Source organism: Pseudomonas sp. AC229 (assembly GCF_979254655.1).
The window spans coordinates 190,604-245,583 of the sequence record NZ_CEEDHK010000009.1 but is presented as its reverse complement, the minus strand read 5'-3'; the positions used below and the strand labels follow the sequence as shown (position 1 = coordinate 245,583).

General features: G+C 62.3%; 52 protein-coding genes. 25 read left to right on the top strand and 27 right to left on the bottom strand.

Going from position 1 to position 54,980, the window contains the following annotated elements; genetic code table 11:
• Window positions 1-384: 384 nt before the first annotated feature.
• Complete coding sequence (gene pdxR, locus AC0IW7_RS14740) at window positions 385-1,881, bottom strand: MocR-like pyridoxine biosynthesis transcription factor PdxR (RefSeq protein WP_471818974.1); 1,497 nt, start codon at window positions 1,879-1,881, stop codon at window positions 385-387.
• A 198-nt stretch (window positions 1,882-2,079) separates the two neighbouring features.
• On the opposite strand from pdxR, the gene AC0IW7_RS14735 reads away from it, so the two are divergent.
• From AC0IW7_RS14735 to cueR, 7 genes are all read left to right on the top strand, one after another.
• The gene (locus tag AC0IW7_RS14735; RefSeq protein WP_122493214.1) at window positions 2,080-2,967 is read left to right on the top strand and encodes a transporter substrate-binding domain-containing protein; all 888 of its coding nucleotides are present in this window, start codon (window positions 2,080-2,082) and stop codon (window positions 2,965-2,967) included.
• Window positions 2,968-3,331: 364 nt separating this feature from the next.
• Window positions 3,332-3,973 carry an amino acid ABC transporter permease gene (locus AC0IW7_RS14730; RefSeq protein ID WP_122493215.1) on the top strand — a complete coding sequence of 214 codons (642 nt, stop codon included), beginning with the start codon at window positions 3,332-3,334 and terminating at the stop codon, window positions 3,971-3,973.
• 12 nt (window positions 3,974-3,985) lie between these two features.
• Entirely contained in the window at window positions 3,986-4,648 is a 663-nt protein-coding gene (locus AC0IW7_RS14725) for an amino acid ABC transporter permease (protein ID WP_471818972.1), read from the top strand.
• A complete protein-coding gene (locus AC0IW7_RS14720; protein ID WP_471818970.1) occupies window positions 4,641-5,411 on the top strand; it encodes an amino acid ABC transporter ATP-binding protein in 771 nt (256 codons plus the stop codon). Before AC0IW7_RS14725 ends, AC0IW7_RS14720 begins: the two co-directional genes overlap by 8 nt.
• A 35-nt stretch (window positions 5,412-5,446) precedes the next feature.
• The gene (locus AC0IW7_RS14715; RefSeq protein WP_471818968.1) at window positions 5,447-6,208 is read left to right on the top strand and encodes an SDR family NAD(P)-dependent oxidoreductase; all 762 of its coding nucleotides are present in this window, start codon (window positions 5,447-5,449) and stop codon (window positions 6,206-6,208) included.
• 314 nt (window positions 6,209-6,522) lie between these two features.
• A complete protein-coding gene (locus AC0IW7_RS14710) occupies window positions 6,523-8,910 on the top strand; it encodes a heavy metal translocating P-type ATPase (RefSeq protein WP_471818966.1) in 2,388 nt (795 codons plus the stop codon).
• Window positions 8,907-9,305, top strand: coding sequence for a Cu(I)-responsive transcriptional regulator (gene cueR / locus AC0IW7_RS14705; RefSeq protein WP_122450727.1), 399 nt, complete (start codon window positions 8,907-8,909; stop codon window positions 9,303-9,305). The genes AC0IW7_RS14710 and cueR overlap by 4 nt, the downstream gene beginning before the upstream one ends.
• 74 nt (window positions 9,306-9,379) lie before the next feature.
• On the opposite strand, the gene bfr is transcribed toward cueR, so the two are convergent.
• The 4 genes from bfr to AC0IW7_RS14685 form a co-directional block, all read right to left on the bottom strand.
• Window positions 9,380-9,844, bottom strand: a complete 465-nt coding sequence (gene bfr / locus AC0IW7_RS14700) for a bacterioferritin (RefSeq protein ID WP_122493220.1) — start codon at window positions 9,842-9,844, stop codon at window positions 9,380-9,382.
• Between the two features lie 59 nt (window positions 9,845-9,903).
• Window positions 9,904-10,764 carry an EamA family transporter gene (locus AC0IW7_RS14695; RefSeq protein ID WP_471818964.1) on the bottom strand — a complete coding sequence of 287 codons (861 nt, stop codon included), beginning with the start codon at window positions 10,762-10,764 and terminating at the stop codon, window positions 9,904-9,906.
• A 152-nt stretch (window positions 10,765-10,916) separates the two neighbouring features.
• Window positions 10,917-11,810 (bottom strand): PA4780 family RIO1-like protein kinase, encoded by an 894-nt coding sequence (locus AC0IW7_RS14690; RefSeq protein ID WP_122493222.1) that lies wholly within the window; start codon window positions 11,808-11,810, stop codon window positions 10,917-10,919.
• Between the two features lie 111 nt (window positions 11,811-11,921).
• Window positions 11,922-12,812, bottom strand: coding sequence for a LysR family transcriptional regulator (locus AC0IW7_RS14685; protein WP_471818962.1), 891 nt, complete (start codon window positions 12,810-12,812; stop codon window positions 11,922-11,924).
• Between the two features lie 101 nt (window positions 12,813-12,913).
• Here AC0IW7_RS14685 and AC0IW7_RS14680 point away from each other — a divergent pair, with 101 nt between their 5' ends.
• Window positions 12,914-13,555 carry an NAD(P)-dependent oxidoreductase gene (locus tag AC0IW7_RS14680; RefSeq protein WP_471818960.1) on the top strand — a complete coding sequence of 214 codons (642 nt, stop codon included), beginning with the start codon at window positions 12,914-12,916 and terminating at the stop codon, window positions 13,553-13,555.
• 113 nt (window positions 13,556-13,668) lie between these two features.
• Here AC0IW7_RS14680 and AC0IW7_RS14675 read toward each other — a convergent pair whose 3' ends face one another.
• The 4 genes from AC0IW7_RS14675 to AC0IW7_RS14660 all read right to left on the bottom strand — a co-directional run bounded on the left by AC0IW7_RS14675 (window position 13,669) and on the right by AC0IW7_RS14660 (window position 20,202).
• Window positions 13,669-14,859, bottom strand: a complete 1,191-nt coding sequence (locus AC0IW7_RS14675) for an HD domain-containing phosphohydrolase (protein ID WP_471818958.1) — start codon at window positions 14,857-14,859, stop codon at window positions 13,669-13,671.
• A 28-nt stretch (window positions 14,860-14,887) separates the two neighbouring features.
• Window positions 14,888-18,403, bottom strand: coding sequence for a response regulator (locus AC0IW7_RS14670; protein ID WP_471818956.1), 3,516 nt, complete (start codon window positions 18,401-18,403; stop codon window positions 14,888-14,890).
• A gap of 55 nt (window positions 18,404-18,458) precedes the next feature.
• A complete protein-coding gene (gene yedA / locus AC0IW7_RS14665) occupies window positions 18,459-19,346 on the bottom strand; it encodes a drug/metabolite exporter YedA (RefSeq protein ID WP_471818954.1) in 888 nt (295 codons plus the stop codon).
• A 529-nt stretch (window positions 19,347-19,875) separates the two neighbouring features.
• On the bottom strand, window positions 19,876-20,202 hold the full coding sequence (locus tag AC0IW7_RS14660) for a DUF1820 family protein (RefSeq protein ID WP_122450718.1): 327 nt from the start codon (window positions 20,200-20,202) through the stop codon (window positions 19,876-19,878).
• 142 nt (window positions 20,203-20,344) lie between these two features.
• On the opposite strand from AC0IW7_RS14660, the gene miaB reads away from it, so the two are divergent.
• The 5 genes from miaB to lnt all read left to right on the top strand — a co-directional run bounded on the left by miaB (window position 20,345) and on the right by lnt (window position 25,763).
• Entirely contained in the window at window positions 20,345-21,712 is a 1,368-nt protein-coding gene (gene miaB, locus AC0IW7_RS14655; protein WP_471818953.1) for a tRNA (N6-isopentenyl adenosine(37)-C2)-methylthiotransferase MiaB, read from the top strand.
• An 87-nt stretch (window positions 21,713-21,799) separates the two neighbouring features.
• Window positions 21,800-22,825 (top strand): PhoH family protein, encoded by a 1,026-nt coding sequence (locus tag AC0IW7_RS14650; RefSeq protein ID WP_122493229.1) that lies wholly within the window; start codon window positions 21,800-21,802, stop codon window positions 22,823-22,825.
• Window positions 22,818-23,273 carry an rRNA maturation RNase YbeY gene (ybeY, locus tag AC0IW7_RS14645; protein ID WP_122493230.1) on the top strand — a complete coding sequence of 152 codons (456 nt, stop codon included), beginning with the start codon at window positions 22,818-22,820 and terminating at the stop codon, window positions 23,271-23,273. Before AC0IW7_RS14650 ends, ybeY begins: the two co-directional genes overlap by 8 nt.
• Window positions 23,274-23,314: 41 nt before the next feature.
• The gene (locus AC0IW7_RS14640) at window positions 23,315-24,154 is read left to right on the top strand and encodes an HlyC/CorC family transporter (RefSeq protein WP_122450714.1); all 840 of its coding nucleotides are present in this window, start codon (window positions 23,315-23,317) and stop codon (window positions 24,152-24,154) included.
• 88 nt (window positions 24,155-24,242) lie between these two features.
• A complete protein-coding gene (lnt, locus tag AC0IW7_RS14635) occupies window positions 24,243-25,763 on the top strand; it encodes an apolipoprotein N-acyltransferase (protein WP_471818951.1) in 1,521 nt (506 codons plus the stop codon).
• A gap of 163 nt (window positions 25,764-25,926) precedes the next feature.
• Here the strand turns inward: lnt and AC0IW7_RS14630 are convergent, their stop codons facing one another.
• The gene (locus tag AC0IW7_RS14630; RefSeq protein ID WP_471818949.1) at window positions 25,927-26,688 is read right to left on the bottom strand and encodes a YdcF family protein; all 762 of its coding nucleotides are present in this window, start codon (window positions 26,686-26,688) and stop codon (window positions 25,927-25,929) included.
• Window positions 26,689-26,714: 26 nt separating this feature from the next.
• Window positions 26,715-27,152, bottom strand: coding sequence for a hypothetical protein (locus AC0IW7_RS14625; protein ID WP_471818948.1), 438 nt, complete (start codon window positions 27,150-27,152; stop codon window positions 26,715-26,717).
• 223 nt (window positions 27,153-27,375) lie between these two features.
• On the opposite strand from AC0IW7_RS14625, the gene leuS reads away from it, so the two are divergent.
• The 5 genes from leuS to AC0IW7_RS14600 all read left to right on the top strand — a co-directional run bounded on the left by leuS (window position 27,376) and on the right by AC0IW7_RS14600 (window position 33,441).
• The gene (gene leuS / locus AC0IW7_RS14620; protein ID WP_471818946.1) at window positions 27,376-29,997 is read left to right on the top strand and encodes a leucine--tRNA ligase; all 2,622 of its coding nucleotides are present in this window, start codon (window positions 27,376-27,378) and stop codon (window positions 29,995-29,997) included.
• 93 nt (window positions 29,998-30,090) lie between these two features.
• Window positions 30,091-30,702, top strand: a complete 612-nt coding sequence (locus AC0IW7_RS14615) for an LPS-assembly lipoprotein LptE (protein WP_471818944.1) — start codon at window positions 30,091-30,093, stop codon at window positions 30,700-30,702.
• 54 nt (window positions 30,703-30,756) lie between these two features.
• Window positions 30,757-31,794: a DNA polymerase III subunit delta gene (holA, locus tag AC0IW7_RS14610; protein WP_471818942.1), complete on the top strand. Its 1,038-nt coding sequence runs from the start codon at window positions 30,757-30,759 to the stop codon at window positions 31,792-31,794.
• A 91-nt stretch (window positions 31,795-31,885) separates the two neighbouring features.
• Window positions 31,886-32,071 (top strand): alternative ribosome rescue factor ArfA, encoded by a 186-nt coding sequence (arfA, locus tag AC0IW7_RS14605; protein WP_463550629.1) that lies wholly within the window; start codon window positions 31,886-31,888, stop codon window positions 32,069-32,071.
• Window positions 32,072-32,130: 59 nt separating this feature from the next.
• Window positions 32,131-33,441, top strand: coding sequence for a lytic murein transglycosylase (locus AC0IW7_RS14600; protein ID WP_471818940.1), 1,311 nt, complete (start codon window positions 32,131-32,133; stop codon window positions 33,439-33,441).
• Window positions 33,442-33,604: 163 nt separating this feature from the next.
• On the opposite strand, the gene lipA is transcribed toward AC0IW7_RS14600, so the two are convergent.
• The 12 genes from lipA to AC0IW7_RS14540 all read right to left on the bottom strand — a co-directional run bounded on the left by lipA (window position 33,605) and on the right by AC0IW7_RS14540 (window position 44,778).
• A complete protein-coding gene (gene lipA, locus AC0IW7_RS14595; RefSeq protein ID WP_122493238.1) occupies window positions 33,605-34,609 on the bottom strand; it encodes a lipoyl synthase in 1,005 nt (334 codons plus the stop codon).
• Window positions 34,606-35,259, bottom strand: coding sequence for a lipoyl(octanoyl) transferase LipB (gene lipB / locus AC0IW7_RS14590; protein WP_471818938.1), 654 nt, complete (start codon window positions 35,257-35,259; stop codon window positions 34,606-34,608). Before lipB ends, lipA begins: the two co-directional genes overlap by 4 nt.
• Window positions 35,259-35,531 (bottom strand): DUF493 domain-containing protein, encoded by a 273-nt coding sequence (locus tag AC0IW7_RS14585; RefSeq protein ID WP_122493240.1) that lies wholly within the window; start codon window positions 35,529-35,531, stop codon window positions 35,259-35,261. The genes lipB and AC0IW7_RS14585 overlap by 1 nt, the downstream gene beginning before the upstream one ends.
• 97 nt (window positions 35,532-35,628) lie before the next feature.
• Window positions 35,629-36,789 (bottom strand): D-alanyl-D-alanine carboxypeptidase family protein, encoded by a 1,161-nt coding sequence (locus AC0IW7_RS14580; protein ID WP_463383898.1) that lies wholly within the window; start codon window positions 36,787-36,789, stop codon window positions 35,629-35,631.
• Between the two features lie 69 nt (window positions 36,790-36,858).
• Window positions 36,859-37,863 (bottom strand): septal ring lytic transglycosylase RlpA family protein, encoded by a 1,005-nt coding sequence (locus tag AC0IW7_RS14575; RefSeq protein WP_471818935.1) that lies wholly within the window; start codon window positions 37,861-37,863, stop codon window positions 36,859-36,861.
• A complete protein-coding gene (gene mltB / locus AC0IW7_RS14570; RefSeq protein ID WP_463540174.1) occupies window positions 37,864-38,874 on the bottom strand; it encodes a lytic murein transglycosylase B in 1,011 nt (336 codons plus the stop codon).
• 17 nt (window positions 38,875-38,891) lie between these two features.
• Complete coding sequence (rodA, locus tag AC0IW7_RS14565; protein ID WP_206000647.1) at window positions 38,892-39,995, bottom strand: rod shape-determining protein RodA; 1,104 nt, start codon at window positions 39,993-39,995, stop codon at window positions 38,892-38,894.
• A gap of 60 nt (window positions 39,996-40,055) precedes the next feature.
• Window positions 40,056-41,948: a penicillin-binding protein 2 gene (gene mrdA / locus AC0IW7_RS14560; RefSeq protein WP_471818933.1), complete on the bottom strand. Its 1,893-nt coding sequence runs from the start codon at window positions 41,946-41,948 to the stop codon at window positions 40,056-40,058.
• Window positions 41,949-41,957: 9 nt separating this feature from the next.
• Window positions 41,958-42,425 (bottom strand): 23S rRNA (pseudouridine(1915)-N(3))-methyltransferase RlmH, encoded by a 468-nt coding sequence (gene rlmH / locus AC0IW7_RS14555; RefSeq protein ID WP_122493246.1) that lies wholly within the window; start codon window positions 42,423-42,425, stop codon window positions 41,958-41,960.
• A 9-nt stretch (window positions 42,426-42,434) separates the two neighbouring features.
• Window positions 42,435-42,815 (bottom strand): ribosome silencing factor, encoded by a 381-nt coding sequence (gene rsfS, locus AC0IW7_RS14550; protein WP_471818988.1) that lies wholly within the window; start codon window positions 42,813-42,815, stop codon window positions 42,435-42,437.
• A 35-nt stretch (window positions 42,816-42,850) separates the two neighbouring features.
• Window positions 42,851-43,495 (bottom strand): nicotinate-nucleotide adenylyltransferase, encoded by a 645-nt coding sequence (gene nadD / locus AC0IW7_RS14545; protein WP_471818986.1) that lies wholly within the window; start codon window positions 43,493-43,495, stop codon window positions 42,851-42,853.
• 17 nt (window positions 43,496-43,512) lie between these two features.
• Window positions 43,513-44,778 carry a glutamate-5-semialdehyde dehydrogenase gene (locus AC0IW7_RS14540; RefSeq protein WP_471818931.1) on the bottom strand — a complete coding sequence of 422 codons (1,266 nt, stop codon included), beginning with the start codon at window positions 44,776-44,778 and terminating at the stop codon, window positions 43,513-43,515.
• A gap of 295 nt (window positions 44,779-45,073) precedes the next feature.
• On the opposite strand from AC0IW7_RS14540, the gene AC0IW7_RS14535 reads away from it, so the two are divergent.
• Window positions 45,074-46,303, top strand: a complete 1,230-nt coding sequence (locus tag AC0IW7_RS14535) for an alpha/beta fold hydrolase (RefSeq protein ID WP_471818929.1) — start codon at window positions 45,074-45,076, stop codon at window positions 46,301-46,303.
• Window positions 46,304-46,437: 134 nt separating this feature from the next.
• Here the strand turns inward: AC0IW7_RS14535 and AC0IW7_RS14530 are convergent, their stop codons facing one another.
• Window positions 46,438-47,277 carry a class I SAM-dependent methyltransferase gene (locus tag AC0IW7_RS14530; RefSeq protein WP_471818927.1) on the bottom strand — a complete coding sequence of 280 codons (840 nt, stop codon included), beginning with the start codon at window positions 47,275-47,277 and terminating at the stop codon, window positions 46,438-46,440.
• 63 nt (window positions 47,278-47,340) lie between these two features.
• Between AC0IW7_RS14530 and AC0IW7_RS14525 the strand changes: the two genes are divergently transcribed.
• Window positions 47,341-48,078: a DNA-3-methyladenine glycosylase gene (locus AC0IW7_RS14525; protein WP_471818925.1), complete on the top strand. Its 738-nt coding sequence runs from the start codon at window positions 47,341-47,343 to the stop codon at window positions 48,076-48,078.
• Entirely contained in the window at window positions 48,075-49,406 is a 1,332-nt protein-coding gene (locus AC0IW7_RS14520; RefSeq protein WP_471818923.1) for a bifunctional DedA family/phosphatase PAP2 family protein, read from the top strand. Before AC0IW7_RS14525 ends, AC0IW7_RS14520 begins: the two co-directional genes overlap by 4 nt.
• Window positions 49,407-49,481: 75 nt before the next feature.
• Here the strand turns inward: AC0IW7_RS14520 and AC0IW7_RS14515 are convergent, their stop codons facing one another.
• Genes AC0IW7_RS14515 through AC0IW7_RS14505 form a run of 3 tightly spaced genes read right to left on the bottom strand, consistent with a single transcriptional unit; the run spans window position 49,482 to window position 51,198 of the window.
• On the bottom strand, window positions 49,482-50,069 hold the full coding sequence (locus AC0IW7_RS14515; protein WP_471818921.1) for an LON peptidase substrate-binding domain-containing protein: 588 nt from the start codon (window positions 50,067-50,069) through the stop codon (window positions 49,482-49,484).
• Window positions 50,070-50,123: 54 nt separating this feature from the next.
• A complete protein-coding gene (locus AC0IW7_RS14510) occupies window positions 50,124-50,837 on the bottom strand; it encodes an LrgB family protein (RefSeq protein WP_471818919.1) in 714 nt (237 codons plus the stop codon).
• Entirely contained in the window at window positions 50,830-51,198 is a 369-nt protein-coding gene (locus tag AC0IW7_RS14505; protein ID WP_122493255.1) for a CidA/LrgA family protein, read from the bottom strand. The genes AC0IW7_RS14510 and AC0IW7_RS14505 overlap by 8 nt, the downstream gene beginning before the upstream one ends.
• A gap of 222 nt (window positions 51,199-51,420) precedes the next feature.
• On the opposite strand from AC0IW7_RS14505, the gene AC0IW7_RS14500 reads away from it, so the two are divergent.
• The 4 genes from AC0IW7_RS14500 (at window position 51,421) to AC0IW7_RS14485 (ending at window position 54,779) form a co-directional block, all read left to right on the top strand.
• The gene (locus AC0IW7_RS14500; protein WP_122450688.1) at window positions 51,421-51,876 is read left to right on the top strand and encodes a MaoC family dehydratase; all 456 of its coding nucleotides are present in this window, start codon (window positions 51,421-51,423) and stop codon (window positions 51,874-51,876) included.
• Window positions 51,877-51,981: 105 nt separating this feature from the next.
• Window positions 51,982-53,703 carry a C13 family peptidase gene (locus AC0IW7_RS14495; protein ID WP_471818917.1) on the top strand — a complete coding sequence of 574 codons (1,722 nt, stop codon included), beginning with the start codon at window positions 51,982-51,984 and terminating at the stop codon, window positions 53,701-53,703.
• Window positions 53,704-53,739: 36 nt separating this feature from the next.
• The gene (locus AC0IW7_RS14490) at window positions 53,740-54,381 is read left to right on the top strand and encodes an oxidoreductase (RefSeq protein ID WP_471818915.1); all 642 of its coding nucleotides are present in this window, start codon (window positions 53,740-53,742) and stop codon (window positions 54,379-54,381) included.
• 77 nt (window positions 54,382-54,458) lie between these two features.
• Window positions 54,459-54,779, top strand: a complete 321-nt coding sequence (locus AC0IW7_RS14485; RefSeq protein WP_471818913.1) for a DUF5629 family protein — start codon at window positions 54,459-54,461, stop codon at window positions 54,777-54,779.
• Window positions 54,780-54,980 lie beyond the last annotated feature (201 nt).

Here is a 54,980-nt window from a genome sequence, read left to right as displayed (position 1 = left end):
AGGGGGTTGAGCGGCCGGGAGCCGCGAAAGGCGTGTCGGGCCAAGGATGGCCCGTCTCGCCGTGCCCCCGGAGCGGCGACGGAGCGAGGGAAGTCGGAGCGCAGCGTAGACCCAAGGTAGGGGCTAGCGTTTTTGGTTACTTTTGTCGCAATGACAAAAGTGACTCGCGCGTAAGGCGCGAAACAAAAACGCTCAGCACACACGGTAATGAATACTTTCGCCGATCTACCGTGTACGGCTTGAAATACTGGATCCCCGCGTTCGCGAGGATGACGGAAGATTTGATAACAATCAGTGCTCGACGAAACATTCTGGATCCCGAATCGTCGGACCGCCGCCTGCGCGGGAATGACGGATGTTTTTCTGAGTAAGCGGTCGCGCGCTTCAAATCCCCTCCAACACCTCCCCCAACACCCGAATCCCCGGCCTGATGCGCTGCGCATCAATCGCATGAAACCCCAAACGCATAAAATTCGCCGGCACATGCTGGCCAAAGAAAAACTGCGCCCCCGCCTCAATCAACACACTGCGCTGCGCCGCCGCCCACGCCAATTTCTGCGTATCCACACCCGCCGGCGCCGCCAGCCAAAAAGCGCTGGCGCCCGGGCTGCCCACCGGTTCGCAGCTGGGCAATTCTTCGCGCAACGCTTCGCTCAATGCCTCCCGCCGCCGCGCATGTTCTTCACGGAAGCGGCGCAGGTGGGCGTCGTAATGCCCTTGGGCGAGAAACTCCGCCAGCATCCGCTGGTTGTTCAGTGGCGGGTGCCGGTACATCAGCCGACGCAGCGCGCGAAGCTCGTCGATCAATTCGGCATCGGCCACCAGATACCCCATGCGCAAGCCGGGCGAAAAGGCTTTCGACAGGCTGCTCAGGTAAATCACCCGGCCCTGGCTGTCGCTGGCTTTAAGCGCCGGCTGTGGGTGGTTGTCGAGGTTCAGTTCGGCGTCGTAGTCGTCTTCGATCAGCACCTGGTCGTGCTCGCGAATGTGCGCCAGCAACTGCGTGCGGCGTTCGGCGCTCATGGCGATGCCGGTCGGTACTTGATGGCCGGGCGTCACGTAGAGGTATTCGCAGTCGTTCAGGCGCGAGTCGACCACCAGCCCTTCGCGGTCGATGTCTTGCAACTGCACGTGCGCGCCCTGCAGGTCGAAGATGCTCAGGGCGTCGCGAAAGCCAGGGTTTTCCACGGCCACTTTTACGCCTTTGCCCATTAGCAAGGTGGCGAGCAGGTACAGCGCGTTCTGCGAGCCGAGGGTGACCAGAATTTCATCGGCGCGCGCCCAGATGCCACGTTTGGGCAGTACGCGGGTGCGCAGTTGTTCGATGAGCATTTCATCGTCACGGTCGAAGCGGTCGCGCAGCCAACCTTGGTCGCGCTCGCTGCGCAACGTATTGCGCGACACCTCGCGCCAGCGCTCCAGCGGGAACAGGTCGCGAATCGGTTGGCCGTAAATAAAGGGGTAGGTAAAGCCGGCCCAGTTGCTGGGGCGCAGCACGCCGTGCTTCAGGCTGGGCTGCATCTTGAAACGCGCGGCCCAATTCGGTGCACGCTCGGTGCCGCCACTGTCGGCGTGTTCGGGTTGGCGCTGCGGAGTCATGCGCAGCACGCTGTCGTCGAAGTCGGCGCCGCAGTAGTCCGGGTGCAGGTAATAGCCGCTGCGCGGGCGGCTGATCAGGTAGCCGTTGTCGAGCAGGCTTTCGTACACCAGCGCCACGGTGTTGCGTGAAACCGAGAGCTGTTGCGACAGCTTGCGGCACGAGGGCAACGGTTCATCCGCGGGAAAGCCGCCGCCCAAAATGGTCGATACCAGCGACTCGCGCAGTTGCTCTTGCAGGCCTCGCTGATGGTCGAAAGACAGATGAAATAAATGATCGATCATGGTCGTTCCACTCGCTTGCCGACCGAGGAACTTTGCAATTAGCGCGCCACGATTTTCGCCTCGCGCACTGGCCAGTCGAATGGCCAAAACTGCCCCTATCCCCTCGCTTCCAGCGCTCTCTATGGTGAATACCAGCCAACCCGAAGGCCCGTTTAAAAGTGGCCAGGCTCACCCTTCAAGACAACTGGAGCAGCACTTATGAAGCACACGAACAACGGTTCGCTGGCCCTCAAATCGCTTGGCCTGTTGCGCAAGCTGACCCTCGCCACGCTCGTGCTGAGCGCCCCGTTCGCCCACGCCGATCTGGACGAGGTGAAAAGCAAAGGCGTGCTCACGGTTGCGACCGAGGATGACTACGCGCCGTTCAATTTTATCGTCGACGGCAAGCCCGACGGTTTCCACAAGGAGCTGCTCGAAGACTTGGTGGCCTACGCCAAGGAACAGAAGATCGACGTGAAGCAGGACATCCTGCCGTGGACGGGTCTGCTCGCCTCGGTGTCGTCCGGCCAGTACGACGTGGCCTTCACTGGCGCCCTGGTCACCGACGAGCGCCTGCGCGTGTTCAACTTCACCCCGCCGTTCGCCAGCGCCCAGCACTATTACGTCAAGCGCGCCGACGACAAGAGCCTGAGCGACATCGCCAGCCTGTGCGGCAAAACCGTCGGCGTACAAGCCGGCAGCGCCCTGCTGGCGCGCTTGCCAGAGCTGAAGGCGATGATGAAAGAAAAAGGCTGCGAGATGGGCAAAGTGGTGGAGTACCAATCCTACCCAGAGGTGTACGCCGACCTCGCCAACGGCCGCCTGGACTACGCCGTCAACGCGCTGATTTCGGTGAACGATTTGATCAAGACCCGTGGCGACACCTTCGCCAAAGGCATCCCGGTTTCCGGCCCTGGCTTTGCCGCTTGGCCAATGCCGAAGAACAGCCCGGAGCTGCTGAAATTCCTCACTGGGTTTATGGACAAGGTGCGCGGCAATGGCCGTTTGGCGGCGCTGCAAACCAAGTGGTTCGGTGAGGCGTTCCCGGATATGCCGAAAGAGCCGATTACCAATGTGGAGCAGTTTCATAAATTGGCGGGGATGTAAGGACACGGATATCCAACCCTTAGACCCGTCATTCCCGCGAAGGCGGCGGGGATAACGGCGGGTTGGTGGGGATCGGGGATGTATGAACGCAGGTATCAAACCCCGTACATCCGTCATCCTCGCGAACGCGGCGGTCCGACGATTCGGGATCCAGAGTGGAGCGTCGTGCGCCGTTCTCCTGACAGATTCTGGATCCCCGCCTGCGCGGGAATGACGGTGGGTTGGTTGGAATCTGCGAATGAACGTACCCAACCCGCCCAAGGCCACCCCCACCTGGCCCCCGCTTTGCTTCTCTTTCCCCAAGCCTTGAAAACCACCCCGGTCTGGCTCGCATTAACCCCTGTTGTAAATAAGGAGCCGAGGCATGAACGCTCAAGCCTGGTTGTTGCTGTTGGAAGGCGCCTGGACCACGTTGTGGCTCTGCGGTATCGCCATTTCCATCGGCGTTGTGTTGGGCCTTGGCGTGGCGCTGTTGCGCATGGCCAAGATTCCGTTTGTGGAGCAATTGCTGGTGCTCTACATCAGCCTGGCGCGCGCCACGCCGCTGGTGACCTTTGTATTGTTCCTGTTTCTGTCGGCGCCGATGTTTGGCATCAACATGAACCGCAACACCGCAGCCATCGTCGCCATGACGCTGAACACCGCCGCCTTTAATGCGGAGATATGGCGCGCGGCGTTTATGAGTTTTTCCCGCGACCAGCGTGAAGCTGCGCTGGCCTGCGGCATGACCGGCGGGGTGTTTTTCCGCCGCATCATGCTGCCGCAGATGATCACCAGCAGCTTGCCCGGCCTGGTCAATGAGATGTCGTTTCTGATCAAGGGCAGCCCGGCGATTGCGGTGATCGGCATCGTCGATCTCACCCGCGTGACCAACCGAATTTCGGCCGTCACCTACGAACCGCTACCGCCCATTCTGTGCGCCGCCTTGCTGTACATGCTGATCATCAGTGTGCTGCTCAAGCTGCAAGCGATGGCGGAAAAGAAAGCCAACCGACTGGCCATGTAAGGGAGGCTCGCTATGACCGAATGGACGATTTTGTGGGAAGCGCGCGAGACCTTCGTCAACGGCCTGATCGGCACGCTGGTGCTGTTCGTGTTGTCGACGCTGTGCGCGTTTGTGCTGGGCTGCCTGGCGGTGTATCGCCTGGAGGAAGGCGACCGTATCTCCTGGGTGATTCGCGCCTTGATGAACCTGATGCGCACCCTGCCGTTTCTGATTCTGGCCTACCTGCTCTACTACGGTTTGCCGCAATTGGGCGTGCGCCTGGACGCCTGGACCGCCGGGTTTATCGCGCTGGTGATTTACCACGCGGCCTACTTTGGCGAAATTCTGCGTGGCAGCCGGTTGGTGATGCCAGCCGGTTACGTCGAAGCGGCCAAGGCGCACGGCTTTACGCCGGGCTGGCTGTTCTGGCGCATCATCCTGCCGCAGCTGGTGATCAAGACCCGGCCGTTGCTGGGCAACCAACTGATCATCGCGCTGAAAGACACCGCGTTCCTGACCATCATCACCGTGCAGGAATTGACGGCCGCCGCCAACTCGGCGCAGTCCACCTACTTCATTCCAACCCAGGCGTTTGTGCTGGTGATCATCCTGTATTGGTTGATCAGCATCGGCCTGGAATTCGCACTCAAATGGGCCGGTCGCTTCGGCGCCAAACGAGGTTTTGATTATGTCTAACGCCCCGGCGGCGCCTGCCGTCAGCATCAAGCGCATGTCCAAGAGCTTTGGCGATATCGAGGTGTTGCGCGATATCGATCTGGAAGTAAACAAGGGCGAAGTGGTGAGCGTGCTGGGCTCCAGCGGCTCTGGTAAATCCACCATGCTGCGCTGCATCAACTGGCTGGAAGTACCTGATCGCGGCAGCATTCATATTGCCGGGCAACGCATCGGGGTGAATGAGGAAGCCGGCCGCAAAATGACCAACAAAGAGCTGGCCACGCTGCGCGCCAAGACCGGCATGGTGTTCCAGGGCTTCAATTTGTGGCCGCACCTGAGCGTGATTCAAAACGTGATGGAAGCGCCCATTTATGTGAAGGGCATGCCCAAGGACCAGGCCCGCGCCATTGCCGAACAGTTGCTGGAAAAGGTCGGCATGAGCGAGCGCAAAGACGCCTACCCGTTTACCCTGTCCGGCGGTCAGAAGCAGCGCGTGGCCATCGCCCGAGCGCTGGCGATGAGCCCGGAGGTAATATTGTTCGACGAGCCCACCTCCGCCCTGGACCCCGAGCGGGTCGGCGAGGTGTTGCAGGTGATGAAAAACCTGTCGAGCGAGGGCTACACCATGATCGTGGTCACCCACGAAATGGAATTCGCCCGTGCCGTGTCGGACCAAGTGGTGTTTCTGGAAAAAGGCCTGATCATCGAAAAATCGGCTCCTGCAAAATTCTTCAGCAACCCCGACACCGAGCGGGTGCGCAAATTTCTCGAGCTGTCGCACTGACCGCTCCATCAAGTCTCCGTGAAGACGAGGTAAACATGAGCAAGGTGGTATTTATCACAGGCGCAACATCGGGTTTTGGTCGGGCCACCGCACGGCGTTTCGCCGAAGCGGGCTGGTCGCTGGTGCTCAGCGGGCGCCGCGAAGAACGGCTGATCGAGTTGCAAAAAGAACTGGCCGCCAAGGTGCCGGTGCATATCGCGGTACTCGACGTCCGTGACGCCGCGGCCGTGCAGCAAATGGTCGACGACCTGCCCGAAGGTTTCCGCAATATCCGCAGCCTGATCAACAACGCCGGGCTGGCACTGGCGCCGGAGCCAGCGCAAAAGGTGGCCCTGGAAGACTGGCACACCATGATCGACACCAACATCACCGGCCTGGTCAACGTCACCCACGCGGTGCTGCCAAAGCTGCTGGAAACCGGCAAAGGCGCGAGCATCGTCAACATCGGCTCGGTGGCCGGCGAGTGGCCGTATCCGGGCGGCCATGTGTATGGCGCGAGCAAGGCGTTCGTTAAACAGTTCAGCTACAACCTGCGCTGCGACCTGATCGCCACCGGCGTACGCGTCACCGACATCGCCCCCGGCATGGCCGAAACCGAATTCACCCTGGTGCGCACCAAAGGCAACCAGGCGGCGTCCGACGCCATGTACGGCACCACCACGCCGCTGAGCGCCGAGGACATCGCCGAGCAGATTTACTACGTGGCGAGTTTGCCGGATCACATCAACATCAACCGGCTGGAAATTATGCCGAGTCGGCAGGCGTGGTCGGCGTTTGCGGTGGATCGGGATAAGTAAGGCTGCGTTGGCGTGGATTAAACGCCGTCATGCGCGAGGCGGGGATTGTGGCGGCGTGCATCGTTCCCGCCGAGATTCTGGATCCCCGCGTGCGCGAGGATGACGGTGGGGGGTTAGAGATGCAGGCCATCCTGACACAGCGCGTCACCAAAACCTCCGTCATCCTCGCGCACGCGGGGATCCAGAGTTTTGGATCAGCGTGCGATCCCGAACCCCACTTCATAGCCCCCTCGCTCCGCCAGACCGACCTTCCCCCCTTGACCTTCCCCTCCGGTCAAGGTTGATGCTATGGGCGAACTCACTGGAGACCGCCCATGTCCAGCACCCAAGCGTTCGACTTACCCATTCAAGGCATGACCTGCGCCGGTTGCGCCGGTCGTGTCGAGCGCGCGTTGCAAGCCGTGCCCGGCGTAGCCCAGGCCAGTGTCAACCTGGCCACCGAACACGCGCGCATCACCGCCAGCCCCGACGCCCTGCCGCGTTTACTGGAAGCGGTGCACGCCGCCGGCTACAAAGTTGGCAGCCAGCGTATCGAACTCGCGCTCACCGGCATGACCTGCGCGGGTTGTGCCGGGCGCATCGAGCGCGCCCTGGCGCAAGTGCCAGGCGTAAGCGCCGTTAGCGTCAACCTGGCCACCGAGCGTGCGAGCGTTGAGGTGGTGGGCACCGTTGAACCGTCCGCATTGATCGCCGCCGTCGCCACCGCCGGCTACGGCGCCAGCACGCTTGGCGATACCGCCCCGCCCAACACCCTGCAACGCGAACGCTGGACGGTGATCATCGCCCTGGCGCTCTGCGTGCCGCTGCTGGCGCCAATGCTGCTGGAGTGGTTTGGCCTGCACTGGATGCTGCCGGCCTGGGCGCAGTTCGCGTTGGCCGCGCCGGTGCAGTTCATCTTTGGCGCGCGTTTTTATGTGGCAGCGTTCAAGGCCGTGCGCGCCGGCGCCGGCAATATGGATTTGCTCGTGGCCCTCGGCACCAGCGCCGCCTTTGGCCTGAGTGTTTATCAGTGGTGGGCCGCGCCCGCCGGCACGCTGCCGCATTTGTATTTCGAAGCGGCGGCCGTGGTCATCAGCTTGGTGCTGCTGGGCAAATACCTGGAAAGCCGCGCTAAGCGCCAGACCGCCAGCGCCATCCGCGCCTTGGAAGCGCTGCGCCCGGACAGCGCCGTGCGAGTGCGTGATGGCATTGAAGAAACTGTCTCCATCACCGCGCTAGAGGTGGGCGATCTGATTGTGGTGAAACCCGGCGAGCGCTTCGCCGTGGATGGCGAGGTGGTAGACGGCCAAAGCCATGCCGACGAAGCGCTAATCACTGGCGAAAGCCTGCCGCAAGCCAAGCAGCCTGGCGACCGCGTGACCAGCGGCGCCATTAACGGCGAAGGCCGCTTGCTGGTACGCACGCAAGCCTTGGGCGGCGAAACGGTGCTGGCCCGCATCATTCGGCTGGTGGAAGACGCTCAGGCCGAAAAAGCGCCGATTCAGCATCTGGTTGATCGCGTCAGCCAGGTGTTTGTGCCGGTGGTGCTGGTCGCTGCCCTGCTCACTCTGGCCGCCTGGCTGTTGGCGGGCAGCGGTGTGGAAACCGCGCTGCTTAACGCCGTGGCAGTTTTGGTCATCGCCTGCCCGTGTGCCCTGGGTTTGGCCACGCCGACGGCAATCATGGCCGGCACCGGCGTGGCGGCCAAACACGGCATTTTGATTAAGGATGCCCACGCCTTAGAAATCGCCCACCAGGTCAGCGTGGTCGCTTTCGACAAAACCGGCACGCTCACGTCGGGCTCCCCGCGCGTGGTGCATGTGCAGGCCAGCGGTGCTGAAAACGAGTTGCTCAGCTTGGCCGGCGCGCTGCAACGCGGCAGCGAACATCCTTTGGCCAAAGCGGTATTGGCAGCGTGCGAAGAGCGCGACGTGCCAATGCTCCCAGTCAGCGCCAGTCGAGCGCTGGCCGGACGCGGCATTGCCGGCACCGTGCAAGGCCGTCAGTTGGCGTTGGGTAATCGCCGTCTGCTGGAAGAAAGCCAAATGCCCGGCGAGCAGTTCGACGCCCAGGCCCGCGCCTGGGAAACCGAAGGCCGCACCGTGTCGTGGCTACTGGAACTGCAACCGAACCGGCAGGTACTCGGCGTGCTGGCCTTTGGCGACAGCCTGAAACCGGGCGCCGCTGCGGCTATCGCCGCCTTGCGCGAACGGCAGATTACCTGTCACCTGATCAGCGGCGACAATGCCGGCAGCGCGCAGGCAGTGGCGACTGCGCTGGGCATCGACTCGGTGCATGCGCAGGTATTGCCGGGAGAAAAGTCGACGCTGATCAATGGCCTTAAACGGCAGGCCACGGTGGCGATGGTCGGCGACGGCATCAACGACGCCCCGGCGCTGGCGGCTGCCGACGTGGGCATCGCCATGGGCGGCGGCACCGATGTGGCCATGCACGCGGCCGGCATCACGCTGATGCGCGGCGACCCGCGTCTGGTGGCCGCCGCGCTGGATATCAGCCGGCGCACCTATGCGAAGATTCGGCAGAATCTGTTCTGGGCATTTATCTATAACGTGGTCGGCATTGCGCTCGCCGCCTTCGGCCTGCTCAACCCGATGCTGGCGGGCGCCGCCATGGCGCTGTCGAGCGTCAGCGTGGTGAGCAACGCGTTGCTGCTCAAACGCTGGAAACCCGATTTCACTGCCTTACAGGAGACCGCGCCATGAACATTGGCCAAGCGGCAAAACGCTCAGGCCTGAGCGCCAAGATGATTCGCTACTACGAAGCCATCGGCCTGCTGCAACCGGCGCACCGCAGCGAAGCCGGGTATCGCCATTACCAGCCGCAAGATTTGCACACACTGGCGTTTATCAAACGCTCGCGCGACCTGGGTTTTTCGCTGGAAGAAGTCGGCAAGCTGCTGACCTTATGGCAAGACCGGCAACGCGCCAGCGCCGACGTCAAAGCCCTGGCCCGCGACCATATCGACGAGCTGAACCGCAAAATCGAAGAACTCACCAGCCTGCGCGACACCCTGCAGGAGCTGGCGCAGAGCTGCCACGGCGACGACCGACCGGACTGCCCGATATTGAAAGATTTGGAGCGGGGGTGTTGTGCTTGAAGAGCATCGCGGCTGAAGCCGCTCCTACGGGTTTTTTGCGCCGTCTGTGGGAGCGGCTTTAGCCGCGATGGGTTTTACGCCTGCGATTGCAGGTAGTTTTCCAGACCAATGCGGTCGATCAGGCCGAGTTGCTGTTCCAGCCAGTAGGCGTGGTCTTCCTCGGTGTCTTGCAGTTGCAAAATCAGAATGTCGCGGCTGATGTAGTCCTTATGGCTTTCGCACAAGGCCACGCCTTTGCTCAGGGCGGCGCGCACTTCGTATTCCAGCTTGAGGTCGGCGCGCAGCATGTCGGGCACGGTGCGACCAGGGAACATGGGCTTGGGCGTCATGTCCGGGGTGCTTTCCAGAAACAGAATGCGTTGCAGCAGGGCATCGGCGTGCTGGGTTTCTTCTTCCATTTCGTGGTTGATGCGATCAAAGAGCTTGTTGAAGCCCCAGTCCTGATACATGCGCGAATGCAGGAAATACTGATCGCGGGCGGACAGCTCGCCGCGCAGCAAATCCTTGAGGTATTCGACGACTTCGCTATTGCCCTGCATTGCTGTTTCCCCGCACTAAAAAATCAGAACCGAAAGCTTCGGCCGACAACACCGAGCGGTCAAGCCCGGCGTTTGGGCAAAACCGTCACGGCCAGGCCGACAAACACCAGCGCGCACGCCAGCCAGCTCAGCGTACTGAGCTGTTCATTCAGCAGCAGCCAACCGGCCAACAGCCCGGAAACCGGCACCGCCAGGGCAAACGGCGTGACCACGCTGGCCGGGTAACGACGCAGCAGAAAGCTCCAGATGGCAAAGCCCACGGTGGTGGCGAGAAAGGCAATAAACAGCAGCGCGCCGATGCCACGCAGCGTCAGGTGAGTGAGCGCATGGCTTATGGCGTCCGGTCCTTCAAACACGAAGGAAAGCGCCAGCAGCGGCAGCGGAGGAATCAGGCTGATCCAGCAGATCAGGCGCAGCATGTCGGTGGCGCCCGAGCGCTTGGTGGCGATGTTGGCGCAGGCCCACATCAGCGCCGCGAACACCACCAGGGCGAACGCCAGCAAGCTGTCGCCCATCGGCCGCTGCCAGCCGATCAACACCAGCCCGCTGGCGGCCAACGCCAGACCCGCCAAGGCACGGTGGCTGGGGCGTTCGCCGAGCATGACGGCGGCGATCAGAATGGTGAAAAACACCTGGCTTTGCAGCACCAGCGACGACAGCCCGGCCGGCATGCCCAGGTGCATGCCGACAAACAACACACCGAACTTGAACACGCCGAGCAGCAAGCCGATCTGCACGATGCGCCACAGCGGCGCCGGCATCGGCCCACGCAAAAACAGCAACGGCAACGCGGCCAGGGCGAAGCGCAGCGCGCAGAACAACAGCGGCGGGAAGTCTTCCAGGCCGACCTTGATCACCACAAAATTCACACCCCAGATCAGGGTGACCAGCAAGGCAAGCAAGGCGTGGCGTAACGGCATGGCGAGGCTCCAGAAAAACTGGGGCGTACGCTAGCAGGTGAGCGGGGGAATGTATGGATACAGCTGGGGCCGAACAGTTGTGGCCTGGCCTGTAGAAGCGGCTGATCGGAATGCCGATCAGCCGCTCCTACGGGTATTTCATCGTCTGACGATCATTGCAACCACGGCGGCGGTGGCGGCTCGTCGCTTTTGGCTGGGCCTTCGGCATCGGCCCGCGCCGCCTGTTTGCGTTGTTCATCAATGCGCGCGGCCTCGATTTCACGCATCACGGCGCCCACGTCAGCGCTCTCTTCTTCTTCGGCAAACTCACCAGTCAGCACGCTGCCGGGGTGCAACGTGCCGGCCTCGTACAGCGCCCACATTTCCTTGGCGTAACGGGTTTCTTTGAGCTCCGGCGCGTAGCGACCGAAGTAGGCGGCCATGTTGCCGACGTCACGTTCCAACATGCTGAAGGCGTGGTTGTTGCCAGCGGCGTCGACGGCTTGCGGCAGGTCGATGATGACCGGGCCGTTGGCGTCGAGCAGTACGTTGAATTCCGAGAGGTCGCCATGCACCAGACCGGCACACAGCATCAGCACGATCTGGCGAATCAGAAAGGCGTGATATTCGCGCGCTTCGTCGGGCTCCATCACCACGTCGTTCAAACGCGGCGCGGCATCGCCGTCGGCGCCGGCAATCATTTCCATCAGCAGCACGCCGTCGAGGAAGTCGAACGGTTTAGGTACCCGCACGCCGGCGCTGGCGAGACGGAACAGCGCAGCCACCTCGGCGTTCTGCCAGTTTTCTTCCTGTTCCTTGCGCCCGTGCTTGGAGCCCTTGGCCATGGCGCGAGCGTCACGGCTGTTGCGCACCTTGCGGCCTTCCTGATACTCGGCTGCCTGGCGGAAGCTGCGTTTGTTGGCTTCCTTATAGACCTTGGCACAACGTAACTCTTTACCGCAGCGCACCACATACACCGCTGCTTCCTTACCGCTCATAAGCGGGCGCAGCACCTCATCGACCAAGCCATCTTCAATCAGGGGTTCAATGCGTTTAGGAGTCTTCATCAGCTTTTATCAAGGGTCCTTATGTGCCAGAAGTCGAAGGGCATGCCTGGGCGCGAGCGCCGGCTGGGGTCCATCCTCTCACAGCCGCTGGAAGATGCCGACCCCGCACACCTATCCCTTCTGCAAATTCTGTCTCAACGCTTCCAAGGCATAGCGCACCTTGGCCGGTTGCGCATCGCGTCTGGGCGTAACCAGGTAAATCGGCATGGGCGCCGGCCGCCAGGCGGGCAGCACGCGTTGCAAGCGGCCGCTGGCCAGTTCGCCGCGCACTTCCGGTTCCGGCTGCACCGACAAGCCCATGCCCGCCAAGGTGAATTCCCGTGCCGCAATCAGGTTGTTGCAGCTCACCCGGCTGAGCAGCTTGAGCCGCCGTTCCTCACCGTCTGCACTCACCAGCACAAGCTGCTGCGGGAGGTGTTGAGTGCTCAGGCTCAGCCAGTCGTGGTCGGCCAATTGCTCCGGCGTTTCGATGGCCGCGTGCTGCGCCAAATAAGCCGGCGAAGCGCACAGCACGGCGTTCCAGTCCGCCACATGGCGAGCGACCAGGCTGGAGTTTTCGAGCCGACCCACGCGCACGGCGATGTCGATGCGCTGCTCGATTAAGTCGACCTGCTCGTCATCGAAGAACACGTTCAGGCGCAATTGCCGATGGGCCGCCAGCAACGGCGCCAGGGCGCGGCTCAAGCGTCCGCCGGCAAAGCCTACCGGCGCCGTAATGCGTAACTCGCCGACCGGGGCATCGCGCAGTTCGAGCAAACGTTGCTCGGCTTCCTGAGCCAGCGCCAGCACTTGCGCGCAGCTGCGGTAGAACGCAGCGCCGGCCTCGGTGAGTGTCAGCTTGCGGGTGGTGCGGTGCAGCAGGCTGACCTGGGTGCTGGCTTCGAGCTTGCTGATTTGCTGGCTGACGGCGGATGAGGTCATGCCCAACTCCGCCGCCGCCGCGACCATCGAGCCTTTGTCGACCACCGTGGCAAACACGGCCATGCGTTTTAGCTGTTCCATTGTTAAGCGCTGCTTAATTGTTCAAGCCGTTTTAGCCTATTTCTCGTCGCTTTATCCATCGCTGATGATGGCTGCCAGTTAATCACCCAGTGGAGACACCCATGAAAATCGCCTTGATCGGTGCCAGCGGCTTTGTTGGCGCAGCCGTTTTGCAAGAAGCCCTGAACCGTGGCCACGACGTTAGCGGCATCGTTCAGCACCCGGAAAAACTGCCTGCGCACGCCAAGCTCAAGGCCGTGAAGGCCGACGCCTACAACGCCGACGCCCTGGCCGCCGCCCTTGAAGGCCACGACGCCGTAGTGAGTGCATTCAATCCGGGTTGGGACAAAGCCGACATCCTGCCGCTGTTTCTCAAAGGCAGCGCGGCCATCGTGGCCGCGAGCAAACAAGCCGGCGTCGATCGTCTGCTGGTGGTGGGCGGTGCGGGCAGTCTGTACGTGGCGCCGGGGCTGCAATTGATCGATACGCCAGACTTTCCAGCGGCCTACAAAAATGGCGCTGAGGGTGCGCGTCAGCACCTGAATCAACTGCGCGAAGAACAGCAGTTGGCCTGGACCTTCCTGTCCCCGCCTGCGCTGTTGAAACCGGGTATCCGTACCGATAAATACCGGGTTGGCGGTGAACAGCTGCTTATGGACGGCGAAGCGCCGGCGAGCATCAGCGTGGAGGATTTGGCGGTGGCAATTATCGATGAGCTGGAAAACGCCAAGCATGTGCGGGCGCGGTTTACCGTGGCGAATTGATCGATAATTGCTCTATCTGTAGGAGCCAGCTTGCTGGCGAACCCTGAAAACTTCGATTGCGGAGGTTTGCAGGGTTCGCCAGCAAGCTGGCTCCTACAAAGGCATCTGCGACTTTAGGCAGGCTCTTGCGGCAGCGTCAGCTCAATCGTCTCGCCGAACGATTCATCCAACCGCTGCAAATCGGTGTTAATCGCTTCGGTGTCGTCGGCCAGCCCAAGGGCCAGGCTGCAAAACTCATCCGCGGCGCCAAGAAAGGCCAGCACAATCATCGGGTCGAATTCGGTGCCGCTGGCCGCGCTGATGTGCTCCACCGCTTCGGCATGGCTGCTGGTTTGCCGGTACGGGTGGTGGGCGGTGAGTTCTTCGTAGCGGCCCACCACGGCCATCAACCGCGCCGGCAGCGGAATGTGCTCGCCGCGCAGCCCCTGGGGATAACCGCTGCCGTCCCAGTGCTCGTACTGGCTGTGCACGATGTGCTTGGCGTCGCTGAGAAAGGTTTCGGTGCTGCCGAGTTTGTCTTCCGCCGCTTGCAGGGCGTGGTAACCGGCCACCGCATGGCGGTGCAGCACCTCGACGTCGGTCGGCGACAGCGGCACCAGGCTGTGCAGGATGCGGTCGGGCAAGGTCAGCCGGCCAATGCCGTGCAACAGGGCCGATTTACCCAGTCGGGCGATGCGCGCCGGGCTCAGTTCATCCGCGAGAGCGGGTTGCTGACGAGCCAGCGCACTGGCCAGTTCGACCATATACGGTTCGATGCGGGCCAGGTGTCCGCCGCCCGGGTTCTCGCGCATCCGCGCCAAGCCGGCCATGGCTTCGATGGTGACGTCTTGCAGCTTTTCGATATCGCGGGTGCGGCGGCGCACTTCCAGTTCGAGGTATTCGCTTTTGTCGCGCAGAAAGTCGGCGCTGGCTTTGAGCTGTAGCTGCGCTTTAACGCGCGCAAGCACCAGCGGCGGGCTGATGGGTTTGGTGATGTAGTCCACGGCGCCCAGGTTGAAGCCGTGCTGCTCGTCAGCCAACTCGGTTTTGGCGGTGAGAAAAATGACCGGAATATCCCGTGTTTGCGGATCGGCCTTCAGGCGTCTGCACACTTCGTAGCCGTCCATGAGCGGCATCATGATGTCGAGCAGGATCAGGTCTGGCGGCGGGCTGCTGATGGCAATGCGCAGCGCTTTGAGCCCGGAACTGGCGACTTTGACGCGATAGGTGGGCAACAGCAGTTCACTCATCAACTCCAGATTTTCCGGGGTGTCGTCCACCAGCAGCACCAGCGGCTGCTCCGGTCGGTCGAGTATTCCGTCCATGCCATCTCCTGTCGTTCTAGGCTGAGCGTCAGAGGCTCAGACCACGCTGTTCACCGGTTTGCCGCAATAACGTCAGGGCCTGTTCAAAATCGTAGCAGCGAACCGCCTCGGCGAGCGGCGGATAGTCGCCATCGAACGCGCTGCGTAACAGGCCGGCCTGGGCCTCGAACACCTTGCCGGCACGCGGGTCGTCGTGGGCGAACAAGCCCGCGAGTTCCTGACACACCGCGCTCAGCACGGTGGGATCAACCACGACGGCGCCCTCGTCCATCGCCGCCGGCCATTGCGCGGCGATGGCCTGGAGCAACGCGGTGAGGCTGTCGCTGACGTCGTTGATCAATGGCTCCAGCTCGTCGCTGGCGTAGGCGTCTTTCAAGGCGTTTTCCAGCAAGGCGGCCTGGGTTTGCAAATCCACGGCGCCGAGGTTGCCGGCCAGGCCCTTGAGGCTATGGGCCAGGCGTTCGGCAGCTTCCCCCTCGCCTTGGTTCAAGGCCAATCGCAGCTGCGCGGTGAAATCTTTTTGGCTGCTGGCAAATTTCAGCAGCAGGCGCTGGTACAGCTCCGGTTTGCCCAGTACCCGGCGCAAGCCGCTGGCCAGGTCCACGCCCGGCAGTTGCCAGGTTGGCGGCGCGGCTGGGCGCGCGCTGCCAGCCGCCGGCGCCGCGACCCGCAGCCAGTGCGCGAGGGCGCGCCAGAGCTGCTCGGGGTCCAACGGTTTGCCGAGGTGATCGTCCATGCCCGCTTCCAAACAGCGCTCACGGTCGGCGGGCATGGCGTTGGCGGTCATGGCAATGATCGGCAACTGGGCGAATTGCGCTTCAGCGCGCACGCGGCGCGTGGCGGCGAGGCCATCGAGCACGGGCATTTGCATGTCCATCAGCACGGCATCGAAATAGCCTTCGCCTTTGCTCAGTAGAATTTCCACCGCGCGCGCACCGTTCTCGGCCTGTTCAATGTGCAAACCGCTTTCCTCCAGCAGCCCGCAGGCCACTTCGCGGTTCAGCTCGTTGTCTTCCACCAGCAGCACCCGCTTGCCGGCCAGGTTGGGCAAAGCGCCGTTGGCGGACAGCGCCACGCCGGCCGGGCCGGGCGCTTGATGACTGGCTAAGGTGCTGACCACGGCGTCGAGCAGCACGGAGGGGTTGAGCGGTTTAAGCAGCACGTCATCGACACCCACGGACCGCGCCTCTTGCAGCACCTCTTCGCGGCCGTGGGCAGTCACCATTAATAGACGCGGCTGGGCCTGCAAACCGATCTGCTGCAATTGGCGGGCAGTTTCGATGCCGTCCATGTCGGGCATGTGCCAGTCGAGCAGCACCACATCGAAGGGTCGACGCTGATCGGCCAATTGCACCTGGCGCAGCGCGGCACTGCCCGACGCGGCGGTTTCCACGCGAAAACTCATGCCCACCAACATGTCGTGCAGCACGCGGCGGGCGCTGTCGTTATCGTCCACCACCAACACGCGGCGCCCACGCAAGCTGGGCTGGGCCTGCAACACTTGCTGCTTGTGCGCGGAAATGCCCAGCGGCAACCGGCACCAGAACAGACTGCCGCGCCCAGCCTGGCTCTGCACGCCGACGCGCCCGCCCATGGCCTCGGCCAGCCGTTTGCAAATCGCAAGGCCCAAGCCGGTACCGCCGTATTTGCGCGTGGTGGAGCTGTCCGCCTGCTGGAACGATTCGAACAATCGCTCGAGCTGTTCGTGGGTGATGCCAATGCCGGTGTCGCGCACCGCGAAGTACACCTGCACTTGCTCGGCGTCTTGCTGCTCGGCGCGTATCAGCAACTCGATCTCGCCGCGTTCGGTGAATTTCACCGCGTTGTTGGCGTAATTGATCAATATCTGACCAATGCGCAGCGGATCGCCCACCAGTTGCAGCGGCAGTTTCGGGTCGAGGTTGAACACCAATTCCAAGTGCTTGGCAGCCACTTTGTCGCCGATCAGGTTGGCAACGTTTTCCAATACCTGGTGCAGGTTGAAGTCGATGTGCTCGATGCCCAGCTTGCCGGCCTCGATTTTCGAGAAGTCGAGAATGTCGTTGATCACCCCGAGCAGGTGCCCGCTGGCTTGCTGAATCTTGTCGATGTAACTGCGTTGGCGTGGCGCCAGTTCGGTTTTCTGCACCAGGTGCGCCATGCCGATAATGGCGTTCATGGGCGTGCGAATTTCGTGGCTCATGTTGGCGAGAAAGTCGGACTTCAAGCGCGCCGCTTCTTCGGCCAACTCCTTGGCATCGGCCATGGCCGCTTCGGCTTGCTTGCGCACCGTGATGTCGCGGCTCACCCCCACCAGCCCGAGCGGCACACCCCGGTCGTCGCGAAAAATGGTGCGCAAGGTGTCGAACACCACCCAGCGGCCATCGGGATAACGCACCCGACCTTCGCTTTCGTAAGTGCCGTCGCGAGTCAGTGCGGTGTAGTCGTGTTCTTCGCGCTTGGACGCCCATTCGACGTTGAGCAATTCATGGTCGCGCTTGCCCAGCACTTGCTCGCTGCTTTGCCCGAACAGATCGGCGCAGGCCTGGTTGATGCCCAGATAGCGGCCCTGAATGTCTTTGAACCAGATGGGATCGGGAATGGCGTTGATGATCGCCAGCAAGGTGCTGCGCTGACGCACCACTTCGGCTTCGGCCAGTTGGCGCTGGCGAATTTGCGTGCGCAGGTGACGGTTCCACAACACCACGACCACCAGCGCGGCAAGCACGCCGAGCAGATAGGGCCAAATGACCACTAACAGCCCCTGCCAACTGAAGGCCGTCAGCGGTGGCAGCCAGCGGTCAAGAATTTGGTCGCGCTCCTCGCGCTCAAGGCTGTCGAGGGCTTTGTCCAACACGCTGACCAACTGCGGCCAGTCGCGGCGCACGGCAAAGTGCAACTCGCTGCGCAACAGGCCCGACTCGCCGCGCAGCTCCAGGTTGGCCAGGCTCAGTTTGCGGATCAGGTAACTGGCAACAATCATGTTGCCGATATAGGCGTCCGCGCCGCCGGAGGACAGGGTTTTCAGCGCCTCCTCGGTGTTGCCTACCTGAATGATCTGCGCCGAGGGCACGGCGGTGCGCAGCAATTGCTCAGTGACATAACCGCGTTCGATAACCACGCGCTTGCCGACCAGATGCTGGACATCCTCAATGGGCGAACCCTGGCGGGTGAAAATCAGGCTGTCGCTAGACAGATAGGCTTCGCTGAATGCCATGCGCGTTTGGCGCTCCGGCGTTTGCGCGACGGAGGGCAGGACGTCGACCTGGCCATCGACCAGAGCGGCGAGTGCGGCATTCCAATCATTGAGCTGAACGGTTTCAAAGCGGATGCCCAGGCGTTGGCCGAGCAGGGCCAGGTAGTCGCCGGAAATGCCGGAGTGCTGGCCCTGCGCGCCCATGACATCGAACGGCTCCCAGCCGCCGCGCTGCACGCCGACGCGCACCACGGAATGCGCAGCGATCCAGTCGCGTTCCGCATCGCTAAGGGACAGCGGCGAGGCCGCCACCTCAACACCGCACAGCGCCAGCAGCAAGCCGACCAGCCATGCCTTGCAACCACCCATACTGCCTCCATTGCGTGATCTTGCTCAGCTAGCTTAGTCAGCCACGGCGTGGGCGCTACTGCTTGGCGGGCCCGCGCCGCCACTGCGGCAGACCGATCAACACCACAGCGCTGATGATCACCAACATGGCCAGCCACTCCTCAATGCCGATCTGCTCATTGGCAAACCAGATACCCAACAACACCGCGACCACCGGATTGACGTAGGCATAACTGGTGGCAGCGGCCGGGCGCACGTGTTTGAGCAGGTACACGTACGAGCTGAACGCGATAATCGAGCCGAAGAAAATCAGATACAGCAGCGCGCCCCAACCGGCAGCGCTGGGCATTTGCGTCATGCGCTCACCGCTGAGCACGCTGCCCACCAACATGACCGCGCCGCCGCCAAGCATCTCCGTCGCGCTGGCCATGGGACCGTTCGGCAACGGTAAGGTTTTGCCCCACACCGAACCGAACGCCCAACTGGCGGCGGCAAACAGAATCAAGGCCGCACCGGCCGGGCTGGCCTGCAAGTTGGAACCGAGATTGAGCAGCGCGATGCCGGTCATACCGAGCGCGATGCCGGCCCATTCCAACTTCGAATTGCGATGGCCAAACCAGCGATTGAACACCAGCGTGAACAACGGCACCGTCGCCACCGCCAACGCCGCCACACCGGACGCCACGCCCGCATGCTCCGCCAGCGTGACTCCGCCGTTGCCCAACGCCAACAACAACGTGCCCACCAACGCCGCCGCCCGCCACTCCCGCCAGGTCGGTGCCGGCGTACCGCGCCAGCGCAGCCAGCCATACATCAACCCGCCGGCAACCAAGAACCGCACCGCCGCCATTAACAGCGGAGGCCAGGTCTCTACACCGATGCGGATGACCAAATAGGTGGAACCCCAAATGATGTACAGCGCGGCGAAGGCGGCGATGAGTAACAGCGGGAAACGCGAGTGCATGGCAAGGCTCGGCGGGCGGCAGGCAAGAGAGGGAGTGTAGAAGCGCGGGCGGTGAGACGAATAGAGACAGTGGCGGGTGGGATTGGGGATACAGCGTTGGGTGGTGGCCGAACGGAGACCGCGTTGGGGCCGGCCCTCACCCCTAGCCCCTCTCCCGCAAGCGGGAGAGGGGAATTTAATCGTGGTCTGGCTTTTGATTTATGCCTGGCTCGTGATCTTGATTGGCTTTTGATCTGGCTTGTGATCTACCCGCCCCGTTTATCGCAGGCCGAGTGGAGTCGACGTGGAGGGGGTTGAGCGGCCGGGAGCCGCGAAAGGCGTGTCGGGCCAAGGATGGCCCGTCTCGCCGTGCCCCCGGAGCGGCGGCGGAATGAGGGGAGTCGCAGCGCAGCGCAGACCCAAGGTAGGGGCTAGCGTTTTTGGTTACTTTTGTCGCAATGACAAAAGTGACTCGCGCGTAAGGCGCGAAACCAAACGTTCAGCACACGCGGTAATGAATACCAGCGCAAAAACCGCAAAAACGAAACACTTACTTATCCGGCATAGGCATCGGAAACGGCATCACATTCCCCGCCCCCGGCCGTGCCTCGCTGATCTTCGGCGTGCCCAAACGCTCCACCTCATCAATCCGCACAATCGCATGCATCGGCACAAAACTACGCACAACCCCCTCGAACTGCGCCTTCAGCTTTTCTTCGCTCGGGTCGACCACCACCTGCGTGCGTTCACCAAAAACGAATTCCTCCACTTCCAGAAAGCCCCACAGATCGCTTTGGTAGATCTGCTTGGCGTACATCTCGAACACCTGGCCTTGGTTGAGGAAGATCACCTTATAGATAGGTTCACGCTTGCTCATGGGAGGGAGAAAAACCGGGGGAAATTTTGGGGGGCGAGATCATAGCATAGGCTCCCGTCAGGCAATGCTAGGCCACAGCCATCGGCGTCCCTATAATGCGCGGTTCGTTTTACACCCCATCTCGTTGAGATCCGGAACGCGCATGAGCAAGAAGCTGTATATCGAAACCCACGGTTGCCAGATGAACGAGTACGACAGCTCGCGCATGATCGACCTGCTGGGCGAACATCAGGCCCTGGAAGTGACCGCCCGCGCTGAAGACGCCGATGTCATCCTGCTCAATACCTGCTCCATCCGCGAGCGCGCTCAAGACCGGGTGTATTCGCAACTGGGCCGCTGGCGCGAGCTGAAGCTGGCCAAACCCGACATGGTGATCGCCGTTGGCGGTTGCGTGGCCAGTCAGGAAGGCGCGGCCATTCGCGACCGTGCGCCGTATGTCGATGTGGTGTTCGGCCCGCAAACGCTGCACCGCTTGCCAGAAATGATCGACGCCGCGCGCGTTACGCGCCTGCCACAGGTGGATGTCAGCTTTCCCGAGATCGAAAAATTCGACCGTTTGCCCGAGCCGCGCATCGACGGGCCCAGCGCCTATGTGTCGATCATGGAAGGCTGCAGCAAGTACTGCACGTTCTGTGTGGTGCCTTACACCCGTGGCGAAGAGGTCAGCCGGCCATTCGATGACGTGCTGGCCGAGGTGATTCACCTGGCCGAGCACGGCGTGCGCGAAGTGACGCTGCTGGGGCAAAACGTTAACGGTTTCCGTGGCGTTACCCACGACGGCCGCACCGCAGATTTAGCCGAGCTGATCCGCGTGGTCGCCGCCATCGATGGCATCGACCGCATTCGCTACACCACCTCGCACCCGCTGGAGTTTTCCGACAGCCTGATCCGCGCCCACGCGGAAGTGCCGGAATTGGTCAAGCACTTGCACCTGCCCGTGCAGGCCGGCTCCGACCGCATTCTGGCGGCCATGAAGCGCAACCACACGGTGCTGGAGTACAAGTCGAAAATCCGCAAGCTGAAGGCGGCGGTGCCGGATATCAGCATCACGTCAGACTTTATCGTCGGCTTCCCCGGCGAAACCGAAAAAGACTTCGAGAACACCATGCAACTGGTGGCCGACGTTGGTTTCGACTTCTCCTATTCCTTCGTTTATAGCGCTCGCCCCGGCACGCCAGCGGCGGATTTGCCCGACGATATTCCGGCCGAAACCAACCGCGAACGCCTGGCCCGCTTGCAGCATCGGCTTGATCAGCAAGGCTTTGAAATCAGCCGCAAGATGGTCGGCAGCGTTCAGCGCGTGCTGGTCAATGACTTCTCCAAGCGCGACCCGGGGCAGCTCACCGGACGCACCGAGAACAACCGTATCGTTAACTTCCGCTGCGATAATCCGCGCCTGATCGGGCAATTCGCCGACGTACGGATCGACGAGGCCAGACCTCACTCCTTGCGCGGCAGCCTGGTCGTGGAAAACGACGCACAAACGGCAGCTGTGGCCGAGTGCCACTAACGGCGCAGATGCCCGAGCTTTCCCACTCGGGCATCCGGAGTTATCCTGCGGTTCTTCTTACTTGCCGAGTGGCGGCTACACACGACCTTGAACGCACCCATAGAACCGCATCGTTTTATCCTCGAACCCTTTGAAGCGCGCCGCTTCGCCAATCTGTGCGGGCAATTCGACGAGCACTTACGCTTGATCGAACAGCGCCTCGCTATCGAAATCCGCAACCGCGGAAATCAATTCGAATTGGTGGGTCCACCCGAAACCACCCAGGCCGCCGAGCAACTGTTGCGCCGCCTGTACCGCGAAACCAACGCCACCCAACTGTCGCCCGACATCGTCCATCTGTTCCTGCAGGAATCTGCGGTTGAGCAATTGGCTGCCAGCAGCACAGTGGAAGCGAACGTGGCGCTGCGCACCCGCAAGGGCATGATTCGCCCGCGCGGTTTGAATCAGCAGCGCTACGTTAAATCGATCCTCGACCACGACATCAACTTCGGCATCGGCCCAGCCGGTACGGGTAAAACCTACCTGGCCGTGGCCTGCGCCGTGGATGCGCTGGAGCGTGAGCAGATCCGCCGAATTTTGCTGGTGCGTCCAGCGGTCGAAGCTGGCGAGAAGCTGGGCTTTCTGCCAGGCGACCTGTCACAGAAAATCGACCCGTATCTGCGCCCGTTGTACGACGCGCTGTACGAAATGCTCGGCTTTGAACAAGTGGCCAAGCTCATTGAGAAACAGGTGATCGAAGTTGCGCCGTTGGCTTATATGCGCGGCCGCACGCTGAATAACAGCTTCATCATTCTCGACGAAAGCCAGAACACCACGCTGGAGCAGATGAAAATGTTCCTCACGCGGATCGGCTTTGGCTCTACGGCGGTTATCACCGGGGACATCACCCAGGTCGACCTGCCGCGCGGCACCAAGTCGGGCCTGACCCACGTGATCGACGTGTTGAAGGATGTGCCTGGTATTTCCTTTACTCACTTCCTGTCCAAAGACGTGGTTCGCCACCCGCTGGTGCAGCGCATCGTCGAGGCGTACGAAGCCTTCGAAACCGCCGCCGAACGCAAAAGCGCCGACAGCAAAAAAGCAGCCTCCGAGGCAGACCGCGGCGATGCTTGAGCTTGATCTGCAGAACGCCAGCAGTGCCGCCAGCCCCACCGAAGCCCAGTTCCGCCAATGGTGCGAACTGGCGCTGCGCCAACGCACGGCAGATTCGGAGCTGACTATTCGCCTGGTCGACGAAGCCGAAGCGCGCGAACTCAACCACACCTACCGGCAGAAAGACTACGCCACCAACGTGCTGTCTTTCCCCGCCGACGTGCCCGATGAACTGCTCGACATTCCCCTGCTCGGCGATCTGGTGATCTGCGTGCAGGTGGTCGACCGTGAGGCCGCCGAACAGGGCAAAAGCCTGGAAGCGCACTGGGCGCATTTGGTGATTCACGGCTGCTTGCATTTATTAGGCTACGACCATATCGACGAGGAAGAAGCCGTCGAAATGGAAACCTTGGAACAACAATTGCTCGCTGAACTGGGTCACCCGGACCCATACGCCAGCGACGAATAGCCTGATTCACAGGCACCAGAACGGAACACTGAGTACACAGCATGAGCGAAGACCGATCGAGCAACGGGCAAAAATCCTGGTTAGGCAAACTCACCCAGGCTTTTGCCCATGAGCCGAAAAACCGCCAGGAGCTGCTGGAGCTGCTGCGCGACGCCCATCAGAACAAACTCCTCGACAGCGAAGCGCTGGCCATTGTTGAAGGCGCCATTCAGGTGGCCGACCTGCAAGTGCGCGACATCATGGTGCCGCGTTCGCAAATGGTCAGCATCAAAGCTGGCCTGACGCCGAAAGAGCTGATTCCGGCAATCATCGAATCCGCCCACTCGCGCTACCCCGTCGTCGGCGAAAGCCTGGACGACGTGATCGGCGTGCTGCTGGCCAAAGACCTGTTGCCGCTGGTGCTGCAGGACGAAAGCCAGCCGTTCAACATCAAAGACATGCTGCGCCCGGCCACTTTTGTGCCCGAGTCCAAGCGCCTCAACGTGCTGCTGCGCGAGTTCCGCGCCAACCATAACCACATGGCCATCGTCATCGACGAATACGGCGGCGTGGCGGGGTTGGTGACCATTGAAGACGTGCTGGAGCAGATCGTTGGCGACATCGAAGACGAGCACGACGTCGAAGAAGATAGCTACATCAAGCCGCTGCCCAGCGGCGACTTCCTGATCAAGGCGCTGACGCCCATCGACGCGTTCAACGAGTCGTTCGACAGCGAATTCACCGACGACGAGTTCCACACCGTCGGCGGCCTGGTCATGAGCGCCTTCGGCCATCTGCCCAAACGCAACGAAATTGCCGAAATTGGCGACTTCCGTTTCCGCGTACTGAGCGCCGACAGCCGCCGCATCCACCTGCTGCGACTAACCCGAATCGACCGTTAAAAAACATTGCTCACGCAGGTTGGGTTGAGCCAAAGGCGAAGCCCAACGCCGTGCGCACACTCGATACCGAGCTACGAACAGGAAAACAATGAACTGGATTTCCAGGAGCGGCTGGGTTGGCAACCTGATCGCGCTCGCCGCCGGCGCCTCCACCACCCTCGCCCTCGCCCCCTTCGACATCTGGCCCTTGGCCCTGCTCGCCATTGCCTTGTTCTACCTCGGCCTGCGCGACCTCACGCCGCGCCAGGCGATGGGCCGCGGCTGGTGCTATGGCTTCGGCGTGTTCGTGGCCGGCACCAGTTGGATTTACGTCAGCATCCACGACTACGGCGGCGCCTCCGCGCCGTTGGCGTTGTTCCTCACCGTAGGCTTCTGCGCCTGCATCGCCTGGTTCTTCGCCCTGCCCGCCTTTATCTGGGCGCGCTGGTTGCGCCGGGTTGAAGCGCCTTTGGCCGACGCCTTGGCCTTCGCCGCCTTGTGGTTGGCGCAGGAAGCCTTTCGTGGTTGGTTCCTCACCGGTTTCCCGTGGTTGTACGCCGGTTACAGCCAGCTCGACGGCCCGCTCAGTGGTTTGGCGCCAGTCGGCGGCATGTGGCTGATTTCCTTCGTGCTGGCATTGACCGCTGCGCTGCTGGTCAATCTGCCGCGCCTCGGCCAGCGCAAGGCGTTTCTCGCAGTTGGCCTGGTGATGCTGCTCGCACCTTGGCTGGTGGCATTCGGCCTGAAAAATCACGCCTGGACGGAACCGGCCGGCGCGCCGCTTAAAGTCGCAGCGATTCAGGGCAACGTCGCGCAGGAAATGAAGTGGAATCCCGAGCACCTGAACGCACAGCTGGCGCTGTACCGCGACATGACCTTCAGCGCCAAACCGGTGGACCTGATCGTCTGGCCAGAAACAGCGGTGCCGATTCTGAAAGAGTTCGCCGAAGGTTACTTGAGCGTGATGGCGCGTTTCGCCAACGACCGTAAGGCCACGCTGATCACCGGCGTGCCCGTTCGCGAAACCAACGAGCGTGGCGACAAGCGCTACTACAACGGCATTACCGTAGTGGGCGATGGCAGCGGCACTTACCTGAAGCAGAAGTTGGTGCCATTTGGCGAGTACGTGCCGCTGCAAGACCTGCTGCGCGGCTTGATCGCCTTCTTTGATTTACCGATGTCCGACTTCGCGCGCGGCCCGGCGAATCAGGCGTTGCTGGAGGCCAAGGGCTACAAGATCGCGCCGTTCATTTGCTACGAAGTGGTGTACCCGGAATTCGCCGCGTCCTTGTCGGCACAGAGCCAGTTGCTGCTCACAGTCAGCAATGACACCTGGTTCGGCACGTCCATCGGCCCGTTGCAGCACCTGCAAATGGCGCAGATGCGCGCTCTGGAAGCTGGACGCTGGATGATCCGCGCCACCAACAATGGGGTAACCGGTTTGATCGACCCCTTTGGCCACATCACCACGCAGATTCCGCAGTTCGAGCAAGGCGTGCTTTACGGAGAAGTGGTGCCGATGCAACAGCTCACGCCGTACCTGCAATGGCGCTCGTGGCCGCTGGTGATTGTGTGTTTGCTGATCTTCGGCTGGGCGCTGCTGGCGAGTCGGATAGCGAAAACGGTTTAACCGGGGAATGGCTGAACGGCATTCCCATTAGCCGGCGTTCAAAATCAAGAGCATCGCGACTGAAGTCGCTCCTACGGGACGGTGTCGTTGCGTGGGACGCTGATGCGCTTTGGGTGGGAGCGGCTTTAGCCGCGATGCCCTTGATCTTTCCCCGCCTCGCGACTCACCGGTAAAACAACGGATAGGCAATCTGCCCCGCCACTTCGTTCAACAGTTGCCCGGTCTGCCACATGGCTTTGCTCTCGGGCAACCAGCCGCCTAAGGGCCGCTGGTTAGGCACGCTGATAAATCCCACTGGCGCGGCCACCACGTCGAATCCGGCGCGTTCGAAACACCAGCGCGCGCGGGGCATGTGCGCAGCGTGGGTGACCAACACCACGCGCCGAATGCCCTCGTCGCGCTGCATCTTCGCGCTGTAGTCGGCGTTTTCCAAGGTCGTGCGGCTGCGGCCTTCTTGCCAGCGCACGGGCACGCGCAAGTCCCGCACCATCACCTCCGTCATCAGCTCGGTCTCGCTCACGCGTTCGCCGTACGGCGCGCCGCCGCTGATCAGCACCGGCAGGCCGGACGCGCGCGCCAGCCGCGAGGCATAGCGCACGCGCTCCACGGCCAGGTGGCTGGCTTGGTCGCCGGCCCAGGCCGGATCGTCGCGTTCGCGGCCAACGCCGAGCACCACAATGGCGTCCGCCTGCTTGGCCAGTTCGCCCCATTGCGCGACTGCGATGGCGGGCTCGCGCTCGACGACTTTCGCCAGGTTTTCGACGGCTATCGGCAGGCTGCTCAACCACAAGCCGCCAAACCCCAACACAAAACAGCCCAGGGCAAAACGCGGCATGCGTCGACGCAACCACCAGGCCAGTAGCAGCAGCAGAAACAGGCAGCCCGGCGGCAGCAATAGTTGTTTGAAAAAGTAGCGCAGGATCATCGAGCACCTCCCAGGGTGCGCGAAGCCTACCGGGGTTTGGCGGCGCGGAACAACTGCGAGCCGCAGGCGCTACACGCCTGAACGCCTTCGCCCGGACGCCATAACGCGGGGGTGCCGCACAAGGCGCATTGCAGCTTGTTGCGGCGTTTCATCAGGCCTTTGGGCTTGACCACCTTGGCGCTCTGCAACGACCGGGACGGCTTGATGGTGGGCGCGGGACTCTGCTCGATCAGGGCCAGCTCCTTGGCCGCCGCGTGCCAACCGCGCAGCCAGTGCAGGTCTCGATCCAGGTAGGCGCGAATCAGCTCCAGCTCGGCCGGGCTGAGGCCGCGCAGTTCAAGTTCTTCGGGGGTGGTGTTGCGCAAACGGGTGTCGCTGTCGGCTTCGTCCAGGGCGATGGCAAGCCGGTGCAAAAGACGCTCGTAGAGACCGCCCTGTGCATCATCCCGCCCGAACTGCGCCATGCTCACCCTCGCCCGCTCCGTGCTCTTCATGCTTTCAGCAAGCTTAGCGCTGCCCCCATAACCAGCCGGCTGCTGCGACCAACGGCGAAGCCTCGGGCGACAGGCGTAATCAGGGTTTCCCAGCCCCCAGCGGGCTCATGTATGCTACGGCGTTCTTCGAACAGGCCGCGCCCGAACACCGCTGCTGCGCCCTGTAGCTCACTTATTTCAGCCAAAAGTAGCCATGCACGAACACTATCAGCCCCGTGAAACCGAAGCCGCCGCGCAAACCTACTGGGACGAGCAGAAGTCCTTCGTGGTCAGCGAACAACCAGGCAAAGACACCTTCTATTGCCTGTCGATGTTCCCCTACCCCAGCGGCAAGCTGCACATGGGCCATGTGCGCAACTACACCATCGGCGACGTAATCGCTCGCTACCAACGCATGCAAGGCAAAAACGTGCTGCAGCCCATGGGCTGGGACGCTTTCGGTATGCCGGCGGAAAACGCCGCGATGAAAAACAACGTCGCGCCCGCCAAATGGACGTACGAAAACATCGCCTACATGAAGAACCAGCTCAAAAGCCTGGGCCTGGCGGTGGACTGGACGCGCGAAGTCACCACCTGCAAACCGGACTACTACCGCTGGGAACAATGGCTGTTCACCCGGCTGTTCGAGAAGGGCGTGATCTACCGCAAAAACGGCACTGTGAACTGGGACCCGATTGACCAGACCGTTCTGGCCAACGAGCAAGTTATCGACGGCCGTGGCTGGCGTTCGGGCGCGCTGATCGAGAAGCGCGAAATCCCGATGTACTACTTCAAGATCACTGCGTACGCCGAAGAGCTGTTGACCAGCCTCGACGACCTGGATGGCTGGCCGGAACAGGTCAAAACCATGCAGCGCAACTGGATCGGCAAATCGCGCGGCATGGAAGTCAGCTTCCCCTACGACCAGGCCTCGATTGGCCAAACCGGCGCGCTGAAAGTATTTACCACCCGCGCCGACACGCTGATGGGCGCCACCTATGTGGCCGTTGCCGCCGAACACGCACTGGCAACCGTTGCCCTGCAAAAGCTGCCGGCCGCCCAGGCTGCTGAGCTGCAAGCGTTTATCGATGAATGCAAACGCGGCGGCGTCGCCGAAGCCGACATCGCCACCCAGGAAAAGAAAGGCCTGGCCACGGGCTTGTTCGTTGAGCATCCATTGACCGGCGAGAAGCTGCCAGTGTGGGTCGCCAATTACGTGCTCATGCATTACGGCGACGGCGCCGTTATGGCAGTGCCTGCGCACGACGAGCGCGATTTCGAATTCGCCCACAAGTACAACCTGCCGGTTAAAACCGTGGTGCGCACCAGCGCCGGCGACGAAACCCCAGCGCCGTGGCAAGCGGCGTATGGCGAGCACGGCCAACTGATCAATTCTGGCGAGTTCGACGGCCTGGACTTCGCCGGCGCGTTCGACGCCATCGAAGTGGCTTTGCAGAAAAAGTCCCTCGGCCAGGCCCGCACTCAATTCCGCCTGCGCGATTGGGGCATCAGCCGTCAGCGTTACTGGGGCTGCCCGATCCCGATCATTCACTGCGACGCCTGCGGTGACGTGCCGGTGCCGGAAGACCAACTTCCCGTCGTGCTGCCAGAAGACGTGGTGCCCGATGGCGCCGGCAGCCCGCTGGCACGCATGCCCGACTTTTACACCTGCACCTGCCCGAAATGCGGCGGCGCGGCCAAGCGCGAAACCGACACCATGGACACCTTCGTGGAGTCGTCGTGGTACTTCGCCCGCTACGCCTCGCCGAACTACACCAAAGGCATGGTCGACCCAGCCGCAGCCAACCACTGGCTGCCCGTGGATCAGTACATCGGCGGCATCGAACACGCGATTCTTCACCTGCTCTACGCACGTTTCTTCCACAAGCTGATGCGCGACGAAGGCCTGGTCGACTCCAACGAGCCGTTCAAAAACCTGCTCACGCAGGGCATGGTCATCGCCGAAACCTACTACCGCCTCGAAGCCAACGGCAGCAAAACCTGGTTCAACCCGGCTGACGTGGAAATTGAGCGCGATGCCAAAGCCAAGATCATCGGCGCCAAGCTGAAAACCGACGGTTTGCCCGTCGAAATCGGCGGCACCGAGAAAATGGCCAAGTCGAAAAACAACGGCGTTGATCCGCAATCGATGATCGACCAGTACGGCGCCGACACCTGCCGCCTGTTCATGATGTTTGCCTCGCCGCCCGACATGAGTCTGGAATGGTCTGATTCCGGCGTTGAAGGCGCGCACCGCTTCCTGCGCCGCGTCTGGCGTTTGGCCCAGGCGCACGTCGCGCGCGGCGTACCCGGCAGCCTCGATGTCGCCAGCCTCAGCGACGCGCAGAAAGATATCCGCCGCGCCATTCACCTGGCCATCAAGCAAGCCAGCCAGGACATTGGCCAACACCACAAATTCAACACCGCCATCGCCCAGGTGATGACGCTGATGAACGTGCTGGAAAAAGCGCCGCAAGAAAGTGACACCGATCGCGCCCTGTTGCAGGAAGGTCTGGAAACTGTGGCCCTGTTGCTCGCCCCGATCACGCCGCACATCAGCCATGAATTGTGGTTGGAGCTGGGCCATGAGAGCGCCGTGATCGACGCCCAATGGCCTGTGCTGGACGAAAGCGCCCTGGTGCAAGACAACCTGCAATTGGTGGTGCAAGTGAACGGCAAGCTGCGTGGCCAGATCGACGTGCCGGCAACGGCCAGCCGCGAAGAAGTCGAAGCCGCCGCGCGGGTTAACGAGAACGTGCTGCGCTTCCTCGATGGCCTGACCATTCGCAAGGTCATCGTGGTGCCAGGCAAGTTGGTCAACATCGTCGCGAGCTGATGACGCATCGCGGCTGCCAAGCGCCGCGAGCACACATTGAAGTAAGCGCTGCGCCGATTCGCAGCGCTACCGAAGGGTTAAGGGGATACACACATGATCAAACGGAATCTGATGGTAATCGGCCTGGCTACCATGCTCAGCGCCTGTGGCTTCCAGCCGCGCGGCTCAGGCGACATGGCGTTCGCCCTTAGCGACATCAACCTCACCGCCCGCGATGCCTACGGCCCGCTGGTCAAAGACCTGCGTCAAACGCTGATCAATAGCGGCGTTAACGTGCACCCGGGCGCGCAGTACACCATGGCCCTGACCAGCGAAACCGCCAGTTACCGTACCGTCAGCTACACCGGCAGTGCCCGTAGCGCTGAATACGAAGCCAACATGACAGTCGCCTACGAACTGCGCGGCGCCAACAATACGGTGTTGTTGAAGAATTCGGTCGACGTGCAAAACACCTACGTAAACGATGAAAACAACCTGATCGGTTCGGAGCAGGAAGCGACACAGCTGCGAGACGAACTGCGCCACGAGTTGGTGCTACAACTGGCGCAACGCATGCAGCTGATTACTCCAGCGCAACTGGACCAGCTGCAACAGGCCGCCGACGCCAAAGCCCAGGCCGAAGCCGACGCCATCGAAGCGGCGCGCAAAGCCGAAGCCGAACAGCCGCAGCAATCGCCGCTGCAACTGCCGATCCAAACCCAGTAAGTTCGCTCGGGCCGCTGCGGCGGCCCAGCCTCCCCTTCTTATGTTTCCCCGCCTATGAAGCTCGCCCCCGCGCAACTCGCCAAACACCTGCAAAGCGGCCTCGCGCCCGTTTATGCCATCAGTGGCGACGACCCGCTGCTGTGCCAGGAAGCGGCCGACGCCATCCGCGCCGCCACGCGCAGCCAGGGTTACAGCGAGCGCCAGGTATTCAACGCCGACGCCAGCTTTGACTGGGGCACGCTGCTGCAGGCGGGCAACAGCATGTCGTTGTTCGCCGAGAAGCGTGTGCTGGAATTGCGCATTCCGAACGGTAAGCCGGGCGACAAGGGCACTGCTGCGTTGTTGGAATACCTGTCGCGTCCGCCCGAGGACACCTTGCTGCTGATCAGCCTGCCCAAGCTCGATGGCAGTACGCAGAAAACCAAATGGGCCAAAGCCGTTATCGATGGGCCAAATGCGCAGTTCGTGCAGATTTGGCCGGTGGACGTGCACCAATTGCCGCAGTGGATTCGCCAGCGCATGAGCCAGGCCGGCATGACCGCCAGCCAGGAAGCGGTGGACATGATTGCCGCGCGCGTCGAGGGCAACCTGCTGGCCGCCGCGCAGGAAATCGAAAAGCTCAAACTGCTCGCCGACGGTAACCAGATTGACGCCAGTACCGTACAAGCGGCGGTCGCCGACAGTGCCCGCTATGACGTCTTCGGCCTGATCGATGCCGCGCTCAATGGCGAGGCCAGTCATGCCCTGCGCACGCTCGAAGGGCTGCGCGGCGAAGGCGTCGACAGCACCGTTGTGCTCTGGGCGCTGGCCCGCGAGTTGCGCTTGCTGGCGACCATCGCTCAGCAATACGGCCAAGGCGTACCGCTGGAGAAAACCTTCAGCCAGGCTCGCCCGCCCGTGTGGGATAAGCGCCGTCCGCTTGTGAGCAAAGCGCTTCAGCGTCACTCGGCCGCACGTTGGAACCTGATGCTTAAAGATGCCCAGCGCGTCGATGCGCAGATCAAGGGCCAGGCGCCGGGCGATCCGTGGTTGGAGATCAGCCGCCTGACGCTGATGCTGGCCGGACAACGTTTGTCGCTTCCTCAGGAGTGATAAACGGCTCTGGACAGCGGCCTCCAGCAGGCCGATGATCCGCGCCGCGGGGCTAGCCTCTTTCAGCCACCCGCCCCGCCCGAGGATTATCATGGCCACATCGAAGAAACGTCCCAATAAAGCGAAATCCATCATTGCCCAGCCTCTGTTCCGCAGCCGTCAGGAACGCGCGAAGAAAGGCAAAGGCAGCTACCGCCGCGAAGCCTCCCAGCAAAACTGGGGGGCTTCTGTCTTTATGGGCACTGGCTTTTTGCTCGCCGGCTTTATCGCCGCGTGAAGGCTTCGCCCCCGGCAGCGTGATAAGGTGGCCGCTGTTTACCGTCTTGGGACCTGCTGATGTTTAACCTGTCACCGCGCATCCTGGCCTGCGCCGCACTGAGCTTTCACTTCAACCTGCTCACCGCCTGCGCCGAAGCGCCACAAGCGCCCCAGCCCACGCCGCCTGCCATTCCCGCCGCCGCCCATGCACCGACCGCTGCCGGCACAACCACCGCGCCCGCGCCTGTCTTGCCACAACAAAGCTTTGAAGAATGGCGCAACCAATTGCGCAGCGATGCAGTTAACGCCGGCATCAGCGCCGCGCTGTTCGACCGCGCCTTTGCCAACGTCACCCTTGATCCCGCCGTGGTCGCCGCCGACAACAGCCAACCTGAATTCACCCGCCCGATCTGGGAATACCTGGACGGCGCCGTCTCGGCCCGCCGCATCGCTAACGGCCAGGCGCAATACGCACAGCAACAGGCCACGCTGAGCCGCATCGAACAACGCTACGGCGTGCAAGCCGAAACGCTGGTGGCCATCTGGGGCATGGAAAGCGCGTACGGCAACAACATCGGCAACAACAGCGTGATCCGCTCGCTGGCCACCCTGGCGTATGAAGGACGCCGCGCCGCGTTCTGGCGCGAGCAATTGATCGCCGCGCTGCAAATTCTTCAACATGGCGACATCCAGCCGGAGCGCCTCGTCGGCTCCTGGGCCGGCGCGATGGGCCAGACCCAGTTCATGCCGACCACCTACAACCAGCACGCCGTGGATTTCGACGGCGACGGCCGCCGCGACGTTTGGTACTCCTCCGCCGATGCCCTCGCCTCCGCTGCCCACTACTTGCAGCAGTCGGGCTGGCAGTTGGGCAAACCGTGGGGCTTCGAAGTGCGTTTGCCGCAAGGGTTCGACTACGCCCTGGCTGACCCCGAGCAGCGCAAAAGCGTGGCTGAATGGACGCGCCTTGGCGTGATGCTCGCCAGTGGCTCGGCCGTTGCGCCGACGCTCGCCGGCGAATCGGCGACCTTGTTGTTACCCGCCGGCCATCGCGGCCCGGCGTTTTTGTTGCTGAGCAACTTCCGCAGCATCCTCAAGTACAACAACTCGTCGTCCTACGCGTTGGCTGTAGGTTTGCTCTCCGACGGCATTCGCGGCGCCAACGCCGCCGTGATCGCCGACTGGCCACGGGACGACCCACAACTGGGCCGCAGCGAGCGTATTGAACTGCAAGAATTGCTTGCCGCCCATGGCTTCGAGCCGGGCAGTGCCGACGGCATCGTTGGCGCCAATACCCGCAAAGCAGTTCGGGCCTATCAGCAGCAGTTGGGGTTGCCGGCGGATGGGTATGCGGATCACAGCTTGCTGAATCGGTTGCGCGGGAAATAAACCGGCGCCTAGCAATTTTCTGTAGGAGCCAGCTTGCTGGCGAATGTTTGAAGCACCGAGGTTTGCAGGGTTCGCCAGCAAGCTGGCTCCTACAGAGCGTGAATATTCAGGCAAACAAAAAAGGGCGACCCATGGGTCGCCCTTTTCAGTTACATCGAAAGGCTTAGCCTTTCTTCGCCTCATGCGCTTGCTGATCCGCGTGATACGAAGACCGCACGAGCGGACCAGACGCCACGTTTTTGAAGCCCATCTTGGTACCCTCTTCAGCGAACCAGGCAAAGATGTCTGGGTGCACGAAGCGCTGTACCGGCAGGTGGTTGCGCGACGGCTGCAGGTACTGACCGAGGGTGAGCATGTCGATGTCGTGTTCGCGCATGCGCTTCATCACTTCAATGACTTCTTCGTCAGTCTCGCCCAGGCCGAGCATCAGGCCCGATTTGGTCGGCACGTGCGGTACGCGTTTTTTGAAGTTTTCCAGCAGGTCCAAGGACCACTCAAAATCCGAGCCCGGACGCGCGGCCTTGTAAAGGCGCGGTACGGTTTCCAGGTTGTGGTTGAACACGTCTGGCGGCTCTTGCTCGGTGATGGCCAACGCCACGTCCATGCGGCCGCGGTAGTCCGGCACCAGCGTTTCCAGTTGCACGCCCGGCGACAGCTTGCGGATTTCACGCAGGCAATCAACGAAGTGCTGGGCGCCGCCGTCGCGCAGGTCGTCGCGGTCTACCGAGGTGATCACCACGTACTTCAAGCGCAGGTCGGCGATGGCGACCGCAAGGTTCATCGGCTCGTCTGCATCCAACGGTTTTGGACGGCCATGGCCAACGTCGCAGAATGGGCAGCGACGGGTGCAAATGTCGCCCATGATCATGAACGTGGCGGTGCCGCCGGAGAAACATTCGCCCAGGTTCGGGCAGGATGCTTCTTCGCACACGCTGTGCAGTTTGTGTTTACGCAGCAGTTGTTTGATGCGGTCGACTTCCGGCGAGACCGGCACGCGGACGCGGATCCAGTCTGGCTTGCGCGGCAATTCCGCGGTCGGCAGGATCTTCACCGGGATACGCGCCATCTTCTCGGCACCGCGCAGTTTCACGCCCATTTCCACCTTGGCCGGTGGGGCTTTAACAGCGGTGCCGGTTGCTTCGTTGCCAGCTACTTCGAGGGTGCTCATAGCGATTCAATTCCGCCCGTCAGGGTCGTCTGTTCAGCGTAGTCGAGGTGTGTGACGAGCTGCGCGCGCAGCCGGGCACTTACTTCGGCAAATTCTATCGGTCCCACCAGATCACGCAGTTGGGTCATGGGCAAGCCGGCATAACCACAGGGGTTGATGCGCTGAAACGGTTGCAGGTCCATGTCCACGTTCAAGGCGAGTCCATGAAACGAGCGGCCATTGCGAATGCGCAGGCCCAGCGAGGCAATTTTCGCCCCGCCCACATACACGCCCGGTGCGTCGGGCTTGGCCTCGGCTGTTACACCATAGCTGGCCAGCAGTTCGATCAAACTCAGTTCGATGCGGCTGACCAGCTCGCGCACACCGAGACTGGAACGGCGTACATCCAACAGCAGGTATGCCACCAACTGGCCTGGGCCGTGGTAGGTCACCTGACCGCCGCGGTCCACTTTCACCACCGGAATATCGCCGGGGAACAACACATGTTCGGCTTTGCCAGCCTGCCCTTGGGTAAACACGGGCGGGTGTTCCAGCAGCCAGACTTCATCGGGCGTGTCCGCCACGCGGCTGTCGGTGAAGTGCTGCATGGCATGCCAGGTGGGTTCGTAGGGAACCTGGCCGAGCTCGCGAAAGCCCAGGCGTTGGCTCATCAGAGCACCATGTGCACGCGGCCCGTGGCGCGCAGGTCGCTGTTGATGTCTTGCAGTTGTTCGATGCCGGTGGCGGTGATCAGGTATTGCACGGTCAGGTACTTACCGTTGCGGCTGTCACGCTGCACCAGGGTGCCGACGTCCAGGTCCGGGGCGTGGCGTTGCAGAATCTCGGTTACCAGCGCAACGAAACCCTCGCCGGCATCGCCGATGACTTTGATCGGGTAGCGCTCGCAGGGAAATTCGATGGTGACGTTTTGGGCATCGGTCATGGGCGGTCTCGGCGAACTTGTGGTCCGCAAAAGCGGACACCGGCCCGCTCTTTTGGAGCGAAAGACCGGTGCCTCGGTTATTCGGTGAACGCGGCGATCAGTTGAACAAGCCGAAGAAGAATAGGCGGATGCTATCCCACACGCGGCGGAAGAAGCCACCTTCGTCCACGGTCTCGAGGGCGATCAGGTCGGCGCTGTGCACCACCTTGTCTTCGAGCTTCACTTCAACTTTACCGATCACGTCGCCCTGCTTAATCGGGGCAACCAGTTGCGGATTCAAGGTCATGCTGGCAGCGAGCTTTTTCAGCTGACCGCGCGGCAGGGTCATGGTCAGGTCTTCGGCCAGACCGGCTTTCACCTGGCGGCTCGCGCCTTTCCACACGGTGCCTTGCGCCAGCTCTGCGCCCTTCTGGTAGAAGGTCTGGGTTTCGAAGAAGCGGAAGCCGTAGGTCAGCAGCTTCTGGGTTTCAGCAGCGCGGGCTTGTTCGCTGTTGGTGCCGAATACCACGGCGATCAGACGCATACCGTCGCGCACGGCCGAGGCCACCAGGCAGTAGCCGGCTTCGTCGGTGTGGCCGGTTTTCAGGCCATCAACGGTTTTGTCGCGCCACAGCAGCAGGTTGCGGTTGGGCTGCTTGATGTTGTTCCAGAAGAACTCTTTCTGCGAGTAGATGGCGTAGTGCGCCGGGTCTTCGTAGATGATCGCGCGCGCCAGACGCGCCATGTCGTGCGCCGTGGAGTAGTGCTCGGGGTTAGGCAGGCCGGTGGCGTTCATGAAGTGGCTGCCGGACATACCGAGTTTTTCGGCGGTGGTGTTCATCATGTCGGCGAAGGCGTCTTCGCTGCCAGCGATGTGCTCGGCGGTGGCGACGCTGGCGTCGTTACCCGACTGAATGATGATGCCGTGCAGCAAGTCGCCCAGCGACACCTCAGTGCCCACTTTGATGAACATGCGCGAGCCGCCGGTACGCCAGGCGTGTTCGCTGACCATCACTTTGTCGTTTTCGCTGATCTGGCCACGACGGATTTCCAGGGTGGCGATGTAGGCGGTCATCAGCTTGGTCAGGCTGGCCGGCGGCAGGCGCTGGTCACCGTTGTTCTCCACCAGCACGTTGCCGCTGGCGGCGTCCATCAGCACGTAGGCCTTGGCGGCCAGCTCCGGTGCGGCAGGAACGGCCGTTTCGGCGGCCCAGGTAGCCGGGGCAGTGATCAGGAGGGCGAACAGACTCAGACGGCGGGTAAAGGCGGTGATATTCATCAGTCTCTCAAGTTACTAATGGCAAACAGGCTCTGGCGAGCAAGTCGGTCGAAGCCGGCGCGTCAGGCGCTATTCCGGCTTCACTAAAGTCGGCTGGCCAAGGTTGGCCGACCGCACACTGTTCTGGATGTTCTGGGCTTCACCCTGCGTGTTTACCGGGCCCATCCGCACGCGGTGCAACGTCTGCTGATTGCGCACGATAGAGCTGATAAACACCGGCGCACTCACCACGGTCGTCAGTTTGTCCTTCAGGAGCTGCGCAGCGTCCGGGTTGGCGAAGGCTCCGACCTGGAGATACAGGCCAGATGGAGCGAGTGAAGCGTTTTTTTTTGCGTCAATCTGCACCGGCACCACTGCAGCGGCGTGCTGCTGTGGCGGCGGAGTGTATTGCTCGATGGGCTGGCCCATGATCTGCGTGGTCGTGGTTTTCACTGGCTGCACTTGCGCCATCTGCGGCTGCGCCAACACCATCGGCACCGGGCGACCCTGCTGGGCCCACCACTCGGCTGGGTCGATGCCTTCGACCTTCACGCGGGCGGTGCCGATCTCGGCGTAACCGAGTTTTTTCGCGGCGGCAAACGACAAGTCGATGATGCGATCCGAGTAAAACGGCCCACGGTCGTTCACTCGCAGAATCACGCTTTTGTTGTTGTCCAGGTTGGTCACGCGAACATAACTGGGCAGCGGCAGGGTTTTGTGGGCAGCGCTCATGCCGTACAGGTCGTATTTCTCACCGTTAGCGGTGGCCTGGCCATGGAACTTGGTGCCGTACCAGGAGGCGGTGCCGGTGGCCAGGTAGCGCTTGCCGTCCGGCATCGGGTAATAGGTTTTGCCGAGCACGGTGTACGGGTTGGCCTTATAGGCGCCGTAGTGCGGCATGGGCACGGCATCGGGAACTTTGGAAATGTCGACGTCCCACCATGGCGCGCCGTCGCGGTGCGGACGGGCGAAGTCGCCAGGGCCGGAAACGGTGGTGGGCGTTGGGGTCGGCTGCGGCGCACGGCTGCTGGAGCAGCTGACCAACATAACGGCCAGTGCGCCAAAGGCGATGAGCTTGAACGGCGTTGCCTGCATTTACTTCGTGCCCCGGGCCTGAACCAACAAATCGGATAACTGATGCACCGCCATGGCGTACATCGCGCTGCGATTGTAACGAGTGATGACATAAAAATTGGGTAAGCCTAACCAATATTCCGGTCCCGCTTCACCCTCCAGACGAAAGGCAGTCACGCGCTCATCGTCGCGCACCGCTTCGTGGCTCGACCAGCCCATGGCACGCAGCTCGCCCACGGTTTTTACCGGGTCCAGCCCTTGGGTCAAACCTTGCTCAGCTTGTTCGCCGCTGATTTGCGCGGTGCTGACCACCGCTTCACCGGTGACCCAGCCGTGGCGTTTGAAATAGCTGGCGACGCTGCCGATGGCGTCGTCGGGGTCGCTCCAGATGTTGATGTGGCCGTCGCCGTCGAAGTCCACGGCGTACGCGCGGAAGCTGCTCGGCATGAACTGCGGCAAGCCCATGGCGCCAGCGTAGGAGCCTTTCAGGGTGAGCGGATCGACCTGTTGCTCGCGAGCCAGCAACAGGAACTGTTTGAGTTCTTTGCGGAAAAATTCAGCGCGCGGCGGGTAGTCGAAGCCCAGAGTCGACAAGGCGTCGATCACCCGGTAGCTGCCGGTGTTGCCGCCGTACGATGTTTCAACGCCGATAATCGCCACGATCACCTGCGCCGGTACACCGTATTCCTGCTCGGCGCGGGCCAGTGCTGCTTCGTGCTGACGCCAGAATTCGACGCCTTGGGAAATGCGCCGGTCGGTGATGAAAATCGGACGGTACTCGGCCCAGGTTTTAACCTTTTCGGCCGGACGGGAAATGGCGTCGAGAATCGACTGTTTGCGCTCCACTTCACGGAACAGGTTCACCAGCTGTTCGCCGGCAAAACCGTAGTCGCGGGTCATTTCGGAAACGAATTCGGCAACCTGCGGCGACCCTTCGTAATCAGCGGCAACTGCCTGCTGGGCGAAACCGCAGATACCAGCAAGGCTGGCCAAATGTGCCGTGCGCGTAGCCCAGCGACGCAAACCTAGCATTAAATCCCTCACCCCAATCAAACCTGAGCGATCCACTTACGGTGCGTGTGGACAGCCATTAAAAGCCCAAACCCTGACATCAGCGTCACCAGCGAAGTTCCGCCGTAGCTAATGAAAGGAAGCGGCACCCCAACCACCGGCAACAGGCCACTGACCATGCCGATATTGACGAACACATAAACAAAGAAGGTCATCGTCAGGCTGCCGGCGAGCAGCTTACCGAACAGCGTCTGCGCTTGGACAGTAATTACCAGGCCACGCGCAATCAGCAGCGCGTAAACCAACAACAGCAAGCAGATGCCGACCAGGCCGAACTCTTCGCCCAAAACCGCGATGATAAAGTCCGTATGGCTTTCGGGCAAAAAATCCAGGTGCGATTGGGTGCCCAACAACCAGCCTTTTCCGAAAACGCCGCCCGAGCCGATGGCCGCTTTCGATTGAATAATGTTCCAGCCAGTGCCCAGCGGATCGCTCTCCGGATCGAGGAATGTGAGCACCCGCTGCTTCTGGTAGTCGTGCATCACGAAGAACCACATCGCGATCGCCACCGGCACTACAGCCGCCACCGCGCCTAGGATCCAGCGCCATTGCAGCCCGGCCATAAACAGTACAAACGCGCCCGAGGCGAGAATCAGCAACGAGGTGCCAAGGTCGGGTTGGCGGATCACCAACACGAACGGAATGCCGATCAAGGCGAGGCTGATAACGATGTGTTTAAGCCGTGGCGGTAAATTGTGTCGAGCCATGTACCAGGCGATGGTCGCCGGCATGAGGATCTTCATAAACTCCGCCGGCTGGAACCGAATGATGCCGGGGATGTTGATCCAGCGAGTAGCGCCCATGGCGTTGTGGCCCATGACGTCCACCACCACCAACAGCCCCACGCCCGCCAGGTAACCGAGCGGCACCCAGCGCGCCAGGAAGCGCGGTTCGAACTGAGCGATCACGCACATGGCCACGGCGCCCAGGCCGAACGAGGTGGCTTGCTTCAACAGCAGGTCAACGTTCTTGCCGCTGGCTGAATACAGCACGAACAGGCTGCCGGCCGCGAGCACGGTAAGCAGCACGAACAACTGGCCGTCGATGTGCAGGCGCTGCAACAAACTGGCGCGCCGACGCATCACGTCTTCGTTGGAAATTGTCCGGTCGAAGTTATTACTCATGCTGCCCCACAGTAAGCGCTATTCATGACGGGGCGCCTCAGCCGTAACCGGCGGTGCGTATTGCGGTTTCAGTTGGCCGTTTTCGCCCAGCAGCCAGGCGTCCATCACAGCCTTGGCCACCGGCGCCGCCACGCTGGAACCGCCCTCGCCGTTTTCAATCATCACAGCCACGGCAATTTTCGGCGATTCGGCCGGCGCGAAGGCGATGAACAGCGCGTGGTCGCGGTGGCGTTCGTCGAGCTTGGAGCGGTCGTACTTCTCGCCCTGCTTGATCGCCACCACCTGCGCGGTGCCGCTCTTGCCGGCGATGCGGTAGGTCGAGGTGTCGCCGACTTTGTGTGCGGTGCCGCGCGGGTTGTGCATCACCTGTTGCATACCGGCGCTCACTTGCGCCCAGTCGCCGGGGTTACGCAGCACAATATCGGGCATGGGGTTGGGGTCGACTGGCGGCACGCCGTCCACGGTTTTCGCCAGGTGCGGACGAATCCATTTGCCGTGGTTGGCCACCAACGCCGACACCTGCGCCAACTGCAACGGTGTGGTTTGCATGTAGCCCTGGCCGATGCCGAGAATCAGCGTTTCGCCCGGGAACCAGGCTTGGCGATAGCGACCGCGTTTCCAGTCGCGGCTGGGCATCAGGCCGGGCGATTCTTCGAACATGTCCAGCGACACCTTCTGGCCGATGCCAAAACGGCTCATGTAGGTGTACAGGCGGTCAATGCCGAGCTTGTGCGCGAGGTCGTAAAAGTAGGTGTCGTTGGACCGCATGATCGCGGCTTGCAAGTCCACCGAGCCGTCGCCACTGCGGTTCCAGTTGCGGTATTTGTGGTCGTAGTTGGGCAATTGGTAAAAGCCCGGGTCGTACACGCGCGTGCTCGGTGTCACCACGCCGGAGTCCAGCCCGGCAATCGCCACGGCGGGCTTGATGGTCGAGCCGGGCGGATACAACCCGCGCAGCACGCGGTTGAACAACGGCCGGTCCGGCGAGTCGCGCAGCTCGGAGTAAGCCTTGAAGCCGATGCCGGTGACAAACAGGTTGGGGTCGAAACTCGGCTGGCTGACCATCGCCAGCACTTCGCCGGTGTTCGGGTCCAGCGCCACAACGGAACCACGGCGCCCGCCCAGTGCGGCTTCGGCGGCTTCCTGCAGGTGAATGTCCATGCTCAGCACAATGTCGGCGCCGGGCACCGGGTCGGTGCGTTTGAGCACGCGCAGAACGCGACCACGGGCGTTGGTTTCGACTTCTTCGTAGCCCACCTGGCCATGCAACTGCGCCTCGTAGAAGCGCTCGATACCGGTTTTGCCGATATGGTGGGTGCCGCTGTAATTCACCGGGTCGAGCACTTTCAGCTCGGCCTCGTTGATGCGCCCGACATACCCCACGGAGTGAGCGAAGTGTTCGCCTTGCGGGTAATGGCGAACCAACTGCGCCACCACTTCCACGCCTGGCAGGCGGAATTGATTCACGGCGATGCGGGCGATCTGTTCTTCGCTCAGCTCGAACAGAATGGGCACCGGCTCAAAGGGGCGACGGCCCTGACGCATACGCCGCTCAAACAGGGTGCGGTCTTCGGGGGTCAGCTCCAGCACTTCGACGATGACGTCGAGCACTTGCTGCCAGTCGCCGGCACGCTCGCGGGTCATGCTCAGGCTGAAGCTTGGCCGGTTGTCGGCCACCACCACGCCATTGCGGTCGAAAATCAGCCCACGGGTGGGCGGAACCGGCTGCACATGCACGCGGTTGTTTTCAGAAAGGGTCGAGTGGTACTCGTACTGAATCACCTGCAGGTAATACAGGCGCGCAATCAGCACCACGATCAACAAACAGATGGCGACCGCCCCCACCACCACGCGATTGCGAACTTGGCGGGCGTCTTTCTCGTGGTCCTTGAGGCGGATCGGCTGCGGCATTACGAGGCTTTATTTGTGATAAGGGTGCCCGGACAACACGGTCCAGGCGCGATAAATCTGTTCACCGAGCAGAATGCGCACCAGCGGATGCGGCAACGTCAGCGGCGACAACGACCAGCGCTGTTCGCTGCGAGCCTGCACTTCGGGCGCCAGACCCTCCGGGCCGCCGACCATCAAGTTGATGGTGCGCGCATCCAGACGCCAACGCTCCAGCTCCGCCGCCAACTGCTCAGTGCTCCACGGTTTACCCGTGACCTCCAGCGTGACGATCTTTTCCCCCGGTTGCACCTTCGCCAGCATGGCCTCGCCTTCCTGACGGATCAGGCGCGCCACGTCGGCATTCTTGCCACGGGTGTTCAGGGGAATTTCCACCAGTTCAAGCGGCAGCTCGGCAGGCAGACGTTTGGCATATTCCTGCCAACCGTCTTCCACCCAGCGCGGCATGCGCGAACCGACAGCGATCAGTCGTATACGCAAGGGGTGCCCTTACTCGCCGTCGCTGTTGAACTGTCCCGCGCTGTTCTGGTTCTGCGCACGGCTTTGCTCGGCGCCCTGCCACAGACGCTCCAGGTCGTAGAACTGGCGAGCGGTTGGCAGCATCACGTGAACGACGATGTCGCCCAGGTCGAGCAGTGCCCATTCGCCGGTGTCCAGGCCTTCGCTGCCCAGCGGGCGAACGCCCTTTTCTTTGACCTTTTCCAGCACGTTGTCCACCAGGGACTTCACGTGACGGTTGGAGGTACCGCTGGCGATCACCATGAAATCGGTGATGCTGGTTTTGCCGCGTACATCGATGGTGGTGATGTCTTGGGCTTTGATGTCTTCAAGGGCGGCGACGGCCAATTTGACCAGGTCTTCGCTCGGCATTACGGGCTTGCTCATAGTTAACTCGTTTCTCGTGTCTAGTTCTGCGCGCGGTACAGTCCGTGCGCATTGATGTAGGCCAGCACCGCGTCGGGCACCAGAAAACGCACCGACTTTCCGCTGGCCAGCAGATTCCGGATCTGGGTGGCAGACACCGCAAGCGGGGTCTGCCAGATAAAAGCAATCTGGCCGCCGGGACCGCTCATGGTCAGCGGGTCGCTGACACTGCGGGCTGCCAGAACATCACGCAGCGCTTGCGGCGCTTCGCTGTCGGCATCCGGACGTTGCAACACCAGGATGTGACAGTGGTCCAGCAATTCTTCCCAACGATGCCAGGTCGGCAGGCCGCAAAACGCGTCCCACCCCAGCAGTAAAAACAGTTGATCCTCAACCGCCAGTTCCGCGCGCAACGACTCCAGCGTTTCGATGCTGTAAGAGGGCCGATCGCGCTTGAGTTCGCGGTCGTCCACCGTCAGCAACGGCACCCCGGCAACGGCCTGCTCGACCATGGCCAAGCGGTCCGGCGCCGACACTTGCGGGGCGTCGCGGTGCGGCGGACGGGCGTTGGGAATCAGGCGCAGCTCGTCCAGCGCCATGAACTCCGCCACTTCCAGGGCGCTGCGCAAATGGCCGACGTGCACCGGGTTGAACGTGCCGCCGAGCACGCCAATGCGTTTGCCCACCGCTGTTGGTTCAGTGTTCAAGTACGGATATGACCGTCGCCGAACACCACGTACTTCTCACTGGTCAGCCCTTCCAGGCCAACCGGACCACGGGCGTGCAGCTTGTCGGTGCTGATACCGATCTCTGCGCCCAGGCCGTATTCGAAGCCATCGGCGAAACGCGTCGAGGCGTTGATCATCACCGAGGCGGAATCCACTTCAGTGATAAAGCGCCGGCCGTGGGTGAAGTTCTCAGTGACGATGGAATCGGTGTGCTGCGAACCGTAGGTGTTGATGTGCTCGATGGCTTCGTCGAGGCTGTCGACGATACGAATCGACAAGATCGGCGCGGTGTATTCAGTGCGCCAGTCTTCTTCAGTGGCTTCCAGCACATCGCTGCCCAGCAGCGCGCGAGTGCGCGGGCAACCGCGCAGCTCAACCTTTTTGTCGCGATAAATAGCGGCCAGCGGCGGCAACACGCGCTCAGCAATAGCGGCGTGCACCAGCAAGGTTTCCATGGTGTTGCACGGCGCGTAGCGCTGGGTTTTGGCGTTGTCGGCAATGCGGATGGCTTTGTCGATATCGGCCGCGGCATCGATAAACACGTGGCAGATGCCGTCCAGGTGTTTGATCACCGGCACTTTGGCATCGCGGCTGATGCGCTCGATCAGGCTTTTGCCGCCGCGCGGCACGATCACATCCACATACTCGGGCATGGTGATCAGCGCGCCCACGGCGGCGCGGTCAGTGGTTTCCACCACTTGCACGGCGGCCGCTGGCAAACCGGCTTCGGCCAGGCCTTGCTGAATGCAGGCGGCGATGGCGCGGTTGGAATTAATCGCTTCCGAGCCGCCGCGCAAAATGGTGGCGTTGCCCGACTTCAGGCACAGGCTGGCGGCGTCGATGGTCACGTTCGGACGCGACTCGTAAATGATGCCGATCACACCCAACGGCACGCGCATTTTGCCCACCTGAATGCCGGAGGGCAGGTAACGCATGTCGCGGATTTCGCCGATGGGGTCTGGCAAGGTGGCCACCTGACGCAAGCCTTCGATCATCTCGTCGATGCGCGCGGGGGTCAGGGCCAGGCGGTCCAGCAAGGCGGGTTCAAGGTTGTTGGCGCGGCCGTTGGCGAGGTCTTGCTCGTTGGCAGCGGTGAGTTCGGCGCGGGCTGCATCCAGGGCAGCGGCGGCGGCGTGCAGGGCACGGTTCTTCTGCGCAGTGCTAGCGCGGGCCACCACACGGGAGGCCTCACGGGCAGTGCGACCCAGGCGGGTCATGTAGTCGAGCACGGACTCAGTCATGTCGAGGCGGTCTGGCAGTCGGGAAAGCGGCTGATTATAGCGGCGCGGCGGGCCCACGCCCAGCGGCGTCTGGCGGGTGGTAAACAGGGCGTTACAACTCAGCCGCCGGTAACACTGACAAGCACAGCGCGCGCGCCTCGCCGCGAGACGGTGACACTTGCCCGCACACCGCGCCCCCGCTCCGCCCGAAGGTTAGGTAAACAAACGGGGCGCAGATGTCTACCGTGCAGTCATAGCCAATTGCCCACCGCCAGGGACGGGCAACACAACCATGACAGGTGAAGGGAGACGCGCCATGCGCTATCGCACCGACTACAGTCCGGCGCTGTTGGTAGAGCCCAGCCCGTTTGTGCAACTGGGGCAATGGCGCGTGCAGTACCAAGCCTATTCCACCCGCGCCGACGACCCGCGCAGCCCGGTGCTGTTGCTAGGCGGCGCGTTCCAATGCTTCCGCTCGTTTGCCAGCGAAGTGGACGAACTGCTGATCGATCACCCGGTCATTTTGCTCGACCTGCCCAGCCAGGGCGGCAACCTGCAACTGGCGCCCGAACTGAGCCTGGAAGCGCTCGCCGACCTGATCGCCGCCTTCGCCAGCGAACTCAACGTGCCGCCACTGATGCCCATTGGTTTGTCTTACGGTTCGGCGTTGGCCGCGCTGTTTGCGGCCCGGCACCCGCAGCACTGCGCGCGACTGCTGTTGGCCGGTATCACCGCCTTTGGCCGCCGGGGCGCGCGGGTATTACTGGAAGAAAGCCTGGCGCTGCTGGCCGAGGGGCGTTGCGCCGAGTTTGCCCACGGCGCCGTGACCGGCCTGCTCAACCCCACTCGCAGTCAGGAAACCGGCGTAGCGCCGGTGTTTCGCAAAGCCCTGCTGCGCCAGTTGCAACGCTTGTCGGCGACTGAAATCGAGCGCTACCGGCAAAACAGCCAGCGCCTGCTGGCCTTTGCCGGCTTCCACCAGCACCCCATTTGCCCGACCCTGGTGCTCGCCGGTGAATACGACCACTTCACCCAGCCGTGGGAACACACCGTATTTGCCAGCGCCTGCGCCGACGCCCAGTGCGCGCTGATTCACAACGCCGACCACCTCGCCCAATTCGAACAGCGCAACGCCTGCGCCAGTTTGTACAACCCGTTCCTGCGCGGCGAACCGCTGCCGTTGATCAGCCCCGGCAGCACCCACCTGCCGCGCAGCCAGTGGCCGCACCTGGAAAAACGCCACGAACCGCGAAATCCGCCGCTGCATAACCGCGCGCGGTTGCTGCATCCGGTGATAGGTGAACTGAATGTCGACGTGAACGAACTCGGATTTTTTGGCGGGCTCTTACAGCGCGACTTGCCAACCCTAATGCCGCAACGCGGCTGGCAACTGCAGATGGTTGATATGCCCGCCATGGCGATTCTGCCCGTGCGAAGCAGCAGCGCGGAATTGGCCTGGGTGTTTGCGCACACCGATGCAGCAGGGAGTGCGGCGCTGGCCGAACGGGTGAGGCAAGGGGCGATGCCTACGGTTGCCTGCGCCTAAAGAGCGCCGTAACGCCGCCCTCTCCCCCGGCCCCTCTCCCGCAAGCGGGCGAGGGGTGACGTTTCCTTTCGAGCGACTCGATCAGCCCCCTCGCCCGCCTGCGGGAGAGGGTTGGGGAGAGGGGCCGTTGATTTTCACACCGATGCCTCAATCACCCGCACCAACGTCGCCTGCGTCACCGGCGGCAACCCTTGGCTGTGCAGCGCCGGGTCCAGCACCTCGGTGTGGCGAAAACCGCACCGGGCAAACGCCTCGATAATCTCGTCCGCATTGCTGTAGTGCAGCGGGTAATTGCCCCGCGTCAGCCGCCCGATAATGCCCACGCCCCAGCGCAGCTGGCGGTAGCGCGGGTGCTCTTTAAGGTCGGGGTATAGGTCGGTGAGGTAGATGCCGTGCGGAAAACTTTTTAATTGCGCCGCCAAGGCCGTCCAGAATCCTTCAATCACTGGCCGCTCGAAGTAGTTCACCAGTCCCTCGGTAATCACCACCACGGGCTCCGATCGATCCAGCCCGGCGAACAACGCTTCCAAACTTTGCTCGGCCAGAATGTCGACCGAGCGCACCTGATGGCGGCCGTTGAGCCAGCCTTCGCTGTGCAGCAGCAGGCGTTTGCGCACGGCCATGCCCGGCAGGTCGGCTTCCAGATAACGCACGTCGGGGTAACGCTGGCAAAAGCGCCGACCGCGCGGCGACAGCCCGCAGGCAATTTCCACCACCTGACGCACGCCCCGCTCTTCGATGGCGGCGGTGAGCCGAGCGTCCAGCAGCAGGTGCCGCTGCAACAAAAGGTGCTCGATATCCAACCCAAAGCCCACCCGCGCACCCCAGGCAATCGGACTCAGCAGGCCGTGCACCCAGCGGCCGAATGGCGTGGCAAAGGCGGCGTCGCTCAGTTGATGGCGGTACCAGACGTAGCCGGTGTAATGGGCGCTGGGGCTGATGTGGGCACTGTCGGCGCGGCTGCGGTCGGGCATGGCCAAAGCTCTTATTGTTATGATCGCCCGAGCCTAAGCCTTGCCCCTGCGTGATGACAGCCCATGCCGAGTGATCCCACCCTTAGTTTGCCCACCGCTTCGCGACCCAACTGGCCAGAAGGCCGCGCCCTGCCCGATCACTTTTTCGACCGCGACGCGCAGTTGCTGGCGCAGTCGCTGCTGGGCAAAGTCATCCGCCACCGCGTCGGCGACTTGTGGCTCGCGGCACGCATCATCGAAACCGAGGCCTATTACTTCGCCGAAAAAGGCAGCCACGCTTCCTTGGGCTACACGGAGAAACGCCGGGCGCTGTTCCTCGATGGCGGACACATTTATATGTACTACGCGCGCGGCGGCGACTCGCTGAACTTCAGCGCCCACGGGCCGGGCAACGCGGTGCTGATTAAATCGGCGTTTCCTTATACCGACGCCCACAGCGGCCCGGAATGCCTGGCGCGCATGCAGCAGAACAACCCCGACAGCCAGGGCCAGCCGCGCTCGTTGGAAAAACTCTGTAACGGTCAGACCCTGCTGTGCCGCGCCCTCGGCCTTAAAGTGCCGGCCTGGGATGGCAAACGCTTCGACCCCGAGCGGTTTTTTGTCGAAGATGTCGGCTACGCCCCCGAGCAGATAATTCAAACCACCCGCCTGGGCATTCCCCTCGGCCGCGATGAACATTTGCTCTACCGCTTTGTCGATGCTGCTTACGCCCGCCACTGCACGCGCAATCCTCTGCGCCGTGGGCAACTGGAAAATCAGGATTTCTACTACATGATCTCGCAACAGGACCTTGCCCCATGACGGAGTGGCTCAACCAACTCACCGGCTGGCTCAGCGCCAACCCTCAATGGCTGGGCATCGCCATTTTTGTCGTGGCCTGCGTGGAGTGCCTGGCGATTGCCGGCATCATCGTGCCCGGCACGGTGCTGCTGTTCGCCATTGCTGTGCTGGCCGGCAGCGGCGCCCTGACCCTCGGCGAAACCCTGCTGCTGGGTTACACCGGCGGCCTGCTGGGCGATGCCATTTCCTATGCGCTAGGCCGGCGCTTTCACCAGAACATCCGCAACCTGCCGGGCCTGCGCACCCACCCCGAATGGCTGGCCAGCGCCGAGAGTTACTTCCAGCGCTACGGCGTGGCGAGTCTTTTGGTGGGCCGCTATATCGGCCCGCTGCGCCCGATGTTGCCGATGGTGGCCGGCATGCTCGACATGCCGTTGCCGCGCTTCATTATCGTCAGCCTGATTGCCGCGGCCGGCTGGTCGATTGCGTACTTGATGCCCGGCTGGGCCACTGGCGCCGCCATGCGTTTGCCATTGCCGGAAGGCTTCTGGGGACAAGCCGCCGTGGTGGCCGCCGCGTTGGCGGTGTTTATCGGCATCAGCCTGCAAGGCGCGCTGCGCCAACAACACCGTGCCACCGCCTGGATGGCTGGCATGGGCTTTGTGCTGCTGATCGCCATGCTGATCGGCTACCCGCGCCTGGGTCAGCTCGACCAAGGCCTGATGGCGCTGGTGCAAGAACAGCGGCAACCGGCGATGGACAGCATCATCACCATCATCACGCGCCTGGGCGACTTCCGCACCCAGCTCACGGTCGGCATCATGCTCTGCCTGATGCTGCTGGTGGCTCGCCAATACCGCAGCTTTCTCTTCGCCACCGGCACCATGCTGGGCTGCGCCATCGCCAACCATTTCCTGAAACTGTTCTTTGGCCGCGCCCGCCCGGAAATCCTGCTGGAGCCGCTGCACAGCTTCAGCATGCCCAGCGGCCATAGCTCGGGAGCGTTTGCGTTTTTCCTGACGTTGGCGGTGTTGGCGGGGCGTGGTCAGCCGGTGCGAATGCGCCTGACCTGGCTGCTGCTGGCCGTGATTCCGGCGTTGGCGATTGCTTTGTCGCGGGTGTACCTGGGCGTGCATTGGCCAACCGACATCATCGCCGGCGCACTGCTTGCCGCCACGGCGTGCGCCGCAAGCCTGACGTGCTCGCAATGGCGTCAGCCCTTGCCGGCCATGGCACCGCGCGTGTGGTGGTTGGTGCTGCCGGCGTGCCTGGCCGTGCTGGCCGCCCATGCCAGTTGGGCGTTGCCACAGGCGTTGGAGCAGTATCGGTATGCGCCGATGGTGCCGTGAAAAAATCGCGGCTAAAGCCGCTCCTACAGTCCAACGCAAGTCTGTAGGAGCGGCTTCAGCCGCGATGCTGTTGATCTAGGCGGTCATCTCGCCCTGCAACTCGTCCAGCATCCCCTGAATGGCATCGAGCCGTTCTAGCGGATCATCAATCGCCAGCAGTTGCAGCTTTTGCTCGACATCGAACGGCAGCAGATACGCCAGTTGATACCCCAAGCTCTGCTGCCCCGTCGCCTCATTGCCCATGCCCAATTCCGACACCATCGGGTGCTGAGCCAGCGCTTGCAGCAGCGCGGCCAGGTCGGCGTGTTCGGGCAGCAGCGGGAAGTCCGAGGCCTCGTCGGCCCAGGTAACCTCGGCGGTGGTCAGTTGGTCGCGCTGCACGTGCGAGCGTTGCACATGGAAGCGCCGGGCGCCCTCCACGCGAATGCCGAGCAAGCCGTTGGGCTGCTGTTTCCAGTCGCGAATCACCGCTTCGCAGCCGGCTTGGGCGAAGCTGTCTGCCGCCTCGCCCACTTCGCGACCTTCGAGAATGCACACCACGCCGAAGCCTTCGTTGCGTTTCATGCAGGCGCTGATCATGTCCAGATAACGCGCTTCGAAAATTTGCAGGTCGAGCACGCTGCCGGGGAACAGCACCACATTGAGGGGAAACAACGGCACCATCTTTCTCGCTCCTGATTCACTCGTAGGGCTGTGACAACGGTTGCGCCGGGATGATCAGCTGAAAAGCGCCACGGCCAGCGGCAGCGCCACGGCCGTGCCGACACCCATCAAGCTCATGGCCAGCGCAGCGAAGGCGCCACATTCTTCGCCTTCTTGCAGGGCGCGCGAGGTGCCGACGGCGTGGGCGGTCATGCCCAGGGCCAAGCCTTGCGCCGCCGGGTGGCGAACGCCGATGCGGCGCAGCAGTTCAGGCCCGAGGATGGCGCCGATCACGCCGGTGATCAGCACGAACACCGCCGCCAGCGCGGCAATGCCGCCAATCTGATCAGCGACCAACATGGCAATGGGCGAGGTCACCGATTTGGGTGCCATGCTCATCAGCATCATGTGGTCGGCGCCGAACCACCAGGCCAGCAACACGCCCATGCCGGTGGCCACCACGCCGCCGATTAACAGGGTCAGCAAAGTCGGCCAGAACAGTTGGCGAATCCGTTTCAGGTTCAAAAACAGCGGCACCGCCAGGGCGACGGTGGCAGGGCCGAGAAAGATGGTCAGGGCTTTGGCGCTGTCTTTGTATTCGTCGTAGCTCAGGCCACAGGCCACCAGCACGGCGATTACGGCAAGCATCGAGACCAGCACCGGCTGCAGGAAAAACCAGCGGGTTTTCTCGTAGGCGGCAAGCGCCAATTGGTACGCGGCCAGGGTGACGCCAACGCCAAACAAAGGGTGGTGAATGAGCGCCTGCCAGGCGCCGGCGACATCAAACATCTCGCTCACCTCGCTTGCGCTGCTGACGGTCGATGAGCTTTTGCATCATCCAGCCGGCGAACAGCATCGACAGCAGCACCGACAACACCAACGAGCCGCCCACCGCCCAGAAGTCGGCGGCAATCGCCTTGGCATACACCATCACGCCCACCGCTGCCGGCACCAGCAACAGCGGCAAATACCGCAGCAAGCTCGACGAGGCCACGGAGATCGATTCGTCCACCTCGCCCTGCCAGATCAGGTAACCGAGCAGCAGCACCAGCCCAATGATCGGGCCCGGCAGCATGTGCAAAAACAGCACGTTCAATACCGTGCCAAGCAGTTGAAAAACCACCAACCAGGTCAGGCCACGTAACAGCATGAGGTTCTCCAATGCAGACCCGGCGGGCGCTGCCACCGGGGTAAAAAATTGCGTCGGGCATTATAAGCACGCTAAGCAAAACGCCCCAACCAGACCGTCGCGCCGGCTGTATGGGCTGTTATTCGCCGCAGCGATGCAGGGTTGACCGTCTTCACCTCGCGTGATGATCTACGGGCATGGACGTTTCAACAAAAACAAAACCCGTCTCCCCAAGGAGGACATATGCCATTGGTACCCGTCGCTGAACTGAAATCCTACATCGGCAAAGAACTTGGCCACTCCGAGTGGCTGACGATTGACCAGGAACGCATCAACCAATTCGCCGAGTGCACGGGCGACCATCAATTCATTCACGTCGACCCGGAAAAAGCCGCCAAGACGCCGTTCGGCAGCACCATCGCCCATGGCTTCCTGTCGCTGTCGCTGATTCCGGTGCTGATGGAGAAAATCGCCCTGGCCCCCGAAGGGCTGAAAATGGCGGTGAACTACGGCCTGGACAGCGTGCGTTTTATCCAGCCGGTGAAAGTGAACTCGCGCGTGCGTGTGTCGGCCAGCGTGATCGACATCACCGAGAAAAACCCGGGCCAGTGGCTGCTCAAAGCCAAATGCACCCTGGAAATCGAAGGCCAGGCCAAGCCGGCGTATATCGCTGAGTCGCTGAGCTTGTACTTCGTCTGATTCTGGACGGTGTGGAACAACAGGGCGCTTCGGCGCCCTGTTTTTTTGGGGAAGCATCGCGGCATACTCCGCCCAAACCCCGATCCAACATGGACGTTCTCCCCCATGCGCCACCTCTCCCTCCTCGCCCTGGCCCTGCTGCTAACCGCCTGCGGCAAAGGCGAACCGCTGACCCCGCCCAACGCCGTACTCCCCGATGGCGGCCGTTATCGCGGCGAGGTCGTCGAGGGTTTGCTGCAAGGCAAAGGCCGGATCGATTACCCCAACGGCAGTTGGTATGAAGGCACGTTCAAAGACGGCCTGATGGATGGCGAAGGCGAACTGCACCACTCGGACGGCACTCATTACAAAGGCGGGTTCGCCAATGGCGACTTCGCCGGGCAAGGCACGCTGACGTACACCGAGGGCAGCAGTTACACCGGCGCCTTCAAGGCAGGCAAACAAGACGGCGTCGGCGCGCTGATCATCAAAGACGGCGACCGCTATCAGGGCGAATTCAAAAACGATCAGTACCACGGCATCGGCAAGCTGCAACGTGCCGACGGCAGCGGCTTTGAAGGCAGCTTCAAGAAAGGCGAGCCCGAAGGCTTCGGCACCACCACCGATGAGCGCGGCAACCAGCTCACCGGCACCTTCAAAAAGGGCGTGATCAATGGCGAAGGCACGCTCAAAGGCGAAGATGGCAGCACGTATGTCGGCAGTTTCAAAAAATCGAATCTGGAGGGCAAAGGCCGCTATCAAAGCGCGGACGGTGACGTCTGGCTCGGCCAGTTCAGCCAGGGCAGCCTGACCGGCAAAGGCCAGTTGGAGCGCACCGACGGCACCCGTTACGACGGCGATTTCAAATACTGGCGTTACCACGGCGAAGGCGTTTTGAAACTGGCAGACGGTGGCCGCTATCAAGGCCACTTCGCCCGTGGCAACTACGACGGCGCCGGCACGCTCACCCTGGCCGACGGCACGGTGCAGAACGGCACCTGGAAGAACGGCAAGCTGGCCCGTGACGCGCAAGGCAATGCCCTGCCCGACCCGCTGGAAGTCGGCCTGTTGCAACAGGGCAAATTGCTAGACCAAGCGCTGACTGCCATTCCCGCCTCCACCCCGGCCGTCGAGCTGTACACCCTGACCCTGGCTGGCGACGGCGACCAAAGCGTGTTCCTGCGCGAGGCCGACTACGTCAGCAACCTGCTGCGCGAGCGCTTCGGCGCCTACGGCCAGATCACCTTGGTGAATCACCGCGACCACATGCTCGACCGCCCGCTGGCCACGCGCGAAAACCTGCGCCGCGCGATAAAAACCCTGGCCGAACGATCGGGCGCCGAAGACGTGGTGTTCATCTACCTTACTAGCCACGGCTCCAGCGACCATCAGCTGAGCCTGGTGCAGCCGGGCCTGGAACTGGCCAATATGCCGGCCCAGGAACTGGCGGAACTGCTCGTGCCATTAAAGAGTCACTACAAAGTGGTCGTCGTTTCGGCGTGTTATTCGGGTGGCTTCATCCCGCACATCAGGGATGACAACACCCTGGTAATGGCCGCCGCGCGCAGTGACAGAACCTCATTCGGCTGCTCCGATGAGGCCGACTTCACCTACTTCGGCCGCGCCTTGTTCGCCGAAGCCCTGAGCAGCACCGACGACCTGGAACGGGCCTTCGAGCAAGCCAAGGCCAGCGTGGCCAAACGCGAGCTGGAAGATGAGTTCGAGCCGTCGGAGCCGCAGCTATGGGCGCCCAAAGGGGTGCTCAACCAGTGGCGCACGTTGCGCGCCGGTCAGGCCAGACAGGCCCTGGCCAAAGGCGCAGCGAGCAACCCCGACGACAGCAACTAGACTTGAGGTTGTCGGATTCCAGGAGGGAGTAGCACCATGTATTTGACCCCACAGAACATCCTGCTCACCGGCGCCACCGGCCTGACCGGCGAACACCTGCTCGACCGTTTGCTCAGCGAGCCCACGGTGCAGCGTGTGCTCGCCCCAACCCGTCGCGCGCTGGCCGAACACACCCACCTGGACAACCCGCAAGGCGACCTGCTGACCTTGTTGCCTACGCTCGATGGCAAACAGGACATCGCCTTTTGCTGCCTGGGCACCACGATCAAACAGGCCGGCTCGCAGGAAGCGTTTCGCGCCGTCGATTACGACATGGTTCTGGCGGTCAGCCAGCGCGCTCGCGACTTGGGTGCGCGGCACTTCCTGCTGATCAGCGCGATGGGCGCCAACCCGAAATCGTCGGTGTTCTACAACCGCGTGAAGGGTGAAGTGGAGCAAGCGCTGATCGCCCAGAACTGGCCGCAGCTGACCATCGCCCGCCCTTCTTTACTGATCGGCGACCGCCTGGAACCGCGCCTTGGCGAACGCCTGCTGGCGCCGATCATGCGCTGGGTGCCGGGTAAATACCGTGGCATTCCGGCCTGCACGCTGGCCCGCGCGCTGTGGCGCCTGGCTTTGGAAGAAGGCGAAGGCGTGCGCATTGTGGAGTCGGACGAATTGCGCCGTCTGGGCCGCTGAGCGCTGCCTATTGCACATTGTTTAACGCACATCGAGCGGCCACTATGGCCGCTCTTTTTTACCGCTCGAGATTGGCCATGACCACCACGTTGCTCTCCGTACTGCAAACCGCCGACATGCTGGAAATCAACGGCCTGTACGCCTGGCAATTCGAACTGCACAGCGACCCGGCCCACCCCGGCCCGGCGTTGCGTATCGAATGCATGGACGGCCGCGAATTGCGCAAATGGCAATTCACCCTGGAGCAGATCGCCGCCGCCCAACACAACGTCGCCAGCGACAGCTGGGCCATCAGCGATGGCAAAGCCAGCCATGAAATCAAAGCACTGGCCGGCATCAACGCCGACAACGCCGATGCGGCGGATGACATGCCGGATGATGATGTGGCTGAGTTGTAAAACCATCGCGGCTAATCGGAATACCCCCAACCGCTCCTCCAGCAGATTGAGGTCTCCTTCAGCAGAGGCGCCACCTTCGGTAGCCTGGGTCCCCGCGTTCGCGAGGACGACGGAGGTTTATCGGTTATCCCCTGTCTCTTATACACATCTCCGAGCCCACGAGACGAAGCGGCACATCGCGTATGCCGTCTTCTGCTTGAA

Bases quoted from the DNA above. Each gene is read 5' to 3' on its own strand.
- AC0IW7_RS14485 (WP_471818913.1), top strand. From the start codon at position 54,459: ATGACCACCACGTTGCTCTCCGTACTGCAAACCGCCGACATGCTGGAA.
- AC0IW7_RS14510 (WP_471818919.1), bottom strand. From the start codon at position 50,837: ATGTTTGATGTCGCCGGCGCCTGGCAGGCGCTCATTCACCACCCTTTG.
- AC0IW7_RS14640 (WP_122450714.1), top strand. From the start codon at position 23,315: ATGAGCGAAGACCGATCGAGCAACGGGCAAAAATCCTGGTTAGGCAAA.
- AC0IW7_RS14500 (WP_122450688.1), top strand. From the start codon at position 51,421: ATGCCATTGGTACCCGTCGCTGAACTGAAATCCTACATCGGCAAAGAA.
- AC0IW7_RS14685 (WP_471818962.1), bottom strand. From the start codon at position 12,812: ATGGAACAGCTAAAACGCATGGCCGTGTTTGCCACGGTGGTCGACAAA.
- AC0IW7_RS14710 (WP_471818966.1), top strand. From the start codon at position 6,523: ATGTCCAGCACCCAAGCGTTCGACTTACCCATTCAAGGCATGACCTGC.
- AC0IW7_RS14725 (WP_471818972.1), top strand. From the start codon at position 3,986: ATGACCGAATGGACGATTTTGTGGGAAGCGCGCGAGACCTTCGTCAAC.
- AC0IW7_RS14585 (WP_122493240.1), bottom strand. From the start codon at position 35,531: ATGACCGATGCCCAAAACGTCACCATCGAATTTCCCTGCGAGCGCTAC.
- AC0IW7_RS14660 (WP_122450718.1), bottom strand. From the start codon at position 20,202: ATGAGCAAGCGTGAACCTATCTATAAGGTGATCTTCCTCAACCAAGGC.
- rsfS (WP_471818988.1), bottom strand. From the start codon at position 42,815: ATGCCGAGCGAAGACCTGGTCAAATTGGCCGTCGCCGCCCTTGAAGAC.
- AC0IW7_RS14515 (WP_471818921.1), bottom strand. From the start codon at position 50,069: ATGGTGCCGTTGTTTCCCCTCAATGTGGTGCTGTTCCCCGGCAGCGTG.
- AC0IW7_RS14520 (WP_471818923.1), top strand. From the start codon at position 48,075: ATGACGGAGTGGCTCAACCAACTCACCGGCTGGCTCAGCGCCAACCCT.
- AC0IW7_RS14525 (WP_471818925.1), top strand. From the start codon at position 47,341: ATGCCGAGTGATCCCACCCTTAGTTTGCCCACCGCTTCGCGACCCAAC.
- AC0IW7_RS14735 (WP_122493214.1), top strand. From the start codon at position 2,080: ATGAAGCACACGAACAACGGTTCGCTGGCCCTCAAATCGCTTGGCCTG.
- ybeY (WP_122493230.1), top strand. From the start codon at position 22,818: ATGCTTGAGCTTGATCTGCAGAACGCCAGCAGTGCCGCCAGCCCCACC.
- AC0IW7_RS14535 (WP_471818929.1), top strand. From the start codon at position 45,074: ATGCGCTATCGCACCGACTACAGTCCGGCGCTGTTGGTAGAGCCCAGC.
- lipB (WP_471818938.1), bottom strand. From the start codon at position 35,259: ATGAGCCAACGCCTGGGCTTTCGCGAGCTCGGCCAGGTTCCCTACGAA.
- miaB (WP_471818953.1), top strand. From the start codon at position 20,345: ATGAGCAAGAAGCTGTATATCGAAACCCACGGTTGCCAGATGAACGAG.
- AC0IW7_RS14505 (WP_122493255.1), bottom strand. From the start codon at position 51,198: ATGCTGTTACGTGGCCTGACCTGGTTGGTGGTTTTTCAACTGCTTGGC.
- lnt (WP_471818951.1), top strand. From the start codon at position 24,243: ATGAACTGGATTTCCAGGAGCGGCTGGGTTGGCAACCTGATCGCGCTC.
- AC0IW7_RS14690 (WP_122493222.1), bottom strand. From the start codon at position 11,810: ATGAAGACTCCTAAACGCATTGAACCCCTGATTGAAGATGGCTTGGTC.
- AC0IW7_RS14490 (WP_471818915.1), top strand. From the start codon at position 53,740: ATGTATTTGACCCCACAGAACATCCTGCTCACCGGCGCCACCGGCCTG.
- AC0IW7_RS14695 (WP_471818964.1), bottom strand. From the start codon at position 10,764: ATGCCGTTACGCCACGCCTTGCTTGCCTTGCTGGTCACCCTGATCTGG.
- AC0IW7_RS14630 (WP_471818949.1), bottom strand. From the start codon at position 26,688: ATGATCCTGCGCTACTTTTTCAAACAACTATTGCTGCCGCCGGGCTGC.
- lipA (WP_122493238.1), bottom strand. From the start codon at position 34,609: ATGAGCACCCTCGAAGTAGCTGGCAACGAAGCAACCGGCACCGCTGTT.
- mrdA (WP_471818933.1), bottom strand. From the start codon at position 41,948: ATGCCGCAGCCGATCCGCCTCAAGGACCACGAGAAAGACGCCCGCCAA.
- pdxR (WP_471818974.1), bottom strand. From the start codon at position 1,881: ATGATCGATCATTTATTTCATCTGTCTTTCGACCATCAGCGAGGCCTG.
- bfr (WP_122493220.1), bottom strand. From the start codon at position 9,844: ATGCAGGGCAATAGCGAAGTCGTCGAATACCTCAAGGATTTGCTGCGC.
- AC0IW7_RS14675 (WP_471818958.1), bottom strand. From the start codon at position 14,859: ATGGACGGAATACTCGACCGACCGGAGCAGCCGCTGGTGCTGCTGGTG.
- AC0IW7_RS14540 (WP_471818931.1), bottom strand. From the start codon at position 44,778: ATGACTGAGTCCGTGCTCGACTACATGACCCGCCTGGGTCGCACTGCC.
- AC0IW7_RS14715 (WP_471818968.1), top strand. From the start codon at position 5,447: ATGAGCAAGGTGGTATTTATCACAGGCGCAACATCGGGTTTTGGTCGG.
- AC0IW7_RS14720 (WP_471818970.1), top strand. From the start codon at position 4,641: ATGTCTAACGCCCCGGCGGCGCCTGCCGTCAGCATCAAGCGCATGTCC.
- AC0IW7_RS14625 (WP_471818948.1), bottom strand. From the start codon at position 27,152: ATGGCGCAGTTCGGGCGGGATGATGCACAGGGCGGTCTCTACGAGCGT.
- AC0IW7_RS14600 (WP_471818940.1), top strand. From the start codon at position 32,131: ATGTTTAACCTGTCACCGCGCATCCTGGCCTGCGCCGCACTGAGCTTT.
- arfA (WP_463550629.1), top strand. From the start codon at position 31,886: ATGGCCACATCGAAGAAACGTCCCAATAAAGCGAAATCCATCATTGCC.
- mltB (WP_463540174.1), bottom strand. From the start codon at position 38,874: ATGCTAGGTTTGCGTCGCTGGGCTACGCGCACGGCACATTTGGCCAGC.
- AC0IW7_RS14670 (WP_471818956.1), bottom strand. From the start codon at position 18,403: ATGGGTGGTTGCAAGGCATGGCTGGTCGGCTTGCTGCTGGCGCTGTGC.
- yedA (WP_471818954.1), bottom strand. From the start codon at position 19,346: ATGCACTCGCGTTTCCCGCTGTTACTCATCGCCGCCTTCGCCGCGCTG.
- holA (WP_471818942.1), top strand. From the start codon at position 30,757: ATGAAGCTCGCCCCCGCGCAACTCGCCAAACACCTGCAAAGCGGCCTC.
- AC0IW7_RS14580 (WP_463383898.1), bottom strand. From the start codon at position 36,789: ATGAATATCACCGCCTTTACCCGCCGTCTGAGTCTGTTCGCCCTCCTG.
- leuS (WP_471818946.1), top strand. From the start codon at position 27,376: ATGCACGAACACTATCAGCCCCGTGAAACCGAAGCCGCCGCGCAAACC.
- cueR (WP_122450727.1), top strand. From the start codon at position 8,907: ATGAACATTGGCCAAGCGGCAAAACGCTCAGGCCTGAGCGCCAAGATG.
- AC0IW7_RS14615 (WP_471818944.1), top strand. From the start codon at position 30,091: ATGATCAAACGGAATCTGATGGTAATCGGCCTGGCTACCATGCTCAGC.
- AC0IW7_RS14530 (WP_471818927.1), bottom strand. From the start codon at position 47,277: ATGCCCGACCGCAGCCGCGCCGACAGTGCCCACATCAGCCCCAGCGCC.
- AC0IW7_RS14680 (WP_471818960.1), top strand. From the start codon at position 12,914: ATGAAAATCGCCTTGATCGGTGCCAGCGGCTTTGTTGGCGCAGCCGTT.
- AC0IW7_RS14730 (WP_122493215.1), top strand. From the start codon at position 3,332: ATGAACGCTCAAGCCTGGTTGTTGCTGTTGGAAGGCGCCTGGACCACG.
- AC0IW7_RS14495 (WP_471818917.1), top strand. From the start codon at position 51,982: ATGCGCCACCTCTCCCTCCTCGCCCTGGCCCTGCTGCTAACCGCCTGC.
- rodA (WP_206000647.1), bottom strand. From the start codon at position 39,995: ATGCGTCGGCGCGCCAGTTTGTTGCAGCGCCTGCACATCGACGGCCAG.
- AC0IW7_RS14575 (WP_471818935.1), bottom strand. From the start codon at position 37,863: ATGCAGGCAACGCCGTTCAAGCTCATCGCCTTTGGCGCACTGGCCGTT.